At 38.9% G+C, this 43208-nt stretch carries 37 protein-coding genes, 2 tRNA genes, 2 rRNA genes and 1 pseudogene (1 of these 42 running past the window's edge); 26 read left to right on the top strand and 16 right to left on the bottom strand.

Annotation, left to right across the window (positions count from 1 at the left end):
• The first annotated feature begins 657 nt into the window (after positions 1-657).
• The 6 genes from rpmH to NGC85_RS16870 all read left to right on the top strand — a co-directional run bounded on the left by rpmH (position 658) and on the right by NGC85_RS16870 (position 5750).
• The gene (gene rpmH / locus NGC85_RS16895) at positions 658-792 is read left to right on the top strand and encodes a 50S ribosomal protein L34 (RefSeq protein WP_000831329.1); all 135 of its coding nucleotides are present in this window, start codon (positions 658-660) and stop codon (positions 790-792) included.
• A 27-nt stretch (positions 793-819) separates the two neighbouring features.
• Complete coding sequence (rnpA, locus tag NGC85_RS16890) at positions 820-1215, top strand: ribonuclease P protein component (RefSeq protein ID WP_254804437.1); 396 nt, start codon at positions 820-822, stop codon at positions 1213-1215.
• Positions 1216-1224: 9 nt separating this feature from the next.
• A complete protein-coding gene (gene yidD, locus NGC85_RS16885) occupies positions 1225-1545 on the top strand; it encodes a membrane protein insertion efficiency factor YidD (RefSeq protein ID WP_169109820.1) in 321 nt (106 codons plus the stop codon).
• 5 nt (positions 1546-1550) lie between these two features.
• Positions 1551-3308: a membrane protein insertase YidC gene (gene yidC / locus NGC85_RS16880; RefSeq protein ID WP_005055378.1), complete on the top strand. Its 1758-nt coding sequence runs from the start codon at positions 1551-1553 to the stop codon at positions 3306-3308.
• Positions 3309-3421: 113 nt separating this feature from the next.
• The gene (gene mnmE / locus NGC85_RS16875) at positions 3422-4777 is read left to right on the top strand and encodes a tRNA uridine-5-carboxymethylaminomethyl(34) synthesis GTPase MnmE (protein ID WP_254804436.1); all 1356 of its coding nucleotides are present in this window, start codon (positions 3422-3424) and stop codon (positions 4775-4777) included.
• A gap of 160 nt (positions 4778-4937) precedes the next feature.
• Positions 4938-5750, top strand: a complete 813-nt coding sequence (locus NGC85_RS16870) for a DUF2310 family Zn-ribbon-containing protein (protein ID WP_254804435.1) — start codon at positions 4938-4940, stop codon at positions 5748-5750.
• Between the two features lie 49 nt (positions 5751-5799).
• Here NGC85_RS16870 and NGC85_RS16865 read toward each other — a convergent pair whose 3' ends face one another.
• Complete coding sequence (locus tag NGC85_RS16865) at positions 5800-6975, bottom strand: PilT/PilU family type 4a pilus ATPase (protein WP_254804434.1); 1176 nt, start codon at positions 6973-6975, stop codon at positions 5800-5802.
• A gap of 444 nt (positions 6976-7419) precedes the next feature.
• On the opposite strand from NGC85_RS16865, the gene NGC85_RS16860 reads away from it, so the two are divergent.
• Complete coding sequence (locus NGC85_RS16860; RefSeq protein ID WP_254804433.1) at positions 7420-8118, top strand: DsbC family protein; 699 nt, start codon at positions 7420-7422, stop codon at positions 8116-8118.
• 49 nt (positions 8119-8167) lie between these two features.
• Here NGC85_RS16860 and NGC85_RS16855 read toward each other — a convergent pair whose 3' ends face one another.
• The 3 genes from NGC85_RS16855 to guaD form a co-directional block, all read right to left on the bottom strand.
• A complete protein-coding gene (locus NGC85_RS16855) occupies positions 8168-8419 on the bottom strand; it encodes a GlsB/YeaQ/YmgE family stress response membrane protein (RefSeq protein ID WP_005055384.1) in 252 nt (83 codons plus the stop codon).
• 168 nt (positions 8420-8587) lie between these two features.
• Positions 8588-9115, bottom strand: coding sequence for a hypoxanthine phosphoribosyltransferase (gene hpt / locus NGC85_RS16850; RefSeq protein ID WP_005055385.1), 528 nt, complete (start codon positions 9113-9115; stop codon positions 8588-8590).
• A gap of 225 nt (positions 9116-9340) precedes the next feature.
• Complete coding sequence (gene guaD, locus NGC85_RS16845; protein WP_254804432.1) at positions 9341-10657, bottom strand: guanine deaminase; 1317 nt, start codon at positions 10655-10657, stop codon at positions 9341-9343.
• Between the two features lie 198 nt (positions 10658-10855).
• Here guaD and NGC85_RS16840 point away from each other — a divergent pair, with 198 nt between their 5' ends.
• Entirely contained in the window at positions 10856-11410 is a 555-nt protein-coding gene (locus NGC85_RS16840) for a hypothetical protein (RefSeq protein ID WP_254804431.1), read from the top strand.
• Between the two features lie 140 nt (positions 11411-11550).
• Here NGC85_RS16840 and NGC85_RS16835 read toward each other — a convergent pair whose 3' ends face one another.
• Positions 11551-12504 (bottom strand): TerC family protein, encoded by a 954-nt coding sequence (locus tag NGC85_RS16835; RefSeq protein ID WP_254804430.1) that lies wholly within the window; start codon positions 12502-12504, stop codon positions 11551-11553.
• A gap of 393 nt (positions 12505-12897) precedes the next feature.
• On the opposite strand from NGC85_RS16835, the pseudogene NGC85_RS16830 reads away from it, so the two are divergent.
• A pseudogene (locus NGC85_RS16830) lies at positions 12898-14089 on the top strand (low temperature requirement protein A).
• A gap of 60 nt (positions 14090-14149) precedes the next feature.
• Here the strand turns inward: NGC85_RS16830 and NGC85_RS16825 are convergent.
• Positions 14150-15064 carry a LysR family transcriptional regulator gene (locus NGC85_RS16825; RefSeq protein ID WP_005055389.1) on the bottom strand — a complete coding sequence of 305 codons (915 nt, stop codon included), beginning with the start codon at positions 15062-15064 and terminating at the stop codon, positions 14150-14152.
• 106 nt (positions 15065-15170) lie between these two features.
• On the opposite strand from NGC85_RS16825, the gene NGC85_RS16820 reads away from it, so the two are divergent.
• From NGC85_RS16820 to NGC85_RS16805, 4 genes are read left to right on the top strand one after another with little or no spacing between them, the layout of a single operon-like run.
• Complete coding sequence (locus NGC85_RS16820) at positions 15171-16400, top strand: acyl-CoA dehydrogenase family protein (RefSeq protein ID WP_254804429.1); 1230 nt, start codon at positions 15171-15173, stop codon at positions 16398-16400.
• A 13-nt stretch (positions 16401-16413) separates the two neighbouring features.
• A complete protein-coding gene (locus NGC85_RS16815; protein ID WP_254804428.1) occupies positions 16414-17535 on the top strand; it encodes a phosphotransferase family protein in 1122 nt (373 codons plus the stop codon).
• Positions 17532-18230 (top strand): histidine phosphatase family protein, encoded by a 699-nt coding sequence (locus tag NGC85_RS16810; protein ID WP_254804427.1) that lies wholly within the window; start codon positions 17532-17534, stop codon positions 18228-18230. The genes NGC85_RS16815 and NGC85_RS16810 overlap by 4 nt, the downstream gene beginning before the upstream one ends.
• Positions 18231-18249: 19 nt before the next feature.
• Positions 18250-18993, top strand: coding sequence for an SDR family oxidoreductase (locus tag NGC85_RS16805; RefSeq protein WP_254804426.1), 744 nt, complete (start codon positions 18250-18252; stop codon positions 18991-18993).
• 246 nt (positions 18994-19239) lie between these two features.
• Here NGC85_RS16805 and mpl read toward each other — a convergent pair whose 3' ends face one another.
• Together mpl and NGC85_RS16795 are read right to left on the bottom strand one after the other, a co-directional pair.
• The gene (gene mpl, locus NGC85_RS16800; RefSeq protein WP_254805631.1) at positions 19240-20601 is read right to left on the bottom strand and encodes a UDP-N-acetylmuramate:L-alanyl-gamma-D-glutamyl-meso-diaminopimelate ligase; all 1362 of its coding nucleotides are present in this window, start codon (positions 20599-20601) and stop codon (positions 19240-19242) included.
• A 136-nt stretch (positions 20602-20737) separates the two neighbouring features.
• Positions 20738-21265, bottom strand: a complete 528-nt coding sequence (locus NGC85_RS16795; RefSeq protein ID WP_254804425.1) for a hypothetical protein — start codon at positions 21263-21265, stop codon at positions 20738-20740.
• Positions 21266-21345: 80 nt separating this feature from the next.
• Here NGC85_RS16795 and NGC85_RS16790 point away from each other — a divergent pair, with 80 nt between their 5' ends.
• The 4 genes from NGC85_RS16790 (at position 21346) to NGC85_RS16775 (ending at position 25200) form a co-directional block, all read left to right on the top strand.
• Complete coding sequence (locus tag NGC85_RS16790) at positions 21346-21696, top strand: DMT family protein (RefSeq protein ID WP_005055396.1); 351 nt, start codon at positions 21346-21348, stop codon at positions 21694-21696.
• A gap of 135 nt (positions 21697-21831) precedes the next feature.
• Positions 21832-22344, top strand: a complete 513-nt coding sequence (gene purE, locus NGC85_RS16785) for a 5-(carboxyamino)imidazole ribonucleotide mutase (RefSeq protein ID WP_005055397.1) — start codon at positions 21832-21834, stop codon at positions 22342-22344.
• 11 nt (positions 22345-22355) lie between these two features.
• Entirely contained in the window at positions 22356-23477 is a 1122-nt protein-coding gene (locus tag NGC85_RS16780) for a 5-(carboxyamino)imidazole ribonucleotide synthase (RefSeq protein ID WP_254804424.1), read from the top strand.
• A 427-nt stretch (positions 23478-23904) separates the two neighbouring features.
• Positions 23905-25200: a lytic murein transglycosylase gene (locus NGC85_RS16775; RefSeq protein ID WP_254804423.1), complete on the top strand. Its 1296-nt coding sequence runs from the start codon at positions 23905-23907 to the stop codon at positions 25198-25200.
• A gap of 50 nt (positions 25201-25250) precedes the next feature.
• On the opposite strand, the gene NGC85_RS16770 is transcribed toward NGC85_RS16775, so the two are convergent.
• The 5 genes from NGC85_RS16770 to NGC85_RS16750 all read right to left on the bottom strand — a co-directional run bounded on the left by NGC85_RS16770 (position 25251) and on the right by NGC85_RS16750 (position 29627).
• Entirely contained in the window at positions 25251-25634 is a 384-nt protein-coding gene (locus tag NGC85_RS16770; RefSeq protein WP_254804422.1) for a hypothetical protein, read from the bottom strand.
• 121 nt (positions 25635-25755) lie between these two features.
• On the bottom strand, positions 25756-26661 hold the full coding sequence (locus NGC85_RS16765) for a matrixin family metalloprotease (RefSeq protein ID WP_254804421.1): 906 nt from the start codon (positions 26659-26661) through the stop codon (positions 25756-25758).
• Between the two features lie 359 nt (positions 26662-27020).
• Positions 27021-27932: a matrixin family metalloprotease gene (locus NGC85_RS16760; RefSeq protein WP_254804420.1), complete on the bottom strand. Its 912-nt coding sequence runs from the start codon at positions 27930-27932 to the stop codon at positions 27021-27023.
• 382 nt (positions 27933-28314) lie between these two features.
• Positions 28315-29214, bottom strand: coding sequence for a matrixin family metalloprotease (locus NGC85_RS16755; protein ID WP_254804419.1), 900 nt, complete (start codon positions 29212-29214; stop codon positions 28315-28317).
• A complete protein-coding gene (locus tag NGC85_RS16750; protein ID WP_254804418.1) occupies positions 29211-29627 on the bottom strand; it encodes a hypothetical protein in 417 nt (138 codons plus the stop codon). The genes NGC85_RS16755 and NGC85_RS16750 overlap by 4 nt, the downstream gene beginning before the upstream one ends.
• A gap of 193 nt (positions 29628-29820) precedes the next feature.
• Between NGC85_RS16750 and NGC85_RS16745 the strand changes: the two genes are divergently transcribed.
• On the top strand, positions 29821-30705 hold the full coding sequence (locus NGC85_RS16745) for an MBL fold metallo-hydrolase (RefSeq protein ID WP_254804417.1): 885 nt from the start codon (positions 29821-29823) through the stop codon (positions 30703-30705).
• 286 nt (positions 30706-30991) lie between these two features.
• On the opposite strand, the gene dnaK is transcribed toward NGC85_RS16745, so the two are convergent.
• From dnaK to NGC85_RS16730, 3 genes are all read right to left on the bottom strand, one after another.
• Positions 30992-32932, bottom strand: coding sequence for a molecular chaperone DnaK (gene dnaK, locus NGC85_RS16740; RefSeq protein WP_005055410.1), 1941 nt, complete (start codon positions 32930-32932; stop codon positions 30992-30994).
• A 186-nt stretch (positions 32933-33118) separates the two neighbouring features.
• Positions 33119-33664, bottom strand: a complete 546-nt coding sequence (gene grpE / locus NGC85_RS16735; RefSeq protein ID WP_254804416.1) for a nucleotide exchange factor GrpE — start codon at positions 33662-33664, stop codon at positions 33119-33121.
• Positions 33665-33824: 160 nt separating this feature from the next.
• Complete coding sequence (locus NGC85_RS16730) at positions 33825-34718, bottom strand: LysR family transcriptional regulator (protein ID WP_254804415.1); 894 nt, start codon at positions 34716-34718, stop codon at positions 33825-33827.
• Positions 34719-34825: 107 nt separating this feature from the next.
• On the opposite strand from NGC85_RS16730, the gene NGC85_RS16725 reads away from it, so the two are divergent.
• The 8 genes from NGC85_RS16725 to NGC85_RS16690 form a co-directional block, all read left to right on the top strand.
• Positions 34826-35680 carry an MBL fold metallo-hydrolase gene (locus tag NGC85_RS16725; protein ID WP_254804414.1) on the top strand — a complete coding sequence of 285 codons (855 nt, stop codon included), beginning with the start codon at positions 34826-34828 and terminating at the stop codon, positions 35678-35680.
• Between the two features lie 384 nt (positions 35681-36064).
• A complete protein-coding gene (locus NGC85_RS16720; RefSeq protein ID WP_005060513.1) occupies positions 36065-36307 on the top strand; it encodes a hypothetical protein in 243 nt (80 codons plus the stop codon).
• A gap of 545 nt (positions 36308-36852) precedes the next feature.
• Entirely contained in the window at positions 36853-37923 is a 1071-nt protein-coding gene (locus NGC85_RS16715; RefSeq protein ID WP_188003260.1) for an alpha/beta hydrolase, read from the top strand.
• Between the two features lie 133 nt (positions 37924-38056).
• Positions 38057-38614 carry a peptidylprolyl isomerase gene (locus tag NGC85_RS16710; protein ID WP_169109796.1) on the top strand — a complete coding sequence of 186 codons (558 nt, stop codon included), beginning with the start codon at positions 38057-38059 and terminating at the stop codon, positions 38612-38614.
• A gap of 423 nt (positions 38615-39037) precedes the next feature.
• Positions 39038-40575: ribosomal RNA gene (locus NGC85_RS16705) — 16S ribosomal RNA — on the top strand.
• Positions 40576-40634: 59 nt separating this feature from the next.
• Positions 40635-40711: transfer RNA gene (locus NGC85_RS16700), tRNA-Ile, on the top strand.
• A gap of 70 nt (positions 40712-40781) precedes the next feature.
• Positions 40782-40857, top strand: a tRNA-Ala gene (locus NGC85_RS16695).
• Between the two features lie 414 nt (positions 40858-41271).
• Positions 41272-43208, top strand: a 23S ribosomal RNA gene (locus NGC85_RS16690) (it continues 957 nt past the right edge of the window).
• Together the 16S and 23S rRNA genes with 2 tRNA genes alongside form the textbook arrangement of a ribosomal RNA operon.

Raw genomic sequence — 43208 nt, 5'->3', positions numbered from 1 at the left:
TGCATCCCCTAATATCCATTTTTAAATTCAAAAGTAACCACCCTCATTGCTAAGGGGTCGCCATTCTAACCAAGTTATCCACATCTGTCAGGGAAATTTAGGTGACTTTCGATGAAAAAGAAAGCACTTGTTTATAAATTTAAATTCAAAAGTGCATGTGAATAACTTTTTGCACAAGCTGTGGATAATTTTTAGATCAAAGTTATCCACAAAGTATAAAAGTTATAAAAACACAGTTATCCACAAAGTAAGTTTTTGTTTAATTTTAAAATAAACCGTGTTTCCACAGAAAAACGCGCCCTTAATAATAATAAATTTAAATTTTAAAATTTGAATTTACTTATAAGATTAGGCTGGTTTGTGGATAACTGAGCATATCGAAATTTAAATTCAAAATCCAAGAATTAAATTTAAACCAGAATAGCTACTGTTGATAAGTATGCTATTAAGCTGTGAATATAACTTAATAGTGATATAATTTAAATAGATAGCGTGTGTATATTTTTTGTTTTCAATAAAAAGTATTTAGTTCAACTTTTTCTGATTTCAGCAAAACAGAACAAAGAAAATGTAAAGTTTTGGATTTTTGATTGACAGCGTAAACATTGCGCAATAAAATCGCGGACCTTTACAGAAAGATCATTTTGGAGTTTCGAAATGAAACGTACTTTCCAACCATCAGAATTAAAGCGTAAACGCGTTCATGGTTTCCGCGCTCGTATGGCTACTAAAGCAGGTCGTCAAGTTTTAGCTCGTCGTCGTGCAAAAGGTCGTCATAGCTTAACTGTTTAATACTGTTAAGCTGACCAGACTTGGGTGATGACACTTTACAGTTTCGGTACGGAATCTCGTATTCGCTGTGCCGCTGATTATAAAAGTGTATTTGATGGTGCGCTTTTTAAAGTGCATCAGCCCCATTTCCTTTTTTTAGCAAAATTAACCGAACAGCCTAAAAGCCGTTTGGGTATTGTTGTTGCTAAAAAGAAAGTGCGTCGTGCGCACGAACGAAATAGAGTAAAGCGTCTTGCTCGTGAGAGCTTTCGTTTACATCAAGCGCAATTTAATGCTGATATCGATATTGTGGTTATGCCTAAAATAGGTATAGAAACCATAACAAATCAAGAATTACATCAACAATTAGATTTTGCTTGGCAAAAATTACAACGCTTAGCAAAGAAGCATTCCAAAGTCGTTGTAACATCCCTCCAAATTTAGAGATCTCCAATGGTACGTTTGCTGCATTGGCTGATAAGATGTTACCAAATCGCAATTAGTCCACTATTGGGTCCTCGTTGTCGCTATATTCCCACATGCTCCCAATATGCAGTAGAAGCATTACAAATACATGGTGCAGCAAAAGGTGTATGGCTATCGACTAAGCGAATTTGCCGTTGTCATCCTTGGGGTGGTTCAGGCTATGATCCCGTTCCAAGAAAAGCGATTCGTTTTATTTCGTTTCATCAAATAGATTCTCAAATGCATCACGTTGCTGTACCCTTTCGTGATCGTTTATTCAAGCAAAATCTCTCTAACCATTTGGGATAATAGATATGCAACAATGGGCCAGATTTGCAATCCTTGGAGCCATGTTTGTTACCGCATATTTGCTAATTTTGGCTTGGCAAAAAGATTATGGTCATGCTCAAACAGCACCGCAACAACAAGCGGCAGTTGTGAGTTCGCATGAAGTATCTGCAGATTTGCCAAATGCTCAAAATGCAACAGCGGCTTCAGACTTGCCACAAGCAAATGTGACTGCATCACAAAGCACAGAAAAGGCTTCTGTGAACCAGCAATTGATTTCTGTGCAAACAGATCTTTATCATCTTTGGATTAATCCTAAAGGTGGTGATATTGTTCGTATTGAGTTATTAAGCCACGATCAAAGCAAGAATGGTGATCAACCATTTGTGATGTTGGAAAATGATGCGAAACGTACTTACGTCGCTCAATCTGGTTTAATTGGTTTAAATGGACCGGACAGTAACCGTAACGGTCGTCCAATGTATGATGTTGAGAAATCAGCATATACTTTGGCGGATGCAAAAAACGTCGCAGTTAAAGATGGCGGTACAGCTCAAGTTTTAACTGTTCCATTGGTTTTTAAAACACCTGAAGGTGTGGAAGTGATTAAAACTTTCACTTTTACCAAAGGTGATTATCCAATTACAGTGAAGCATCAAGTCATTAACCGTAGTCAGCAAAACTGGCAAGGTCAAATGTTTGGTCAGTTAAAACGTGATAATTCAGATGATCCAGGCAAATCTGATCAAGGTATCTTTACGCTAGGCACATTCTTAGGTGGCGCTTGGGGTACTCCAGAAGCAAATTATAATAAATTAAAGTTTGCGAATTTCTCTGATGAGAAACTTAACCTTGAAGCGAAAGATGCTTGGGTTGCTATGGTTCAGCACTATTTTGTTAGTGCTTGGATTCCAGGTAATTTAAAGTTAACTCAAGCAGATGGTCAGCCTTATACAGCTAAATTAGAATCGCGTCAGTCAACTGATAAGATGAATATTATTGGTTTTACTTCGCCAGTAATCAATGTACCTGCGGGTACTTCGATGGAAGTAGATGCCAAATTATATTCAGGTCCAAAAATTCAATCTGAATTAAAAGATCTTGCTGTCGGTTTAAATCAGACAGTTGATTATGGTTGGTTATGGCCAATTGCGAAGCTACTTTTCTTAGGTCTACAATTCTTCCATAACATAGTTGGTAACTGGGGTTGGTCAATTATTTTATTGACGATTTTAGTGAAATTGATTTTATGGCCACTTTCTTCAAAAAGTTATCGCTCAATGGCGAAAATGCGTGTGATTGCGCCAGAAATGCAACGCATGAAAGAAGAGTTTGGTGAAGACCGTATGCGTTTCTCTCAAGAAATGATGGCGTTATATAAGCGTGAACAAGTTAATCCATTGTCTGGATGTTTACCGCTGTTATTACAAATGCCGATTTTCTTAGCGTTGTATTGGGTATTGATGGAATCGGTTGAACTTCGTCATGCACCATGGTTAGGTTGGATTCAAGATCTTTCAGCAATGGATCCATGGTTTATCTTGCCGTTGATCATGGGTGTAACCATGTATGTTCAACAAATGTTAAACCCGCAGCCAACAGATCCAATGCAGGCAAAAGTATTCCGTATCATGCCAATCATGTTTACGGTATTTATGCTGTTCTTCCCTGCTGGTTTAGTACTTTACTGGATCGTCAACAACAGTATTACGATTTTACAGCAGTCGTTTATCAATAAAAGTGTAGAAAAAGATCGTCTCAACAAGGTTGAGTCTGCTTCTTAATCGGGAACTTTTACTGAATTAATCCGCTTAAGATGGTAATCTTAAGCGGATTTTTCTTTGTGTATATTTAGGGTTTACGCTACAAAACCCTCGTATTTTTAGGTGAATTTAAAATGCTACATCAAACCACAATTGCTGCGATTGCTACTCCATTAGGTCGTGGTGGTGTGGGGGTGATTCGTCTCTCTGGACCTAAGGCTTATGTGATTGCCGAGCAACTGACCCAAAAAAGTCTGCCTGCGGATCGAATGGCTGGATTTCGTCAATTCCTTGATGCTGATGGCTCGGTCATGGATGAAGGGATTGTACTGTGTTTTCCAAACCCTCATTCGTTTACTGGTGAAGATGTGGTGGAGTTACAGGGGCATGGTGGTCCTGTGATTCAAAATGCTTTGCTGGCACGTTTACTTGACTTGGGTGCTACTACTGCAAAAGCAGGTGAATTTTCTATGCGTGCTTTTGAAAATGGCAAAATGGATTTGGTGCAAGCAGAAGCAATTGCCGATTTGATTGATGCCACTTCACAAGCAGCTGCTCGTTCTGCAGTTCGATCCTTACAAGGTGCATTTTCAACCAAAATTAATACGGTTTTAGAAAAACTAATTCACTTACGTTTGCATGTAGAAGCTGCAATTGATTTTCCAGAAGAAGAAATTGATTTCCTCGCGGATGGTAAGATTTTAGCTTTATTGGATGATGTAAAAGATTCTGTCAAAGCGGTACAACAATCTGCACGTCAAGGTCAGTTATTACGTGAAGGTTTACAGGTGGTGATCGCGGGTAAACCCAATGCAGGTAAATCTAGCTTATTGAATGCACTTGCAGGACATGAGCGTGCCATTGTGACCGATATTGCAGGGACTACTCGTGACGTTTTGCACGAAAAGATTAGTCTAAATGGCTTGCCAATTACCCTAACCGATACGGCAGGTCTGCGTGAAACGGGCGATATCGTTGAGCAAGAAGGGATTCGTCGTGCGATTAAGGAAATCGAGCAGGCAGATTTATTGCTGTTGGTTTATGACTTAAATCAAAAAGATGAGCCATTGGCATTAGCAAAAGAATATTTCGCAGAGCATATTGAACCAAAGCGTTTGATGCTTATTGGCAATAAATGCGATTTAACTGGACAACAAGCAGAAATAACTGATTATCAAGGTTTCCGCCAGATTCGAGTTTCTGCAAAACAAGATATGGGTGTGCAATCACTCATAGATGCGATTACAGCGCATGCTGGCTTCCAGCCAGAAGAAGATACCTTTATTGCAAGAACACGTCATTTAGACGCAATGAAGCGCACTCAGCGCTATTTAGCAGAGGCACGTGAGCAACTCGTTGTATTTAACGCGGGTGAGTTGGTGGCGGAATCTTTAAGACTGGCTCAGAATGCTTTAGGCGAGATCACAGGCGATTTCAGTGCTGATGATTTACTCGGAAAGATTTTCGGTTCGTTCTGTATTGGAAAGTAATCTAGTATTTTAGTGATTTTGAGAATTATAAAATAAGATTAAAGTACTAATTAATAATAAATTAGTACTTTGATTATGGATTATACTGATAATTAGTTTAGCGTAATTATTATACTTTTATTACTATTTTTCTTATTTCAAAACTTCTGATGAGTTAAAAATGATTGCTTATAAAGTGATTTTTGGGTCAATTACAAAAACAAATCGAGAACAAGCCGAATGGTTAATTGAGGATTATCTTTCTGTTTTATTACATAATGGACAAGTGTGTGGTGAGTATTATTTAATCGTACATAATGGACTACTTTGTACGTATATTAATTTGCAAGGAATTAATGCAAATTTAAAAAAATATCATTGCAAATATGGCATAGATCGACTGAAACGCGTTATTGAGTTATTTGGTTGTGAACCATTATGGGAATGTATTGATGATGATGTTCCTGAACAAAATACCCATTGGCAAAACGCTAGCTTTCTTTATCTCTATACCCATATGAATGATTGGCAGTCACCCATGCGTCGAGGGGATAGTGGTCACCCAATTCCGATTTTTCTTCTTTCTGGAGAGCATCAGCAACGAGAAGAAATATATTTTTGGCAACAAGAATATAAAAACTGTGATCAAGCTTGGATACATAGTGGTGCTTTGGAAAAAATAGCCTATAAACAATTGGCAACCCCAGATAGTGAATTGTCAAAAGCTGGACAAAATATATGTAAATATATTGAAGAGGTTACAGGTATACCTACATATTATTATCTTCAACGTTATTGGGGACGTAGGAGAAATGAAGACAAAAGGCTCTGCCCATCTTGTGGTCAAAACTGGAGCACTGGTTTTGAGGATGATGAATTCTATAATTTTGCTTTTAAATGTGATTCATGTCGTTTAGTCTCCCAACTTGCCGTGTCTTATGAAGATGAGAGGCATGCAGTTATGGGAGAGTGGCGTAATTCCAAAATCAAATGAAAGGCTATTAAAAAAGCTTAAGTTTTATTCAAACTTAAGCTTTAGTTTTTTAAGCTTCTTCTTGCTCTTCAACTTCTTCTTTCACCATATCCAATGAAGCCGCAGAATTGACAGGCATTCCTTCTTGGCGCGTACTTTTAAGTTTAATTTGTAAACGTAATTCATTGACAGAATCAGCGTTACGCAGTGCTTCATCGTAGCTAATAGCTCCTTCATTATAAAGCCCAAATAAGGCTTGATCGAAGGTTTGCATCCCTAACTCACGTGACTTGCTCATGATTTCTTTAAGAACATGGAATTGTCCTTTTAGAATATTGTCACCAATCAACGGCGTATTCAGTAAAATTTCAATCGCAGCTCGACGCCCTTTACCATCTTCAGTGCGCACCAGACGTTGTGAAATAATCGCTTTCATATTGGATGAAAGATCCATCAATAATTGATTGCGACGTTCTTCTGGGAAAAAGTTAATAATACGATCTAAGGCCTGGTTGGCATTATTTGCGTGTAAAGTCCCTAAACAGAGATGTCCTGTTTCAGCAAAAGCAATCGCATGCTCCATAGTTTCTGTATCACGGATTTCACCAATTAAAATCACATCAGGTGCTTGGCGCAGGGTGTTTTTGAGTGCGTGATGCCATGAGTGACAATCGACACCGACTTCTCGATGGGTAATCATCGATTTCTTATGTTTATGTACGTATTCAACTGGATCTTCAACCGTAATAATATGCCCTGCTGAATTTTCATTACGATGATCAATCATTGCTGCTAATGATGTCGATTTACCTGAACCAGTTCCACCCACCACGAGGACTAAACCACGTTTTTCCATAATCACATTTTTAAGCGATTCAGGAAGTTTTAATTTTTGAAAGGTTGGAATTTCTGATGTAATGGTACGAATGACCATACCAATTTGCAGCTGCTGTTTGAATACATTGACGCGAAAGCGCGATACATTGGGTACATTGATGGCAAAATTACATTCCCAATCATTTTCAAAGTCTTGTCGTTGTTTTTCGTTCATTAAACTATAAGCAAATAACTTGGTTTTTTCCGCAGTTAATTCTTGTTGTCCTAACGGTCGCATCAAGCCTTGTAATTTAATACTCGGTGGAAAATCTGCTGTAATAAATAAATCTGAGCCACCATATTCAACTACTTTGGTGAGCATGTGAAACATAAAGGTTTTTGCTTCTTCTAATAGTTCCGCGTTATACATGAATTTACCCAAACTCAAAGATATGACTGTTGTTCAGTCTAGTGATGTGAAATCTCTTTATTCAAAACAACAGATCCATCTGTATGTCTGATAAAAATATAATCTCTGTAGCTCATTTTATTTCGATTTAATTTAAAAGAATTAGTGAACAAAGCTTGTAGTGATCGTTGAAATGGGATTATTCCAAAAATAAACCAAATGTTCTACTTTGATTTTTGCATATTGCTTGAATATCAATATGCTGTGAAAAAAATTGTCAATTTCTAACCAAAAATATCTTTTTCACGAGTTTGAGGATTAAGTTGATTGTTATAAATAAACGTTCCACGTGAAACATCAGGTTTTTTGGTTGGGTTTTAGTTGTTGCTCAGTAATCTCATGAGATTAAGCATCTGTTAGTCATTACAATCGCGGTTAATTTTTGATTTGAATTGAGTGTGCATCATGTTTAAGAAAGTTGGAATTTTCTCTATCTTGAGTTGTATTTCTGCTTTGAGTTTCGCAAATGTAGAGACTGTCAAAAGTAATTTAAATCAAAATTATCCTAATATCCAAGTGACTAACATTCAAAAGACCGAAATGGCAGGTCTATATAGTGCAAATTTAGATAAGCAAATTATTTATTTGGATGAAAATGCACAATATATGTTTGTAGGTTCTATGGTGCGTATGAAAGACCAAAAGAATCTCACCAAAGATCTAGTGTTAAAACAAAATTCTATCGATTGGAACAAACTCCCTTTTAAAGATGCAATTAAAACTGTAAAAGGCAATGGTAAACGGGAGCTTGCAATTTTTTCAGACCCTAATTGTCCATATTGTAAAAAATTAGAGGCAGAATTAGACAAATTAAACCATGTAACAATCTATACGTTTATTTATCCATTAAAACCGCAATCGATTGCTGTATCAAAACAGATTTGGTGTGATGCAAATCAAGCTTATGCATGGAAAAATTTACTAGAAAAAAACATTCAACCTAAAGCCAAGACCTGTGCTAATCCGATAGAAAGAAATTTAGAGTTAGGGCGTAAACTAGGTGTAACTGGCACACCAACTTTAATTTTCGCCAATGGTTTAAAAATGGTCGGTGGACGTAGTGCAGAAGATATCCAAGCGATTTGGAAAGAATTAGGGTTATAAAAAAGAACTCCCAAATCATGATTTATGATGATTTGGGAGAGTTTTCAGTTTAGCTTTTTTTGGTGATGAGTTTATAAAGAAATAAAATGATTACAGCACCCAATACGGATGCGATAAAACCTGCTGCTGAATTTTCACCGTACAACCCAAGTAAACGACCACCATAGGTTGCTAATAATGAACCTGCAATACCCAGTAAAGTCGTGACAATAAAACCTGCTTTGTCATCACCAGGATGTAATGCACGCGCAATTAAACCAGCAAAAAAACCTACAACGATTGCTACAATCAGAGTCCACATTGTCTTTTCTCCTTGTTTTAACAATAGTATTTGTTGTTATCCTGCTTGATTGAACCAAGCTTTGTCTGTAGTCGATTGCTCAGTTATGTCGTATTTTTGTGCATTATTGAGCGGTCTTTGATGAATATCGTTATAAAAAAGGCGCTTAATAGCGCCTTAATTGATCGTTTAAAGTCCGATTTCACCAATAAAAGGTAAATGGCGATATTTTTGATCATAATCTAGACCGTAGCCAACGATAAATCGATCTTCAACTTCAAAGCCTAAAAATTTTACTTCTAAATTAATTTCACGGCGTGAGGGTTTACTCACTAAAGTACATAGTTCGATTGAATTGGGCTTACGTGTTTGCAGCATTTGTATTACTTTGTTGAGGGTGTTACCTGAATCAATAATATCTTCAACCACTAATACATCTTTACCGTGAATTTCACCATCCAAGTCCTTTAGAATTTTGACATCACGGCTAGACGTGGTACCACCGCCATAGCTTGAAACGGTCATAAAATCGAGTTCATGTGGTTTTTCAATCGCACGGCATAAATCTGCCATAAAGATGACTGAACCACGCAATAAACCAATCAATACCAGTTCTTTATCACTTTGAGCATAGTGTGCATTGATTTTTTCACCTAGCTCTTTCACTTTGGCTTGGATCTCTTCACTGGAAATCATTACGCGCATCGCAACAGTCATCGATAGATTCCTAAAACTTTAAAATTGGGAAAATAAAAAAGGTGTTGACCTGCAACACCTCGAAATCTTGAGTTAATGTGAGAATTTTAAAACAAAATTAACTTTCATGCATCTTTTGATGTTGAAGAATATGTATCCTTTTGAGCAGAAGAGCTATCTCGTCTCAATAAGATGGCACAACCAACCATCAACATTAATAATCCAACTTTTTGTTTATAGGATGTTTTAGTTTTGACTATAGGCTTTTTGTCCATAGATATAGGTTGCCTCGATATTACGGTCATCGCCCATAGTAAACAGCGCAAATAAGCTGTCATCAATTGATTTAGAGCGTGACTGACGTAGTTGTTGTAAAGCCGTTGCTTGCAGATTCAGCACGACAAAATCAGCTTCTTTACCGATATTGAAATTGCCGAGCTTATCATCGAGATCAAGTGCTTTTGCACCACCTAAGGTTGCATGATACAGCGACTCAAAAGCAGAGAGTTTATCACCTTGTAACTGCTGTACTTTATAGGCTTCATTGACGGTTTGTAATAAGCTAAATGAAGTCCCTGCCCCAATATCTGTACCCAAACCAACTTTGACTTGTTGTTGCCATGTTTTATTGAGAGGGAATAAACCACTACCTAAAAACAGGTTCGACGTTGGGCAAAAAGCAATTGCAGAGTCAGTCTCATGCAAGCATTTCCATTCTGCATCTTCTAAATGTACGCAATGCGCGAATACCGAACGCTGACCAGTTAAGCCATAATGATGATAGACATCGAGATAGCCTTTCTGCGCTGGGAATAAATCTTTAACCCATGCGATTTCATCTTTATTTTCACTTAAATGGGTGTGTACATAAACATCAGGAAACTCAGCTTTCAACTGCCCTGCTTTTTCAAGCTGCTCTGGTGTCGAGGTCGGTGCAAAACGTGGGGTAATCGCATAAAGAGCACGCCCTTGACCATGCCACTTTTCAATCAGTGCTTTAGAGTCTTCATAGGCACTGTCTGCTGTGTCACACAAGGCTTCGGGTGCATGACGATCCATCATCACCTTACCCGCGATTAAACGCATCTGGTGCTGTGCTGCGGCTTCAAATAAGGCATCAACAGATTCAGCATGCACCGTACAGAATACCAATGCTGTGGTCGTGCCATTTTTGAGCAGTTCTTGCACAAAGAATTGCGCAATTTCTGTCGCATATGCTTTGTCTTTGAACTGGATTTCAGTTGGAAAAGTATAAGTATTGAGCCAACTCAATAATTGTTCACCATAAGCACCGACCATTTCGGTTTGTGGAAAGTGAATGTGCGTGTCAATCATGCCAGGGATGATCAATTGTTCTGGATAATGTTGGATTTCAACATCTGTAGGAAGATGATCTTGAGCGGTATCCCAAGTGCCAAACCAGCGAATTTTGCCTTGTTCAGTGATTAGCACGCCATCTTCGATATAACGAACTTGGTCGGCAATTTCAGTAGCTTGAGAAACGGTTTTTTGAATATCTAAGAAGCGACCACGAATGACCGTGATGGGAGTAGCCAAAGTCATAACAACCTACAATCTTTTTCGAATGATTATACCTGACTTTGTGAAACTTACTGGACTATTCGCCTAATTTTAGCGTTTAAAGCGTGTATAAATATGAGTAATTATTTGAGTCGATTCATTTTGATTGAAAATTAGTATGAATAATTTATCGACAGTAAATGTCTTTGTTGAAAATAATACCGCAAAAGGAGATTGGTCATGTCAAAAATTCATCTTGCAATAAATCATGGCTTTAAAAAGTTTAAGAATAGTTCTGTTTTAATTGAGGAAATGAAAAAGCAAATTCAAACCATGTGGATATTATTCGCTTATACCGATGATCAAGGAGATCCAATGCAAAGTTTTGCTCTGATTGAGGTCATTATAGATGATATCAGTATCCCTAAAAATGAAAGGATTTTAACTTACCATTCAGATGATTTTTTATCTGAGGAGTTTATTGCATTTGATGAAGATAATGACGAGATTCTTTATTATCAGATTCTTGAAGATGAACAGTTTGATGTCAAGGGATTAGAGTTTTTTAAATGGGAGTGTGATGAAAAATTTGATGGGAAAATTCTATACTTTCGAGTTCCAATAACAAAAATGGATAAGATAAAGCAGGAGGTTTTTTTGGGATGGACTGATTTTGAAAACAATCCTCAGAATCTTGAGTTATACACCGCTAGTCTTAGTCAGTTAGTTGATGTGAACGAGCATACCATTAAGGATATTTATTTTTCTTACGTACCTTTCTTGAGCTTAGAATAACTGAGTCTAGTGTTAAAAAAATAAAATTTAGCTTCTTTTAAATGATTTTGGCTGAAAGATTTTTTGAATATAAAACGATTCGTAATCAATACATAAACAAAAAGGGCCTTCATTTGAAGACCCTTTGAAGCTGTTTAATATTATTGAGCTTGGCGTTTGTTATGACGTATAGAGAGATAAGCAGTGATGCTCAATACCAGTACGATAAAGCCGAGTGAAATCCAAATTGGCATGTGGAATACATCGAGCAATAACATTTTCGCACCGATAAACAATAAAATGATGCCTAAGCCATACGGTAAGTAATGCATTTTAGATGCAGCACCTGCAAGAAGGAAGAACATTGCACGTAAACCTAAGATCGCCATTAAGTTTGCTGTTAAAACAATAAATGGATCAGTGGTTACCGCAAAAATTGCAGGAATTGAATCGACCGCAAAAATGACATCCGACACTTCCACCAAGATTAAGACCAAGAATAGTGGTGTTGCCCAAAGCAGACCATTTTGACGGACAAAGAAACTATTACCATGTAATTGCGGTGTGATTCGCATGTGTTTGCGTAACCATTTCAGCAAACTGTTGTCTTCGATATTGGTTTCTTCTTCTTGACCTTTTAGGAATTTGAAACCTGTATAAACGAGGAATGCACCAAAGATATAGAGAATCCAAGAGAATTCTTGAACGAACCAAGCACCGATAAAAATGAAGATCGTTCTTAAAACAATTGCACCAAGTACACCATAAAGTAGAATTTTACGTTGCAAAGAAGGTGGAATTGCAAAAGCTGCGAAAATCATCAACCAAACGAAGACATTATCGATCGCTAGAGACTTCTCAAGTAAATAGCCTGCGAAGTATTCCATGGTTTTTTGATTGGCGATGTTGGCGCCCAGTGTCTGTTGTAGGTAGAGCCATAAACCTCCACCAAATAATACTGCTACAGTGACCCATGCAATACTCCAATAAGCTGCTTGCTTAATTGGGACATTTTGGTCTTGTTTTTGTTTAAAACCTAAAAAGTCGATGAGTAGCATGACTGTTACCATGCCAAAGAATACGACATACAGCCATAAGTTACCGATAGTTTCCATCACAACTCCCTATCTGGCAAATGGACATAAAAAAACCTCGACCAGTTGCCAGATGATTAATAAAACATCTGTTTCAACATGATCAAGGTCTTGCCTACATCACAAATAATCGTGATGCCCAGAGTCCGACTTTTTGCAAAGTGTAATGACGATACGCTGGCGCCTAAGTATTTAAACTACTTAGATTTAAGGAGGCTACTCCCCTTGTCAAACTAATTTTGTATGGACGCTGACATCCAAATATGTTCATAGAATTACATAATTTATGCATTTGTGCAAATTTTGAATGAATAAATTTTCAACAATATTTTATTATGCTTGGTGTTGCCCTTTCATTCTAAAGAATTGTCTTAGCAATAATGATGAACAAAATACAGCGTAGAGAAAAAACATATGAGTGCTGAAAAACTTCACCACATAATATTAAAGGCCTTTGCCCCCCGAAATCCTCAAGAATCACATCGTGCTGCTACACCCTTAGAGCTTTGATTTGGTTTTTGTTGTCGCCATTGCGACAGCAGGTCAACAACTGCATCATGCTATGATTGAAGGTCATTTATGGCATGCGTTACCGACCTACTTTATGGTGTTTTTTGCACTTTGGTGGGCGTGGATGAACTTTTCTTGGTTTGCTTCAGCCTACGACAATGATGATGCCCTTTATCGGTGTTTGACTTTCGTGCAAATGGTTGGGTCTTTAGTGATGGCAGCAGGTATTCCTGCGGTATTCCAGCAGCATAATTTTGACATGATCATTATAGGCTACGTCATTATGCGTTTGGCTTTAGTGATCCAATGGATTCGTGTTGCCAAACATGATCCTTTACGGAAAGTGACAGCTTATCGTTATGCCATTGGCATTGTTTTGGTTCAATTAGCTTGGTTGATTAGTAATTTTACTTCGATTCATCTCGGTCCATTGATATTTCTACTACTGGTGATATTTGAATTGGCAGTACCGTTGTATGCAGAAAAACATGCGGCGACGCCTTGGCATCCTCATCATATTGTTGAACGTTATGGCTTGTTGACGATTATTGTATTAGGTGAGTCGATTATTGGATGTTTTGCTGCTACTCAAGATGCATTTTCGAATCAAGTATTGAACGTTGAGGAAATTTTTCTGATTGTGGGTGGGCTATTGATGATGTTTGCGATGTGGTGGGTTTATTTTGATCGTAGCCATCACCACCATCAACGCCGTGGTGTACAACCATTTTTATGGGGTTATGGACACTTTCTCATTTTTATTAGTATTGCTGTGTTAGGGGCTGCATTAGCAGCTGCGGTCGATGTTTCAACTAAACATGCAGAAATTTCAGCTCAAATGATGGGTTTAATTATTACCGCAAGTTTGGTTGTTTATAGCACCTGCGTATGGCTATTTTATGAAGCGTTTTATTTAAAGGGATGGAAACGTTGGATTTATCCAATCACGGTTTTTGTTCTGTTGTGTATCCCATTTATCTTTAATCAGATTGGACACATTGTGTTTGCGATGGCGATTGTCTACATCCTTCGTCTTTTGTTGACTAAAGCATTTTTGATGAATTGTGATGATGAGCAAAGCATCGCAACACATTAAGCTTCCTTTCCATTTGAACTACCACCAAGTTTGGCGTTTTAATACGCTAACTTGGTAGGCTCAAAAAATTTTCAAAATTTCATTTCGAAGAAACTGATGGCGAGGATTCTGTCTGACGTGTTCGTGCCAATACATACCCATTTTAATTTTAGGAAGCTCGATGGGTAACTGATGTATTTTTAAATCTTGCGCATAATGCAGATGTTTTAAAATACTATGAGGAATGGTGAGAATCGCCTTGGGATACTGAGCCAAGACTTGTAAGGCTGTGGAATAGTGCTGACAGCGCATAAAAATTTGTCGAGAAAGTTGTTGTCGATTGAGATAAATATCTTCAAGCAATAATCCTGTTCGCCGAGAGGACACACCGATATGTGGTGAGGATAAATAGAGCGATAAATCCATCTCTGTTTGAAGTGTACACGCCACAAAATGATCTTCAATCAAGTTTTCAAACTGTAAATTTTCTTGATAGGGTTGTACTAGATCAATCACAAAATCAATTTGTTGCGCTGAAAGATCAGCCAGCATATTTTTTCGATCAAGTTTGGAACTCAAAAACTGAATATCGAGATTGAGTTGACTAAAGTGATGCACTAATTGAGGAAAAATAATGGGTTCAATTTCATCATGAATTGCGATTTTCAAGCTTTTCAGCATGCTAGGATCAAAGTCGTGTTGTGGAATCGCAATATTTTGAATCGTTGATAACGCCGTTTGAATCGGTTGATAAATTTGTTCGGCAAAAGGTGTGGGAAGCATTTTTTGCCCACTGCGCACAAATAATTCATCTTTAAGTTGCAAACGCAAACGTTGTAAAGCATGACTGACCGCAGATTGACTAATACAAAGTAATTGAGCGGCTTTAGAAATGCTTTTTTGCTCAAAAATCGCAATAAAAAGTGGATACAGATTGATATCAATACGATGGAAGTTACCCACTTCCAATGGGTTTATATTATGAACCTGATTCATAGTATTGAATAAAATAAAATCATTTCATTCATAATAAGTTTCCGCTTAAGGTGATGTAAAGCAGCGAATTCAGTTTCGCCACATATTTACCTTGAGGGAAATGATGATGTTTGCATTAACTGAACGTGCACAGGATTTTATCGCGCGAACACAAGCTTTTATTCAACAAGAAATAGAACCGATTGAAAAAGTATTTTGGGATGAAGTGCATCAACTCAATGTCGATGGTGACTGGACCAAATGGCAGTGGCCAGCTCAACTCGAACAGCTCAAAACCAAAGCCAAAGCAGCAGGCTTATGGAATATGTTCTTGCCTGATACTGAACTGGGTGCAGGTTTATCGGTACAGGAATATGCACAGATTGCTGAATTGACAGGACATAGTCTGCTTGCTCCGACAGTATTTAACTGCAATGCACCTGACAGCGGCAATATGGAATTGCTATGGCGTTATGGAAGTCATGATCAAAAACGACAATGGTTGCAACCACTACTGAATGGTGAGATTCGGTCTGTATTCTGCATGACTGAACCTGCGGTCGCGTCGAGCGATGCGACTAATATGCAAGCCACGGCAGTGATTGAGGGTGATGAAATTGTTCTGAATGGGCGTAAATGGTGGTCATCTGGATTGGGTGATCCGAATGCCAAAATCATTATTTTTATGGCTTATACGCCAGACCCCAACAAAGATCGTCATCATCAACACTCAATGGTATTGGTACCGATCGACACGCAAGGCGTAACGATTGAACGGATGTTGCCTGTTTTTGGTGATTACGATGCACCGCATGGACATGGACAGGTCAGTTTTGACAATGTGCGTGTACCTGTGAGCAACTTTATTGGTGGTGCGGGTCAAGGATTTGAAATTGCTCAAGGGCGTTTAGGGCCTGGTCGTATTCATCACTGTATGCGTTGTATCGGTGCAGCGGAAAAAGCGTTAGAACTCATGATTGATCGTGGCATGTCACGCAAGGCATTTGGTAAAGAAATCCTTAAACTTGGCGGCAATTTAGAACGTGTCGCGGAAGCCCGTGTGCAGATCGATCAAGCTCGCTTATTAACGCTGTATGCTGCTTATAAGATGGATACCTTAGGCAATATGGCAGCACTCACTGAAATTTCTGCAATCAAAGTCGTTGCACCGACTGTATTGCAAAACGTCGTTGATATGGCGATCCAAATTCACGGTGGTGAAGGTGTGTCACGCGATACGCCACTGACAGCATTTTTCAATCAAGCACGTAGTTTACGTTTAGCTGACGGACCTGATGAAGTGCATAAGGGCATGATTGCTAAATTAGAATTGAAAAAACGTGGCTATGGTCGTTAATAAGGATAATAAAATGACAATGATTGATATCGGCGGTCAGGTTCGTCACGGTGAAGAATTGGATATTTCCGCTGTTGAAAAGTGGTTAAAGGATCAAGGTGTTGAACTGCAAGGTCAAGCACAAGTCACTCAATACTCAGGGGGGGCTTCGAATTGGACCTATCGTTTGCAATACGACAATCAAGATTTAATCCTACGACGTCCACCGAAAGGTACTAAAGCCAAATCAGCGCATGATATGGCTCGTGAATACAATGTGCAGAAGCATCTAGCACCGTTCTACCCTGTCTTGCCTGAAATGGTTGCATTGTGTCAGGACGAGCACATAATCGGCTGTGACTTCTATGTCATGAAGCGGATTGAAGGCATCATTCCGCGAGCTAATTTACCCAAAGAATTACAATTGGATCAATCACAAGTTCAACAGTTGTGTCTGAATGTTTTGGATAAATTAATTGAATTGCATCAAGTGCCATATCAAGGTACAGAACTGGAAAAACTGGGTAAAGGCGAAGGCTATTGCCGTCGTCAAGTTGAAGGTTGGGATGCACGTTATAGTAGAGCGCTTACGCCAAATGTACCTGATTTTAGCTTTGTGCGGGAATGGCTACAGCAACATATTCCAGCGGATTCTAAAACTTGCGTGATTCATAATGATTGGCGTTTTGATAATGTCATTTTAGATCCGCAACAACCAACGACAGTGATCGGAGTGCTGGACTGGGAAATGGCGACTATTGGCGATCCGCTCATGGATTTAGGCAGTGCTCTCGCCTACTGGATTCAAGAAGATGACGATACTTTGATGAAGTCTAGTCGTCGTCAACCAACCAATTTACTAGGCATGCTGACACGTCAACAGGTGGTGGACTACTATTTGGAAAAAACAGGCATGCAACCTGCCAATTGGGCATTTTATGAAGTGTTTGGTTTGTTCCGTTTGGCGGTGATTGCGCAACAGATTTATTATCGTTATTACCATCAGCAAACCGATAATCCAGCCTTTAAGGATTTCTGGATCATGATTCATGCCTTACATATTCGGGCACTAAAATTAATTGCACAAGACAATGCTGAAGCACAGCAGTTAATTCCTGAATATGGGGTAAAATTACAGGATATTTTAAAACGATGACCACTATCTATTTGGTACGACATGGGCAGGCATCATTTGGTGCGGCGAGTTATGATCAGCTTTCAGCCAAAGGTGAACAACAGGCGCAGGTAGTGGGTGATTTTTTTAAACATACCTTGAAAGAACGTCCTTTGGTGCTTGCAGGATCAATGCAGCGGCATCAGCAAACAGCACAATTAGCATTGGCTCAAAGTCTTGATGAAGCACCAATTCATACAGAGTCGGCTTGGAATGAGTTTGATCATCAACAAGTATTTGCCAAATATGATGAACGTTTTAATCAACCTGAGTTATTGAAGCAGGATGCTGAGTTAATTGCCAATCCACGTGCTTATCTTGCCAAAATCTTTGATGGCGCGATTGAACGCTGGATAGGAGAGCAATATGACCATGAATATCATGAGACATGGTTAGGCTTTCAAACACGTGTAGAAGGTGCTTTACATGATTTATGTCAGCACATTAATGCCACACAACCCCGTCAGGCGGTGGTGTTTAGTTCAGGTGGTGTGATTTCTGTGGCGGTTGGCAAGGTTCTAGGTTTGAATGCCAAACAGATTTTTGCACTGAATTGGTCGATTGCCAATGCCAGTATCACCACATTGCGTTGGACAGATGGTCGTTTGCAATTACTCAGTTTTAATGAGCATCATTATTTGAAAGCCCGTGATGCTGAACTCTTAACATGGATATAAATAAGAATAGGTGAAGGAAATGACAAAGACGATTTTAATTACAGGTGCAAGTTCAGGTTTAGGCGCTGGGATGGCACGTGAATTTGCAGCCAAAGGATACAATTTGGCATTGTGCGCACGCCGTTTAGATCGTTTGGAATCCTTACAGCAAGAATTGCAAAACCAATTTGCAATTCAGGTCAAAATCAAAAGTCTTGATGTGACCCATTACGATGATGTTTTTACGGTTTTTAAAGCTTTTCAGCAGGAATTTGGGACAATTGACCGAATTATTGTCAATGCAGGTGTAGGTGATGGTCGTCGTATTGGTAACGGGCATTTTGAAGTAAATCGTGCCACAGCGGAAACCAACTTTATTTCAGCATTAGCACAGTGCGAAGCAGCAGTTGAAATCTTCAGAGCGCAAAACAAAGGTCATTTGGTGGTGATCTCCTCAATGAGTGCAATGCGTGGTTTACCGAAGCATTTGTCGACCTATGCTGCGAGTAAAGCAGCAGTGGCACATTTAGCGGAAGGCATTCGTGCAGAGTTGTTGTATACGCCAATTAAAGTTTCAACCATTTTCCCCGGCTATATTCGTACTGAAATGAACGAAGGTGCGAAAAAACTACCGTTTGAAGTGGATGAAAAGACAGGTTGCAAGGCGTTGGTGAAAGCGATTGAGAAGGAATCAGTAAAGGCTTATGTTCCGCAGTGGCCCTGGTTGCCAATGGGCATAGCAATGAAGATTTTGCCTTTAAAGTTTGTGAATAAACTGAGTTAATTGCTATTCAAAATAGATTGGAGATATCTCTATTTGGAAAGTTTGACAGCCTCATACAGGCTGAATCATTGACCTGTTTGGATATAGGCGTTTCCTTACTTTTCAAAGATGAAAAGTAACAAAAATCTTTTGTTGAGCAGAGGGTACATCCATGTAACCCCTGCTCAACTGGCGGCATCCATGCCGCCTGTCACGATAGTGAATACCGTGACAAAATTAGGTTATGAAAATAGGCTACTGGCTAAATTACGACAAAGCCGTAATTAACTTTTGGTGTAACCCACCAAAACCACCATTGGACATGATCACCACAGCATCGCCCTCACCTGCTTCATTGACCACACGTGCAATAATATCATCCAAAGAGCGGCTGACTTCAGCCTTGTTTGAAGATGCGGAGATTACAGGTTGTAAATCCCAGTCTAAACCTTCTGGTTGATACCAAATCACTTCATCCGCTAAACGTGCAGAGTGAGCCAAACCATCTTTATGGCTGCCCATACGCATAGTGTTAGAACGTGGTTCAATGATTGCCCAAAGTTTACGTTCACCAAGACGTTTACGTGCGCCGTCGAGTGTAGTTTCAATCGCTGTTGGATGATGGGCAAAGTCATCATAGACTTCGATGCCACGAACCGTTCCCAAAAGCTCCATACGGCGCTTTACACCACCAAAGTTAGATAATGCTTCACAGGCTTGCTCAAGGCTGACACCGACATGCTGAGCAGCAGCAATCGTTGCCAAAGCATTGGCTACACTATGCTGTCCTGTCATATTCCATTTTACTTCCCCGATAGCTTTGCCATTTTCAAGGACTTTAAAATGACTACCATCGGCACTGATCAGTTCAGCAGATAAAGCGGCTTGGTCATTTGGCTCAAGACTGGTACGAAGCACAGGTGTCCAGCAACCCTGTTCCAAGACTTCATCAATATTGCTTTCAGTAATTGGTGCAATAATACGACCTTCACTTGGAATGGTGCGCACTAAATGATGGAATTGTTTTTGAATTGCAGCAAGGTCATCAAAAATGTCTGCATGGTCAAATTCAAGGTTATTTAAAATCGCGGTCTTTGGATGGTAATGAACAAACTTAGAACGTTTATCGAAGAACGCAGAATCATATTCATCTGCTTCAACACAGAAGTATTTTCCGCCACCTAAACGTGCGCTTTCACTAAATCCGAGCGGTACACCACCAATTAAGAAACCTGGATTTAAACCTGCTTGATCTAGTACCCAAGCCAACATCGTAGTCGTCGTTGTTTTACCATGTGTACCCGCTACACCTAGGACATGTTTACCTTGTAGCACATGATCAGCTAAGAATTGTGGGCCAGAAATATAAGGTAAACCTTCATTTAGCATATATTCAATCGCATCAATACCACGTTTCATTGCGTTGCCGACGATGACAAGATCAGGATGTGGTTGCATATGGCTACGATCATAGCCTTGCATCAACTCAATACCTGCATTTTCGAGTTGCGTTGACATCGGTGGATAAACATTGGCATCTGAACCTGTGACTTTATGTCCTAAATCTCGTGCTAATAGAGCCAAAGACCCCATAAATGTGCCACAAATACCCAAAATATGCAGATGCATCATGCTTCTCTCTTTATCCAATCACGCAATAAACGTGTGTAATGCAATTAAAAATTTGCTTGAAAAGATAGCAAGGCTGTTATGGAAAAGATAGTCAAAATTCGTTGTTGTTTACTTAAAATTAAAGCCAGAAATGTTAAGATTTCAACGTTACCGTTGCAAAAAAATAGACACTATCCTCTTCACCGTTTTGCATAAATTTAACAACTTTATTTATTGGAAATATAAAACTTTCACCATCTGTAAGAACAGCAGCAACTTCAATTGAATGGGCTTTGTCTTTAAAAAACTCAGGATTTATTTCTTTAGCTGTCTCATAGTCGACCCAATACCATTTTTTATTTTTATCATTTTTTCTTATAACCTCGCCAACATACGCCCCTGTGCGTAAAATGGTCTTAAATCTTTGATCATCTGAAATTTGATCTACATTGGTCTTTCTTAAATCAGATAAATAAGTATCAATCAGTTTTAAGCTTTCAATAGAATAGTCTAGTTTTTTAGGGTTTAAAGTCTCAAACTTATATACAGGGTCATTTTTTTCACTATAAAACATATCTGCTAAATCAGATAGCGCCTCATTTTGATTGTCGAGATCTATTTCAATAGAATGACTTACAGTCATTGAGAAACATAAAATAGTCGTAAAAAATAATTTTTTCATAGCATTCTTAATTTTTTCAAACTCTATCCAAAAACTGATTTTAATATAAAATTATTGCAAAATTTTTAGAGTAAATATAATTGAGCCCTACTCTTTTAGCGCTGTGTTTATTGATTATTTCCAATTGTTTTATGACTTTGGCTTGGTATGGTCATTTAAAATATTTGCATAACGCCCCAATTTGGCAAGCGATCTTATTGAGTTGGTGTATTGCATTATTGGAATATAGTTTCATGATTCCAGCAACGAAGTTATTCAGTCAACATGGTTGGAGCTTGGGGCAAATGAAAATTACCCAAGAAGTTGTGACGCTGATCGTTTTTGTTCCTTTTATGCTCTTCATGTTTAAACAACCCTTTAAGTTAGATTATGTCTGGGCAATGCTTTGCTTATTAGGTTGTGTCTATTTTGTTTTTCGTAATCAGAGTTAATATTTCTTCTTTTAGTTAAAACGTTCTGTAGTTGGGGATGCTTGAAAAAAACGCTATAATATTTTCCAATTTATTCCTTTGTGTTTGGCTTAAGTCGGCACACTCTTCTATTTTTATCATGTTTTGGAAAAGCCAATGAATGCGGTCGCAACAGATAGCCAACCTTTAGTCGGGATTATCATGGGTTCTCAATCAGATTGGGCAACGCTTGAACATACCGCTAACATGCTCAAACAATTGGGTGTGCCTTTTGAAGCTGAAGTGGTTTCTGCGCATCGTACCCCAGATCGTTTATTTGAATATGCTGAAACTGCACGAGATCGCGGTATCCAAGTGATTATTGCGGGTGCTGGCGGTGCTGCACATTTACCAGGAATGTGCGCAGCAAAAACAGATTTACCAGTACTTGGCGTTCCTGTTAAATCTTCAATTTTAAATGGTGTCGATTCATTGCTTTCTATTGTACAGATGCCAGCAGGTATCGCCGTAGGAACATTGGCGATTGGTCAAGCTGGTGCAACCAATGCAGCGATTATGGCAGCGCAAATTCTCGGTTTAACCCGCCCAGAGATCGCAAAAAACGTTGCGGATTTCCGTACGGCACAAACTGAAAAGGTGTCGAGTAAAAATATTCCTGGTCAAGTGTAACGAGGTTGATCATGAATAAAACCATCGGTATTTTTGGTGGCGGACAGTTGGGGCGTATGATGGCTCAAGCTGCTTTACCGCTTAATATTCAATGTACCTTTTTCGAAGCAGAAACAGATTGCCCTGCAGCTATTCTAGGTCCTGTGTTTTCAAGTAAAAATGAGCATGCATTGCAAGATTTCATTGCAAGTGCAGATGTATTTAGCCTTGAATTTGAGAATACGCCTGTTGCTGATGTAGATGTTTTGACTCAAACAAAAACACTACACCCTCCTCGCCTCGCTTTGGCAACTGCACAAAATCGCTTAGCTGAAAAAAGCTTATTTGATGAATTGAATATTCCTGTTGCGCCGTATCGTGCTGTTGATAGCTTAGACAGCTTAAAACAAGCAGTTGTTGAGCTTGGATTGCCTATTGTCTTAAAAACTGTAACAGGTGGCTATGATGGCAAAGGTCAGTTCGTGTTACGTACGGAAGATCAAATCGACACGGCTTGGGCTGAGCTCGGTCCTGCGAAAAGCTTGATTGCAGAAAGTTTTGTCAAATTCAGCCGTGAAGTTTCGATTATCGCGGTACGTGGACAAAACGGTGATGTAAGAACTTGGGCATTGGCAGAAAACCATCATCATCATGGCATCTTGTCACATTCGATTGTGCCTGCGCCAAATAGCGTTGATTTACAGCCTGTTGCACAAGACTATATTACCCGTTTGTTGAATCACTTAAATTATGTGGGCGTACTCACGCTAGAATTGTTCGTGACCGAGCAAGGGCTTTATGCTAATGAAATGGCGTGTCGCGTACACAACTCAGGACATTGGTCGATTGAAGGTGCGATTTGTTCGCAATTTGAGAATCATATTCGTGCAGTTGCAGGCTTACCACTTGGTGCAACGGATGTTGTTCGTCCAACAGTAATGATCAATATTATTGGTCAACATCCGAAATCAGAAGATGTTTTGGCGCTCAAGGGTGCGCATTTACATCTTTATAATAAGTCTGAGCGTACTGGTCGTAAGTTAGGACATATTACTTTGATGCCTAACAATTCGGACGATTTAACAGATTTGTGCCGTCAATTGGCTCAAGTTTTACCAGTACCATTAGCCTTAACGGCTGATATGAATATCTAAGTTATCCACAGTAACTTTAAAAGCGATCTTAGGATCGCTTTTTTTATTGCAGATTAATTTTAAATTTAAACTTTTAAATTTAAAACAAGACAAACACTGGTTGTGGATAAATTATTTTAGATTCTGAATTTAAAATAAAGATAGTTATTTGAATTTAAAAGCACATAGGTGCGGCTTTGTGCTTTTAAATTCAAAAATACTGCCGAGTTTTTAAATTTAAAATGATTGGTTGGCTGTGCTTTTGAATTTAAATGATCGCTTGTTGATAACTTTCATGTTGAAAAATTTGCGTAAATTATGAATTTAAAGGGGTAATTTGAATTTAAAACTTGCGGAATGAATTCAAAGTTACGTTTCCAAACTATACATCTGTTAAGAGCATGCTAATGTGGATAGGAAATTTAAATTCAAAATTTTTGGTTTAATCATGAAACGTCATTTTTCTTTTTTTCTAGGCACTGCCTTATTTACTTTTTTCAATCAGGCGCATGCTGAGCTTGTGATTAATGGTGCAACGATCTCGACACCAACTACTACAGCTTCAGTAACCAGTAATTATACGCCAAACTCAAACTTTCAAGGTTGTATCGCTAATTTACGTTCGCAAGCAATTGCATCAGGTGTCTCTGGTTCGAGTTATGATCGCTATACTCAAAATCTAACGCCTGATTATTCTGTAATTGATAAATTAAATTATCAACCTGAATTTTCCACACCAATTTGGGATTATTTATCTGGATTAGTTGATGAAGAAAGAGTAAACGCTGGAAAGCAAAAGCTCGCTCAACATCGTGATGTATTAAGAAGAGTAGAGCAGGCTTACGGTGTTCCGGCTGAAACTGTTGTTGCTGTTTGGGGTGTCGAAAGCAATTATGGTGATATTTCGGGTAAATATCCTTTATTACAAGCGTTAGGCACTTTAAGTTGTGAAGGTCGCCGCCAAAGTTATTTCCGTGGTGAGTTTTTTGCCACCATGCGTATTTTACAACGTGGTGATCTAACGCAAGATCAACTTTATGGGTCTTGGGCTGGCGCTTTCGGTCATACTCAGTTTATGCCTTCGACTTATGAGCGTTTAGCCGTTGACTTTGATGGTGATGGTCGCCGTGATTTGGTTTCGAGTACTACAGATGCCTTAGCTTCGACAGCGAATTTCTTAAAGCGAGCAGGGTGGCAGACAGGTATGCCGTGGGGCTTTGAAGTGAAAATCCCAGCAGGGATGTCGATTTCTGGTGAAAGCCGCCGTAATAAAAAACCACTGAATAGTTGGATTGCGCAAGGTGTGACCCGTGCAGATGGTACAGCTTTAATTCAAGGTAATCTTTCAGGTAGTACATCGGCAGGATTAATTTCTCCAGCGGGTGCCAATGGTCCATTGTTCTTGGTGTTCAAAAACTTTGACGCGATATACAGCTACAACGCTGCGGAAAGTTATGGTTTGGCAATTGCCCATTTATCCGATCGTTTACGTGGTGGAACACCATTTTTAATTGCTTGGCCGACCGATGATGCAGGTACATCTCGTGCAGAGCGTCGTGAAATTCAACAGTTTTTAGTGCAGCGTGGCTATGATATTGGTGCAGTCGATGGATTAATTGGAGACAAGAGTCGTCAAGCTATTCGTCAAGAACAAACAAGACTTGGCTTAAACCCAACTGGACGTGCAGGGCAGCAGATATTACGAGCCTTTCGTCAAGAAATGGCAAAACAAATGATGCAATAACTTATTTATCAATCTTTTAAAAAAAGGTCTACTAAAAGTAGACCTTTTTCTTATGGTTCAACATCTAATTTCACAGCTTCTAAAATATCAAAAATTACCGCGGTCACATCTTGACTTAAATCACGATCATTAAAAATTTCATAAGCTGTAATTGTGACGTCAGTATCACTCGGCAATTGTTTTTGTTCTTCTTCTACCAAATGTTCAATCGGCAACAATGTTTGTTTTACTTCGATATGTAGAATCTCATCATGAGTCACATTTTCATCTTCAAGTTCAACTTCTTGTTCATTGAAGTAGGGAATCAGAATTGAGTGGAGATAAGGGCTAATATCCTGAATATTCAGAATTTCAACATCACGAGTTTGTTCAATCGTACTGATGTGGTCGTTCACTTCAATGAGGATATGATAGTAACTCATGTTGATCTCCATTAAGACTAAGATGATGTTTTATCAACACAATAGCATGAATAAATCCAAATAATCGACTCATAGTTAATATCTTGTGTGAAAACATAAAATTAGTAAAATAAGGCTCAAGATTTAAATCATTCTATTGTGAAAAACCCAATAGTTTTAAATCGGTATCTGTTAATTTAAAGTCTTTTGCATCCTGCTCTTTAATACGGGGATACATCAGTGATTTTGGGTCTTGTGTATGTTTTAACCCTAAAGCATGACCAAATTCATGAGCTAAAGTCAGTCGCAAATCATCGATTGATGAAAATTCATAGATAAAAATTTGGTTATCTTTAAATTGACCTTTGTGTAAAACTACTGGTTTAAAGGTTTGATTAAATTGAGCTACAGCATCCGCTAACTCTTGATGACGTTGATCAAAAGCTTTCATTTGCTGATCAAGTTGCTGTTTTTTTTGATTATATTCTTGATTTTTTTTTTGTATATCAACTGACTGATTTTCTAGATGCTGTCTGAGTTTTTCTATCTTTGCTAATTCAGCAGTATTCTTTTTGCTTGTGTTTAGTTTAGATAATTGCTGTTCATAATTTTCATGATCAACTTGATATTGAATTTTCTGCAACTCCAATTGGGTGGCAGTTTGAGTCAGATCCGCTTTGAACTCTTGAATTTGTTCATTTTGATTTAACCAAACTTGCTTATTTTGCTCCAGTTGGCTCAGATTTTCCGAACGTTTCATACTACGAACTTGGCGTTGATCAAAAACAATATTGATCACAAATTTTGCATTTGGATCATAAGAAAAATATTTTTGTCCCGTATCTTTTTCCCAAATAGCGGCTGCTTGTTTACTCAAATCAATGACATCTTGTTTGCTGATATTTAGTCGAGGATCTACGTTGGCAATCCGATAATGCAGGGGATTTGCGGTGCTATAGCGTATTTGACTCTGAAAAGTATTTGACGAAACTTGAGCGAAAGTATACGTCGTTGCCAGCATGGAAAAACACGAAGCAAAAAGCATAAAAAAAGAACGCATTGTTGGGAGATGAAACTTGAAAAAGGCTGTATTTTAATCAGTTGTTTTTAGTAGTCAAGCTGATGAATATAGTATCAAAACATCAATTTTAAGAATATTTCTGAAAATATAGGATAAAAAATCAATAAGAAATGATTAAAATTAATTTAATAAAAAATAAATATATGTGTGTATGTTAATCAAAATAAAAGTGATAACAAATATTTAGTTTTAATAAAATAAATAATTAAGAAATTAAAATAATGTGAAATAAAAAATAATTTTTTATGCATAAATCACGTAATTTTATTGTTATAAATAACAAAAAATATACTTTTTGGTAAATTCTGTAAATACAGTCGGATCTTTCATGCTCACCGTTATTTGATGGATTGAACCAATTCTCGATCAGCGACTGCCAGCTCAAATTGATTTAAATTTTGTTTTTGGATTACTGGATACATGATCGATGTCGGGTCATCTGTATGCTCTAAACCTAAAGCATGACCAAATTCATGAGCTAATGTTAAACGTAAATCATCTTTTGATGAAAATTCATAAATATCAATTTGTTTAGAGTTGAAATTACCCTTGTGAAATAAGCGGGGTTGAAAGACTTGATTAAATTGGCTCGCGTTAAGTACTAATTTTTGATTGTTTTGATTTAATTTATTAATTTCTTGATTCAATTGCTGAGTTTTTTGATTATGTAGTTGAACCTCTTGTTGTAGAGCAATCGATTGTTGTTGTAAGTTTTTTTGGCGCTGTGATAATTGCTCAGCAGCACTTTTGGATGAAGACTTCAATTGATTGAAGAGTTGGGCTTCAGCATTATATTTTTGAAATTCAGCTGCAAGACGTGTCTGTTTAGTTGCGATTAATGCTGTTGATTTTTGAATTTCATCTCTAAATTGTTGCAACTGCTGATTTTGCTTTTCCCAATGGGATTGATCTAGTTTCAGCTGATTTAATTCTTGTAGACGTTCAAGGCTTCTTTGTTGGCGATCATCAAAAACAAGATTAATTGTGAACTCAGCTTGAGGGTCATATATAAAGTTTTTTTTACCCGTTTCTCGTTCCCAAATTTCAGCAGCTTGTTGTGTTAATTCTATAATTTGCTGTTTCGTGAGTTTAAAGCGTGAATCGATATCAGCAATTCGATAATGCAAAGGCGTTTTTATGGATTCATGCTGATGAGTGCTCGCATTGTGTAAATTATTTTGTGCGAAACTTAGAGTAGGCAGGCAAGTACATAAATATGCCATGATGATGGCTAAAGATTGATAGCGCATGATCTAAATTCCCCCAAGTAAAGACTTATTTTTCATCATTATTTTGAGGACGTCAAAATGCTATCTAGTTAATAAATAAAGGTAAAAATTGTGACTTTTTCCCAATAATTAAAAAATTGAATCGAACAATTAGCATTCTTTAAAATAAAAAAATATGGTAATTTTTTGATCTAAAGTGCAAAAATATCAAGGTATTAAATCAATATCATGCGTAAATCGCTGAAATGATAGGCTGAAAACTCCAAACTGTTAACTTTTGTAAAGTTTTTTAAAAATTGAAAAGTTTTTTACTTTTTAGTTAAAAATCGCCCAATTGTGACGTTTATCGTCCATCTAAATTGAGTCATTTTTTGAGTCATAACGAGATAAGCATTTGCTTTGATTATCTTACTGATAAAAGCGAGCGGTCAGCTTGGGTTAAACGGAAATGTGCAGTATCCTGATCTTTCATTATTGGATGCATCAGTGCTTGTGGATCATCACTGTGTTCTAGACCCAAAGCATGACCTAGCTCATGCGCAATCGTTAATCGTAAATCATCCGTTGATTCAAACTCATAAATTAATATTTCTTTGCCATTAAATAAGCCTTTATGAAATAAATGAGGTTTAAAACGTTGCTTGTATTGCTGCACGGATGCATCTAATTGTTGGTTAAGAGCGTTAAGTTCATCTACTTTTTGATTTAACTGATTAATCCTTTGATTATATTGGTTTATCTCTTGTCTCACTAATTCAATATTCGTTTGTAGTAGTTGTTGTCTTTGTTGAAAATATACAGAGGAAGCTTGACTTTGTTGAGCGGAGAGTCGCTCTTGATTGTATTGCTGAATTTGTTGATTAAGTTGCTGTTGTTTTAAATCCAGAAATTGCTTACTACGGATAACCTCTTGTTCAATTTGATCTAATTGCTGTTTTTTATCTTTCCATACCTGTTGATTGGCTTCGAGTTGAGTTATATGTTCTCGACGTTGTTCACTTTCTTGTTGCCGCTCATCATAAATCAGACGAATTGCAAGCTGGGCATTCGGATCATAAACAAAATAATCTTGACCTGTACCATCTTTCCAAATTTGTGTCGCTTGTTGACTAATCTCTTGTACTTGTTCAATACTGAGTTTAAAGCGAGGATCAACATCAGCGATTCGATAACGTAAACGATGATCGAATGGATGTATGATTCGATCGAGCAAAGCATTAAATTTAAGTTGAGGATGTTGTCGAGTTTGATAACCAGACCATAAGATGAAAACGACGATGACAATAACAATGATTCGATTCATTTAATACTTTTTTGGAATAAGTGTTGGTAAAGACTAGGTACAATTAAAATGCCCCAAAGCAGAGTAGTGAGAATACCTCCTAGCTCATAAAAAATTGCGCCGAAACCAGACATGAATGTCCAAGAAAAACTAGGTAATAGATAAATGAGTAAGAGGGGAAAAAAGCTATAAACATAGAGCTTTCTTGCCCATTCTTTGAATGTAAATAAACCGATTAATCCAGCAAATAAGCCAATCAAAAGAATACAGGTAATGACTAATTCCCAGTTTTGCGGATCTATTGATAAAGCCTCATTGATCCAAATAGACCTTTCATCATATGCATCAAATATGCTGCCAATAATGCCGAAGACTAAAGAAGAAATAAGCATCAATCTAAATTTTATTTTTGTGATAATCGGGTCGGTTTTCATTTTTTATAGCGTAATGTTTTAATGTTCTGGATTATACATACAATATTTTAGCTGTATCAAATTGATATCTTTGAATTGGCTCAGTTGAATCTATTTTAATGCGAGGGATTACTTGTCAACAATGCCTACAGCTGCCATATTTAAGGTACTGAAATAGAAAAATTACCGATAAATAAAATGCAAAGGACGTTGCATGCTGAAATATTTACTTAAAGCACCTGATTCAACTTGGGTTGCCTCTTCGCCAGCTAAGGCAAAAGCTGAAAATTTAAAAATCAAATATTTGGGGACAGCAGGATTTATTGTTTCTGATCAGCATCGTACGATCGTACTTGATCCTTTTATCAGCCGCCCAACCTTAACTCAAACATTTACTCAACCTTTATTAAGTGATCCAGAATTAGTTAGACAATATATACCAAGCGCAGATGATGTATTGATTGGGCATGCTCATTATGATCATATTTTAGATGCACCAGAGGTATGTAAACAAACAGGGGCACGTTTAATTGGTTCTCAAGCAACCTTAATGTATGGACGATCAGCAGGTTTGCTGGAATCGCAAATGCTTGAAACGAAGGGACGAGAAGTCATTGATTGTGGTAAGTGGCAAGTTGTTGGTTTGCCATCCATTCATGGTAAGGCTTTATTTGGGCGAGTACCATTACCAGGTGATATGACCACACCACCACCATATCCACCAAAGTTTCATCATTTACGGCATGGGCAGGTATTCAATTGGTGGATTGATACAGGCAAACTTAAAGTCGTTCATATTGATTCTGCTGACTTTATTGAACAGGAGTTGCAGGGTAAGCAGGCAGATATTGTTTGTTTATGTGCGATTGGGCGTAAATACCGTCCTAACTATGTCAAAGATGTGGTGCGACTACTAAAACCTAAATACATTATTCCATGTCATTGGGATAGCATGGTCACGCCGATTGATGCACCACCACATTTATTACCTGGGGTGAATATTCCTGAATTTCTTGATGAAATAAAAGCTTGTGGGGTAGTTCCTTTGTTTATGCCGATTTTGGGTGAACTGTATTTCGATCAATCTAAATCTACCTAATAATTACTTTCTATAAATAAGATTTAATTCATTTATCAAAGTCACAGCCTCAAATTTTGTGTAAAGTTTAAATGTTTTGCGCAGGCAAGATTCTACTTTGTTTTTGGACAAAGTAGACAAAACCATTTGTTGGGCTGACAGTAGTACATCCATATTACCGTAGCCCAACAGGGCGGCTTCCATGCCGCCTCTACTGTAGCTAAAACTAATTTGAATTTAAGTATGGATATAAAAATTTAATGCAAAAAAACCGCGCTTTCGCGCGGTCTTTTTTTAAAGAGACAAATTATTTTTTGTCGTCTTTTACTTCTGTGAACTCAGCATCTACAACGCCATCGTCCGCTTTCTGTTGACCTGCATCACCACCTTGGAATGCATTTGGATCAAAACCTTCTGCGCCGCCAGCACCTTGTGCTTGTTCATAAGCACGTTGCGTGATTGGCATTAAGATGTTTTGTAAAGCTTCAGTTTTCGCTTTGATGTCTTCAACATCATTTTCTTTGGTTGCTGCTTCAAGCTCAGAAACCGCAGTAGCGATAGCAGTTTTTTCATCTTCAGTTACTTTGTCACCAAGATCTTTAACTGCTTTATTCGAGCTAGACACAAGAGCATCTGCTTCGTTACGAGCTTTCGCTAACTCTTCAAACTTACGGTCTTCTTCAGCATTCGCTTCAGCATCTTTGATCATTGCTTCGATTTCAGCATCAGACAAACCTGAGTTTGCTTTAATCTGGATTGATTGCTCTTTACCAGTGCTCTTATCTTTAGCTGATACTTTCAAGATACCATCAGCGTTGATGTCGAACGATACTTCAATTTGCGGTACGCCACGTGGAGCAGGTGGGATATCGCCTAATTGGAAGTTACCCAACAATTTGTTTTGTTGAGCCATTTTACGTTCACCTTGGTAAACCGAAATATCTACAGCAGGCTGGTTGTCAGCAGCAGTAGAGAACACTTGTGATTTCTTCGCAGGAATCGTGGTGTTTTTCTCAATGATCGGAGTTAATACACCGCCCATTGTTTCGATACCTAAAGTTAACGGTGTTACGTCTAATAAAAGTACGTCAGTTTTGTCACCAGACAACACCGCACCTTGAATTGCTGCGCCAATCGCAACTGCTTCGTCAGGGTTCACGTCTTTACGTGGCTCTTTACCGAAGAATTCTTGTACTTTCTGTTGAACCATTGGCATACGAGACTGGCCGCCCACCAAGATCACGTCAGAGATGTCAGAAGTCGAAAGACCAGCATCTTTAAGCGCGATACGACAAGGTTCAATGGTACGAGCAACTAAGTCAGCAACTAAACCTTCAAGTTTTGCACGTGTTACGTTGATCACTAAGTGTTTAGGACCAGTCGCATCAGCAGTGATGTATGGAAGGTTGATTTCAGTTGCATTTGATGAAGAAAGCTCGATTTTTGCTTTTTCAGCAGCTTCTTTCAAACGTTGTAACGCAAGTGGATCATTTTTCAAGTTCACACTTTGTTCTTTCTTAAATTCTTCAACCAAGAATTCAATTAAAGCGTTATCAAAGTCTTCACCACCAAGGAAAGTATCACCATTTGTTGATAACACTTCGATTTGTTGGTCGCCATCAAGGTCAGCGATTTCAATGATTGATACGTCAAACGTACCGCCACCTAAGTCGTAAACCGCGATTTTACGATCGCCTTCTTTTTTGTCCATACCGAACGCAAGTGCAGCAGCAGTTGGTTCGTTGATGATACGTTTAACATCAAGACCTGCAATTTTACCTGCATCTTTAGTTGCTTGACGTTGTGCATCATTAAAATAAGCAGGAACAGTAATTACTGCTTCAGTTACTGTTTCACCTAAATAGTCTTCTGCAGTTTTTTTCATCTTTTTCAAGATTTCAGCAGAGATCTGTTGAGGTGCAAGTTTTTTATCGTTTACTTCAACCCAAGCATCGCCATTGTCTGCTTTGATGATTTTGTAAGGTACAAGACCGATGTCTTTTTGTACCGCTTGATCTTCGTAGCGACGACCAATTAAACGCTTGATTGCGAATAATGTATTTTTTGGGTTAGTTACCGCTTGGCGTTTCGCGCTTTGACCAACAAGGATCTCGCCATCTTTATAAGCGATGATCGATGGAGTAGTACGTGTGCCTTCAGCATTTTCGATTACTTTTACTTTATCGCCTTCAAGTACAGCAACACATGAGTTGGTAGTACCTAAGTCAATACCAATAATTTTTGCCATTTGGGATGTTCCTCTAAAATTTTGTGAATCCCCAATTTCTCCAGTGACAAAGGGGAGAATCAAAAGGGGATTTTCTTGTTATTCGATATGAGAGTTAATCGGTTTTTTTCAAGCATTTTTGTGAAAAAAAATCAAAAAACTCTCAAATTTCCACATTTTTGAGCAAATAAATGCTTTGCTCGCAGATTATTGACCTACCATTACCATCGCTGGACGAAGTAAACGACCATTCAAGGTATAACCTTTCTGTAAAACAGTACCGATTTGGTTCGCTTGAGCATTTGGATCGATACCAACTGCTTGATGTAAATCCGCATTGAAACCATTTTGGGTATCTGCTTCGACGACACCAAATTTTTCCAGTGTGGTGAGTAGCGATTTCAAAGTGAGCTTAATTCCTTCAAGTACAGGCGTTTCTTCTTCACCCGCAGCTTGAATGGCACGTTCTAAATTGTCGACAGAATCTAATAATTCTTTGGCAAATTTTTCCAGCACAGTTTCTTTATGCTTTTCAGATTCACGTTGAATGCGTTCGACACTTTTTTGTGCTTCATAAACCGCATTGGCAGTACGTGCTTTTTCGAGCTTTAAGCTCTCTTCGAGTTTGGTGATTTGCGCTTGTAAATCTTCAACGCTAAGCTCGTTTGCTTGCTCTACACCTTCAGCTTGAGTTTGTTCAGTTTGTTGCTCATTTTGAATGTCTTGAGCTTGCTCATTGTGCTCATTAGCCATTGATGATCTCCGTTGAAAAAAGTTCTTAAACATGTACAGTCCTTTTTGCAGTGAATGCTCATAGGGTCAAACCCGAACTGCCACATCTTGGTCATTTATAGATAAGGATGAGGTATGGGCAAGGCGACAAAATTCAAGCGTTCAGATCCATTTAAATCTTTTAATTTTGCTGATTTAAGTAAAAATTTAAGTTTTCGATCACAAAAGCAATAAATTCTTGGGTTATTTTAGGTAAATGTTGTCTAGAAGCATATACCAATGACAAGGTCAGATCGGGCGCCGAAAAATCGGTAAACACCTGATGTAAATGTTGTTGAGCGATATCCTTACGCACTAATAAAGTGGGCAACATGGCAATGCCTTCTGCTTTAAGACACATTTGATAAAGTGCAATCACATCATTACTTTTAAACGTAACATTTAATGGATAATTCTGTGGTTGCTGATCTGTATCAAACAAAGTCCAATACTGATTATGGGTATGGTGCGCGATACACTCATGTTGAATCAGTTGGCTTGGATGTGACAGGGGAGTGTGGTCTTGTAAATAATGTGGATGGGCGCAAAAAGTCGATTCGATTTGGCAGACAGGACGAGCAATCAGCCCATCGGCAACTTTCTGTGTGATTCTGAGCGCAAGATCAACCTGAGCATCTATGAGATCTACTGTATTTTCAGTTAAATAAACATCAAAGTGGATATGTGGATAGAGTTTTTTAAATTGTTTAATACATTCATTCACACCAAGCTGAAATAAAAACAAACCACAGGTAAAACGAATCGTACCACTCTGTTGTTCGGGCGCAGCTAAACCTTCTAATAATTGTTGCTGTTGTAAAATATTTTCACAATAAACCAGTGCTTTCTCACCCGCAGGGGTGAGTGAAACTTTGCGCGTGTTACGTTGGAAAAGTCGAGTCGAGAAAGTATGTTCAAGATGATCTAAATAGCGAGAGACCATTGCTTTGGAATAGTCTAAATGTTCAGCTGCCTTGCTCAGATTGCCTTGTTGAGCAATACAGACAAAGACTTGAATGGCTTTTAAAGTATCCATGTTGATAGTTATTGTTGCAAAATATGCAACATTTTATCTTAATTTAGAGTGTTTATTTGGCAAAAATTGCAACGTAAAGTATCTTCTATCAGATAGGAGATGAATAAATGAACGTTAAACCTTATGCATTAGCACTTACTGTATTGGCTGCAAGCTCAACCAGTTTTGCACAAGAATTAAAAATTCAGAATTTTTTAGCAAAGCCTGAGCATTTTGGCGTAACTGCGACTTTAATCGAAGGTGATAAAGAAGTTTTACTTGTAAATGCACAATTTTCTAAATCAGAAGCATTACGTATTGCTGCCGATATTCTAGATAGTGGAAAAAGCTTAAAAACCATTTTTGTCAGCTATGGCGATCCTGATTTCTATTTTGGCTTAGATGTATTTAAACAATATTTTCCGAATGTACAAATTATTGCAACGCCTGAAACGGTGAAACATATTCAAGATACGCAAGCGCTAAAAGTCGCTTATTGGGGACCAAAAATGGGTGCCAATGCGCCGAGCAAGATTATTGTTCCGCAAGCGTATACGGCTAAAACATTAAAGTTAGAAAATGAAAATATTGAAATCAAAGGTAATAAAGAGCTGACTTATTTATGGATTCCAAGCGCTAAAGCAGTTGTAGGTGGTATTCCTGTGTCTTCAGGCATTCATTTATGGATGGCAGATACACCAACCACTAAAGATCGTCATGAAGTTATTCAAACTTTGGAAAATATCAAATCCTTAAATCCAAAAGTTGTGGTGCCAGCGCATATGAAATCAGGTGCAGCCGAAGGATTGGATGCAGTTAATTTCTCGCTTGACTATTTAAAGCAATATGAAAAAGCAGTTAAAGTCACAAATGACTCAACAACGCTCATTCAAAAGATGCAAACTCAATATCCTAATTTAACCGAAATAAGCAGCCTAGAATTGGGTGCAAAAGTGGTTAAAGGCGAGATGAAATGGCCTTAATATTGGGCTGAAACAAAAAACTGTGAATACAATTCACGGTTTTTTGTTTTGATTTAGACTAAAGATTCAGCCAATTACAATGTAAGCTTATAAGAGGATTTCACAAGCTTTATATAAATTATAAAAATTGAAGATAATGCTTTTTTCTGATGTTGTCGTAGTGCTGATATCAATAAAACTTTTGATTAGATAAATGTTTAGCTATTTTTGAACAATTAAAAAAATGCGTGAAGCTTAAATTGAATCGATTTAATAAAAATTGCAAAAACCTCCTGCATCAATAACAAACTGCAACTAATCCTCATCACGGTAAAGAAAAAAATTGTGAATGATAGGCAACGCAAAGACAACTTTGCTTTTTGTCATAATGAAAGGAAATACGTAATGAAAAAGTTAGCATTGATTTCTATGGTTGTATCGGGTGTTGCTTTCACAGCTGTGGGTTGTTCAACTCAAGGTGGTTTGGATGCTTCTGGTTCTGCTCAAACAAGCGCAAGCCCAACAGGCGTTCAAGGTGGTGTAGGCGTGCAAGCAGGCACATCAGTTGATGTTCAACCTGGCAATGCATCTGCTGATGTTTCTGGTTCAGTATCAGGCTCTGCGGGTGCGGATGCATCTGCACAGTAAGTTAATCTTTGACTTAATTAGACGATAGATTGTCATGTCGATGCCAACACATCAATCTATTCATATACTGCTATATATGAAAGTGATTAGGTCAAGTAAATAACTAAATTTGAAAGAACTAGGATCCAACCGACCCTGGTTCTTTTTATTTGAATTGAACACTTCTCTTTGATTTGGATAAATGGAATAGACATTTAATCGAAGCAATAGATTTTTTCAGCTAGCAATCATGAAATCTGATAGATCACAATTCTATTGTAAAGTTTGGATACTAGATCAGCAGAAGGATTTTCAGTATTTATTTCCCTAAACGTACAAACAAAACGAATCACTAAAAGTCAGTTTTAAGTTGTGATTATAAATACAGATAAATTAATCAATTGGCATAAAAAGCACATACGCATAAGCAGAATGGTTAATGACTTTTTAAGATCATGGCTTTAGGTTACAGCATGATTTTAATTCTTTATCTTGATCTCAGACTTTATAAAGGCATATAGTCGATGTGGACAAGAACTATGGACAGCGCGATAAAGGGGAAGAACGTGACAGCATTACCTCAGAAAATTCAAACAATCTTAGATAAAGGACAAGGTCCAGCTGCACGAGCACTTGATAAGTTACCTAAAATTATTCAAGAGTCTCTGGCTAAACTTTTAGGCTATCCATACCAATATCCAGATTTAGACGCATTTATAAAATGTTTAATGGCTGTTCAAATTAAGCAAGGTCATATTGGCTTTATTGGAGATGATCCGATCGAGTCACGACGTCAGTTTGATACCCAAATGTTAGCAATCTTAAATAAAGCTACATTTATTGAATCCGTTGAAGATATTCGCTTACCCTTACAAAGCGGCACTGTATTCGCGCGGCATTATCATCCAGCACCCAATAAAAAGCTTCCAATGATCGTGTTTTATCACGGTGGTGGTTTTGTGGTGGGAGGTTTAGATACCCATGATGAAGCATGTCGTTTAATCGCTAAACATGCCAAAGTACAAGTTCTCAGTATCGATTATCCACTAGCACCAGAAGCATCGCCGCAACTGCTTATTAAATCTTGTGAAGATGCTTTGGCATGGGTGTATCAAAATCGTCGTCAACTGAAAATTTATAAAAATCGTATTGCTGTTGCTGGTGATAGTGCTGGCGGAAATATTAGTACAGTTGTGGCGCAGCATGCCGCTGGGAAATCTTATGCACCACAAGCACAACTTCTCATTTATCCAGTAGTAGATTTCAAAAGTAGACATCCATCATTTTATGCTTATGGGCAAGGCTTAGTATTAACCAGCAAAGATGTTGACTATGTCACTGACTATTATGCAACTCAACACAACATTGCTTTAGATGATCCATTAATTTCTCCAACCTATGGAAACCTTAAAAAGCTTGCTCCAGCATACGTTATTACAGCTGGTCACGATTTACTTCATGATGAAGGTGAAATTTACAGCCATAAACTGAGACAGAGTGGTGTGAAAGTTCAATATGTAAATTATCCTGATCAAACACATGGTTTCATTAACTTAACGCCTGTGTTTAATAAAGCTAAACGTAATACGATTGAAATTGCCAAAAACTTTAGAAAATTTTGGGATAAACATAGTTAATAAAGTCTAAGCCGATGTTTCACGTGAAACATCGGTTTTTTGATTTAAAGATAACAAATAGAAATAGTAAAATAGAATCAGCAAAATTAAGATGATCATTCACAACAAATCTATGTTCAAGCCGAGAAAAGCAATGATGAAAAAGTTGTTCATGACAACAGGTTTAATTTTGGCAAGCAGCCATTTATTTGCAAATACCATGGTTGATATGAAAACCAGTATGGGGAATATTGAAATCGAGCTTTATGATGATAAGGCACCTGTCTCTGCAAAGAACTTCGAAAGCTATGTAAAAAGCAACTTCTATACGGGTACTATCTTTCACCGTGTGATTCCAGGTTTTATGGTTCAAGGCGGTGGTCTTGATGCAAATATGGTTGAGAAGAAGACTAAAGCGCCGATTGTAAATGAGGCAAACAATGGTTTGAAAAATACTCGTGGCACTTTAGCAATGGCGCGTACCAGTGATCCGAACTCAGCGAGTAGTCAATTCTTTATTAATGTCGCAGATAATAACTTTTTAAATAAGTCACCGATGGATGCGGGTTACGCCGTTTTCGGTAAAGTGACTAAAGGTATGGATATAGTTGATAAAATCGTAAAAGTGCCAACTGCTAACTTTGGTATGCATCAAAATGTACCAAAACAACCGATTAAAATTATTAGTGTACAGATAAAGAACACTAAGTAAAAAACAAAGCAGAAATATGAATTAAATATTTCTGCTTTAATTTTATATGGTTACAGCTATATTGTTCGCTTGTTGAACATGTTTGTGTGTAAAAAAAGAACACTCAATAAAACAAGGGTTTAAAAAAGCTTGCACACCAAAAAAAATCTCCTATAATGCACACATCCCGACGCGATGAAGCAAAAATAACTTAGCTTTACTGGTTAAGTTGTTAAACATTCATTGCGTTAATTTATCGCTGACGAGGCGATAAAGAGATCATTAAGAGAATAGAAGAACAACTTGTGTGGATTTTTACTGGTTAATCGATCGAAAATATTTCATTGATTGAATGGTAGAAATTACTCGAAGTTTATTTGAGAAATTAAAGTCAGAAAATTGATGAGCCAGATTTGGTGCTTAGAATAAAGCACAAATGATATTAAACTGAAGAGTTTGATCATGGCTCAGATTGAACGCTGGCGGCAGGCTTAACACATGCAAGTCGAGCGGGGAAATGTAGCTTGCTACATTACCTAGCGGCGGACGGGTGAGTAATGCTTAGGAATCTGCCTATTAGTGGGGGACAACATTCCGAAAGGAATGCTAATACCGCATACGTCCTACGGGAGAAAGCAGGGGACCTTCGGGCCTTGCGCTAATAGATGAGCCTAAGTCGGATTAGCTAGTTGGTGGGGTAAAGGCCTACCAAGGCGACGATCTGTAGCGGGTCTGAGAGGATGATCCGCCACACTGGGACTGAGACACGGCCCAGACTCCTACGGGAGGCAGCAGTGGGGAATATTGGACAATGGGGGGAACCCTGATCCAGCCATGCCGCGTGTGTGAAGAAGGCCTTTTGGTTGTAAAGCACTTTAAGCGAGGAGGAGGCTACTAGTATTAATACTACTGGATAGTGGACGTTACTCGCAGAATAAGCACCGGCTAACTCTGTGCCAGCAGCCGCGGTAATACAGAGGGTGCGAGCGTTAATCGGATTTACTGGGCGTAAAGCGTGCGTAGGCGGCTGATTAAGTCGGATGTGAAATCCCTGAGCTTAACTTAGGAATTGCATTCGATACTGGTCAGCTAGAGTATGGGAGAGGATGGTAGAATTCCAGGTGTAGCGGTGAAATGCGTAGAGATCTGGAGGAATACCGATGGCGAAGGCAGCCATCTGGCCTAATACTGACGCTGAGGTACGAAAGCATGGGGAGCAAACAGGATTAGATACCCTGGTAGTCCATGCCGTAAACGATGTCTACTAGCCGTTGGGGCCTTTGAGGCTTTAGTGGCGCAGCTAACGCGATAAGTAGACCGCCTGGGGAGTACGGTCGCAAGACTAAAACTCAAATGAATTGACGGGGGCCCGCACAAGCGGTGGAGCATGTGGTTTAATTCGATGCAACGCGAAGAACCTTACCTGGTCTTGACATAGTAAGAACTTTCCAGAGATGGATTGGTGCCTTCGGGAACTTACATACAGGTGCTGCATGGCTGTCGTCAGCTCGTGTCGTGAGATGTTGGGTTAAGTCCCGCAACGAGCGCAACCCTTTTCCTTATTTGCCAGCGGGTTAAGCCGGGAACTTTAAGGATACTGCCAGTGACAAACTGGAGGAAGGCGGGGACGACGTCAAGTCATCATGGCCCTTACGACCAGGGCTACACACGTGCTACAATGGTCGGTACAAAGGGTTGCTACCTAGCGATAGGATGCTAATCTCAAAAAGCCGATCGTAGTCCGGATTGGAGTCTGCAACTCGACTCCATGAAGTCGGAATCGCTAGTAATCGCGGATCAGAATGCCGCGGTGAATACGTTCCCGGGCCTTGTACACACCGCCCGTCACACCATGGGAGTTTGTTGCACCAGAAGTAGGTAGTCTAACCGCAAGGAGGACGCTTACCACGGTGTGGCCGATGACTGGGGTGAAGTCGTAACAAGGTAGCCGTAGGGGAACCTGCGGCTGGATCACCTCCTTAACGAAAGATTGATGGCCGGTAAGAATCCACAACAAGTTGTTCTTCGAAGATGTATCTGAGGGTCTGTAGCTCAGTTGGTTAGAGCACACGCTTGATAAGCGTGGGGTCACAAGTTCAAGTCTTGTCAGACCCACCACTACTGACGAAGTGATGAATAATCACAAGCTGCTAGATTGAAAGATATGTCGTTCATTATGATTTAAGCTGGGGACTTAGCTTAGTTGGTAGAGCGCCTGCTTTGCACGCAGGAGGTCAGGAGTTCGACTCTCCTAGTCTCCACCATGAATTAAAAAGAGTTTGTAAGAACGAAATTAATTCAAAGCTAAAGTAAATTATAGAAATTAATAAATACCTAAATAAGTCAAAAGAGATTTTGATTTGAGTTTATTAACTTCTGTGATTTATCACAGTTTACTACGCACCGACGAGGTGGTAGTTAATCATTAACAGATTAGAAAATTGAGTCTGAAATAAATTGTTCAAACTCGATTAATTCAACACTAACAGTAATACGTAAGTATTTCAGTTGGATGAAGAGTTAATCTGAGAACTAGCAAAAACACTGAATCAAGCGTTTTGGTAATGAATTTAGATTGAAGCTGTATGGTGATTAAGTTCACAGACAACGAATAGTAGCAATTAAGTTTGCAACGCTAACACTCACTTGTATGTGTTAACGACTGTTTGGGGTTGTATAGTCAAGTAATTAAGTGCATGTGGTGGATGCCTTGGCAGTCAGAGGCGATGAAAGACGTGATAGCCTGCGAAAAGCTCCGGGGAGGCGGCAAATATCCTTTGATCCGGAGATTTCTGAATGGGGGAACCCACCCGCTATAAGGCGGGTATCATAAACTGAATACATAGGTTTATGAAGCGAACGAGGGGAAGTGAAACATCTCAGTACCCTTAGGAAAAGAAATCAATTGAGATTCCCTTAGTAGCGGCGAGCGAACGGGGAGCAGCCCATTAAGTTGTGTGTGTTCTAGTGGAACGCTCTGGGAAGTGCGAACGTAGAGGGTGATATTCCCGTACACGAAAGGGCACACACAATGATGACGAGTAGGGCGAGGCACGTGAAACCTTGTCTGAATATGGGGGGACCATCCTCCAAGGCTAAATACTCCTGACTGACCGATAGTGAACCAGTACCGTGAGGGAAAGGCGAAAAGAACCCCTGTGAGGGGAGTGAAATAGATCCTGAAACCGCATGCATACAAGCAGTGGGAGCCGACTTGTTCGGTGACTGCGTACCTTTTGTATAATGGGTCAGCGACTTACATTCAGTAGCAAGGTTAACCGAATAGGGGAGCCGTAGAGAAATCGAGTCTTAATAGGGCGTTTAGTTGCTGGGTGTAGACCCGAAACCAGGCGATCTATCCATGAGCAGGTTGAAGGTTGGGTAACACTAACTGGAGGACCGAACCCACTGTCGTTGAAAAGCCAGGGGATGACTTGTGGATAGGGGTGAAAGGCTAATCAAGCCTGGTGATAGCTGGTTCTCCCCGAAAGCTATTTAGGTAGCGCCTCGGACGAATACCATTGGGGGTAGAGCACTGTTTCGGCTAGGGGGTCATCCCGACTTACCAAACCGATGCAAACTCCGAATACCAATGAGTACTATCCGGGAGACAGACTGCGGGTGCTAACGTCCGTAGTCAAGAGGAAAACAATCCAGACCGCCAGCTAAGGCCCCAAAATCATAGTTAAGTGGGAAACGATGTGGGAAGGCATAGACAGCTAGGAGGTTGGCTTAGAAGCAGCCACCCTTTAAAGAAAGCGTAATAGCTCACTAGTCGAGTCGGCCTGCGCGGAAGATGTAACGGGGCTAAAACTATGTGCCGAAGCTGCGGATTTACGCATTAGCGTAAGTGGTAGGGGAGCGTTCTGTAAGCCGATGAAGGTGTATTGAGAAGTATGCTGGAGGTATCAGAAGTGCGAATGCTGACGTGAGTAACGACAAAACGGGTGAAAAACCCGTTCGCTGAAAGACCAAGGGTTCCAGTCCAACGTTAATCGGGGCTGGGTGAGTCGACCCCTAAGGCGAGGCCGAGAGGCGTAGTCGATGGGAAATTGGTTAATATTCCAATACTTCTGTGTAATGCGATGAGAGGACGGAGAAGGTTAAGTCAGCCTGGCGTTGGTTGTCCAGGTGGAAGGCTGTAGGCATGCATCTTAGGCAAATCCGGGGTGCTCTATGCTGAGAGCTGATAGCAAGCTGTACTTGTACAGTGAAGTGGCTGATACCATGCTTCCAGGAAAAGTCTCTAAGCTTCAGTTACACAGGAATCGTACCCGAAACCGACACAGGTGGTCAGGTCGAGTAGACCAAAGCGCTTGAGAGAACTCTGCTGAAGGAACTAGGCAAAATGGTACCGTAACTTCGGGAGAAGGTACGCTGCTGACGGTGATGGGACTTGCTCCCTGAGCTATTGGCAGCCACAGAAACCAGGCCGCTGCAACTGTTTATTAAAAACATAGCACTCTGCAAACACGAAAGTGGACGTATAGGGTGTGATGCCTGCCCGGTGCTGGAAGGTTAATTGATGGGGTTAGCGTAAGCGAAGCTCTTGATCGAAGCCCCAGTAAACGGCGGCCGTAACTATAACGGTCCTAAGGTAGCGAAATTCCTTGTC

It is taken from the genome of Acinetobacter sp. Z1, from assembly GCF_024296945.1.
GTDB lineage: Bacteria > Pseudomonadota > Gammaproteobacteria > Pseudomonadales > Moraxellaceae > Acinetobacter > Acinetobacter beijerinckii.
This window is presented reverse-complemented; position numbering and strand designations above follow the sequence as displayed.

Bases quoted from the DNA above. Each gene is read 5' to 3' on its own strand.
- rpmH (WP_000831329.1), top strand. From the start codon at position 658: ATGAAACGTACTTTCCAACCATCAGAATTAAAGCGTAAACGCGTTCAT.
- rnpA (WP_254804437.1), top strand. From the start codon at position 820: ATGACACTTTACAGTTTCGGTACGGAATCTCGTATTCGCTGTGCCGCT.
- yidD (WP_169109820.1), top strand. From the start codon at position 1,225: ATGGTACGTTTGCTGCATTGGCTGATAAGATGTTACCAAATCGCAATT.
- yidC (WP_005055378.1), top strand. From the start codon at position 1,551: ATGCAACAATGGGCCAGATTTGCAATCCTTGGAGCCATGTTTGTTACC.
- mnmE (WP_254804436.1), top strand. From the start codon at position 3,422: ATGCTACATCAAACCACAATTGCTGCGATTGCTACTCCATTAGGTCGT.
- NGC85_RS16870 (WP_254804435.1), top strand. From the start codon at position 4,938: ATGATTGCTTATAAAGTGATTTTTGGGTCAATTACAAAAACAAATCGA.
- NGC85_RS16865 (WP_254804434.1), bottom strand. From the start codon at position 6,975: ATGTATAACGCGGAACTATTAGAAGAAGCAAAAACCTTTATGTTTCAC.
- NGC85_RS16860 (WP_254804433.1), top strand. From the start codon at position 7,420: ATGTTTAAGAAAGTTGGAATTTTCTCTATCTTGAGTTGTATTTCTGCT.
- NGC85_RS16855 (WP_005055384.1), bottom strand. From the start codon at position 8,419: ATGTGGACTCTGATTGTAGCAATCGTTGTAGGTTTTTTTGCTGGTTTA.
- hpt (WP_005055385.1), bottom strand. From the start codon at position 9,115: ATGACTGTTGCGATGCGCGTAATGATTTCCAGTGAAGAGATCCAAGCC.
- guaD (WP_254804432.1), bottom strand. From the start codon at position 10,657: ATGACTTTGGCTACTCCCATCACGGTCATTCGTGGTCGCTTCTTAGAT.
- NGC85_RS16840 (WP_254804431.1), top strand. From the start codon at position 10,856: ATGTCAAAAATTCATCTTGCAATAAATCATGGCTTTAAAAAGTTTAAG.
- NGC85_RS16835 (WP_254804430.1), bottom strand. From the start codon at position 12,504: ATGGAAACTATCGGTAACTTATGGCTGTATGTCGTATTCTTTGGCATG.
- NGC85_RS16825 (WP_005055389.1), bottom strand. From the start codon at position 15,064: ATGAATCAGGTTCATAATATAAACCCATTGGAAGTGGGTAACTTCCAT.
- NGC85_RS16820 (WP_254804429.1), top strand. From the start codon at position 15,171: ATGTTTGCATTAACTGAACGTGCACAGGATTTTATCGCGCGAACACAA.
- NGC85_RS16815 (WP_254804428.1), top strand. From the start codon at position 16,414: ATGACAATGATTGATATCGGCGGTCAGGTTCGTCACGGTGAAGAATTG.
- NGC85_RS16810 (WP_254804427.1), top strand. From the start codon at position 17,532: ATGACCACTATCTATTTGGTACGACATGGGCAGGCATCATTTGGTGCG.
- NGC85_RS16805 (WP_254804426.1), top strand. From the start codon at position 18,250: ATGACAAAGACGATTTTAATTACAGGTGCAAGTTCAGGTTTAGGCGCT.
- mpl (WP_254805631.1), bottom strand. From the start codon at position 20,601: ATGCATCTGCATATTTTGGGTATTTGTGGCACATTTATGGGGTCTTTG.
- NGC85_RS16795 (WP_254804425.1), bottom strand. From the start codon at position 21,265: ATGAAAAAATTATTTTTTACGACTATTTTATGTTTCTCAATGACTGTA.
- purE (WP_005055397.1), top strand. From the start codon at position 21,832: ATGAATGCGGTCGCAACAGATAGCCAACCTTTAGTCGGGATTATCATG.
- NGC85_RS16780 (WP_254804424.1), top strand. From the start codon at position 22,356: ATGAATAAAACCATCGGTATTTTTGGTGGCGGACAGTTGGGGCGTATG.
- NGC85_RS16775 (WP_254804423.1), top strand. From the start codon at position 23,905: ATGAAACGTCATTTTTCTTTTTTTCTAGGCACTGCCTTATTTACTTTT.
- NGC85_RS16770 (WP_254804422.1), bottom strand. From the start codon at position 25,634: ATGGAGATCAACATGAGTTACTATCATATCCTCATTGAAGTGAACGAC.
- NGC85_RS16765 (WP_254804421.1), bottom strand. From the start codon at position 26,661: ATGCGTTCTTTTTTTATGCTTTTTGCTTCGTGTTTTTCCATGCTGGCA.
- NGC85_RS16760 (WP_254804420.1), bottom strand. From the start codon at position 27,932: ATGCGCTATCAATCTTTAGCCATCATCATGGCATATTTATGTACTTGC.
- NGC85_RS16755 (WP_254804419.1), bottom strand. From the start codon at position 29,214: ATGAATCGAATCATTGTTATTGTCATCGTCGTTTTCATCTTATGGTCT.
- NGC85_RS16750 (WP_254804418.1), bottom strand. From the start codon at position 29,627: ATGAAAACCGACCCGATTATCACAAAAATAAAATTTAGATTGATGCTT.
- NGC85_RS16745 (WP_254804417.1), top strand. From the start codon at position 29,821: ATGCTGAAATATTTACTTAAAGCACCTGATTCAACTTGGGTTGCCTCT.
- dnaK (WP_005055410.1), bottom strand. From the start codon at position 32,932: ATGGCAAAAATTATTGGTATTGACTTAGGTACTACCAACTCATGTGTT.
- grpE (WP_254804416.1), bottom strand. From the start codon at position 33,664: ATGGCTAATGAGCACAATGAGCAAGCTCAAGACATTCAAAATGAGCAA.
- NGC85_RS16730 (WP_254804415.1), bottom strand. From the start codon at position 34,718: ATGGATACTTTAAAAGCCATTCAAGTCTTTGTCTGTATTGCTCAACAA.
- NGC85_RS16725 (WP_254804414.1), top strand. From the start codon at position 34,826: ATGAACGTTAAACCTTATGCATTAGCACTTACTGTATTGGCTGCAAGC.
- NGC85_RS16720 (WP_005060513.1), top strand. From the start codon at position 36,065: ATGAAAAAGTTAGCATTGATTTCTATGGTTGTATCGGGTGTTGCTTTC.
- NGC85_RS16710 (WP_169109796.1), top strand. From the start codon at position 38,057: ATGATGAAAAAGTTGTTCATGACAACAGGTTTAATTTTGGCAAGCAGC.